Source organism: Photobacterium sp. 1_MG-2023 (assembly GCF_030547945.1).
Taxonomy (GTDB): domain Bacteria; phylum Pseudomonadota; class Gammaproteobacteria; order Enterobacterales; family Vibrionaceae; genus Photobacterium.
On the sequence record NZ_JAUORR010000006.1, the window covers coordinates 1 to 57,671 of the forward strand.

A 57,671-nucleotide genomic window follows, 5' to 3' on the forward strand; every position below is an offset into this window, starting at 1 on the left:
TCCCAGTCTAAATTCCGGATATATTCGATACTGTTTCCCGTACCGTGATAGCGCACACCGCCCAGCAAGAAAGCCGCAGGTAAGAACTCATCTGGCGTGAACAGCACAGACAGAATATGACCTTGCGGATGGCAAATCGGTGCCAGACTGTGGATCAGCGGCACATAGTGATCGACGGTGTCTGCATCGCGCTGGATCCAATCCATGGCAGACACAAAACATTCGCCAAAGACTTTGTGCTGATGTTCAGTGGCGAAATACGCAGCGCTGAACTGACTTTCAAATCGCACCAATGCTTCAAAGTCCGGATCCGAGAAGGTTTCAGATAGCAGAACCCCCCAGTCATTTCGCACCCCGCTTCGCTCCTGCCAGTACGGAACGCGGTTTCCGGCCACAGCAGAAAAGTAAGCAAAGAGGTCCGGATAGGTATTTTCCGTGGTGTTCGCAGGCAGCGTTTCATAAGGCTGGTACGGGTCTTGGGACTCTTTGAAATTGAACAAGCACAGTTGCTCATCCAATCCGCTGACCGTGGCCTGACCGCTGCTGTCCAGCGTACCGCTTCCCAGCTCAGCCCCACCTTCGTCCGTCACCGTAAATGGCGCATTGGTCAGCGGCGCGCCCGTCGGATAACGGCAACTCACGGTCACATCGAAGGTTGATGCTTCATCCGGCGGAACTTCAACGCTGGCCTGCGACACACCGGCAAGGCACATGGTATTGGCTTTGTTCATCGTCATCATGTCAGACAGGCGCGTCACGCCTTCGCCCTCAAACTTCACGGTTGCAGAAGCCGTCACAAAGGCGGCTTCTCCCTGAATGGTGCCCGAGACAATGCCTTTTTTATCGCCGCCTTCATCGCCGGTACTGGTTGAAAACTTACTGGGCTTAATCGCAATACTGTTGCCGCCATCCATGGTGATCGTTTTGGTGCCATCGACCAGATCTGCCGACTTGGCCTGATTGGAATAAGGAATCGGCACCACAGGGGGTCCACACTGTGTCATACAAACATCCGGAATATCGGCATTTGCCACGCCTTCTGATCCCTGATGGACAATACTCAAGCCATCTGCACTTACCGTCACTGCCATGCCGCTACCTCATATCATTGATTTTCCGCGTATTTTATCAACAAGGGCCGGTTGCTTTCTCACTGGATTCACCTTCATTCAGTCGGTTTGCCCTGTCATTCTGACGGATTCCTGAAAAATGAGATCTCACTCCACGATTTGGCGACTTTCATCCAGAAAAAAATGCTGAAATGCAGGCGATTTATCAGGCAGTTATGCAACGATGCGCTATGCTCTGGTCAGATATTCGAGACAGGGACGGTAGTCTGATGCTGTTATGCCATTTCTCTTTTCTGATCATCGACGACAGTCATATTGCAATTTCCCTGATGCGTTCCATGCTGACAAATGCAGGCGTGCCGAACGCAAAGATTCAAACCACCAGCGACAGCCTGAAAGCGTTGCGGATGCTTCGCACCAACACTTACGACGTGGTGTTATGTGATTACAACATGCAGCACCATATTGACGGCGGCCTCATTTTTGATGAGATCAAACACAACCATCTGCTGCCACCGAGCAGTGTGTTTATTTGTGTGACAGGCGATAACAGCCAGCAAGTGGTCACTCACTTTCTGGAACTGGAACCTGATGACTATCTTATTAAACCCTTCCGGATGAATGATTTTATCTCCCGGATTGAGTATGTGCTGGCGCGCAAAATTGCCCTGAATACGTTGCTCACTGCCGTGGAAGAGAAACGTTATGAAACTGCCCTGGATTGCGGTGAAACACTGCTGAGTCAGTACCCGAAATACAAAGGTTATTTGTCCCGGATTCATGGGGATTGTCTGTTGCGACTGCAACGGCATCAGGAAGCAGAAACTTTTTACAAACAGGCCATGCAGGAAACCCAGCACATCTGGCCCATGGTTGGCTTTGGCAATGCGTTACAGGGTTCCGGCAAACTCAAGCAGGCGGAAGAGGTCTTTCAGGAAATACTGGCGCGTCATCCCAACCATCCGAAAGTCCGGCAATGCCTGGCCAATTGCCTGATCCGGAAAGAAGAATTACCGGAAGCGCTTCAGCAGTTTCTGCTGCTGCATAAAATCAACCCGGCCAATCCCATCCGGGAGCTCATTATTGCCAACCTGTACGCAGCACAGCAGCAGCACGAAAAAGCCGCGTCCTGCTATTTTCGTTACACAGAGAAGGTGAAAGATACCAGCCAGTACAGCCTGGGAATTGACGTCAATATGTCTGTATCCATGCTGCTGGCCAGTATTTATCTCAAAGCGCCCAAACAACAGATCAAGCTGGTTGATGACGCCCGTACCGCACTTATCCGGCTGAATCAGAAAACAACCAAAGATGATAAACAACTCGCCAGACATCCGAGTTTGCTGGTCGGGATGGCGATTCTGGCCTGCTTACGCGGAGAGATTCAGAACTGCTACAGCATTGCCAATCAGATTGAATCGGATCAGGAGGACATTTCAGATTTTTACACGGCACTCAATCTGGCCCGCATGTATGGTTTTTGCGGCATGCCGGATATGTATGAGTCCGCCATGGTGAAAGCCCGGCAAATCTGTGGGGAAGCTCAGGATGAAGGCCTGATGCTGAGCCAGACAGAACTGCTGAATGGTTTTCAGGATGAAATATATCAACGCCTGCGCCTTGGTGGCGCACTGGTGAAACAGGCGCAGCAGTATCGTCAGGAAAATTTAGCCAACAAAGCTCTGAAAAAAGCTTATCGCGCCTTTTTCATTGTGCCCTTTCACCATGAGTTATGTTTTCTGATCCTGGAGCTCACCGGACTGGCGACCCCCAGCTGGTTACAGCATGATGAAGTCATGGCCATCCTGAAATCCTGTTATTGGGTGTACTGCAATGACAAACGGCCCACCGAACAACAAAAAAGCCGGGCACTGGATTTTTATCGGTTAGCGTTGATTCGGGTGGATTGATCCCTTATCTTCACTATCATTCAACTTATATATTTTTCAATCGCTTACAGGAGTTCTTTAGTTAGCTCTCAACTGAAAAATCAAAGCCATCAATCTTTTTATGTGTGAAGGATAACCATGTCTCAAATTGATATTCGCCCGGCAACGATTGAAGATGCCCCACTCATACTTCGTTTCATTCAGGAATTGGCGACGTACGAGAAACAACCCCACGCGGTTAAAGCGACACTGAAGGATATTCAAACCAACCTGTTTGATGAACATGCCACTGCACACGCGATCATTTGTTCCGTTCATCAAGAACCCATCGGGTTTGCCGTTTATTTTTATAATTACTCAACCTGGCTGGGGAAAAATGGGTTATATCTCGAAGATGTTTATGTCACGCCTGAATACCGCCAAGTCGGTGCCGGAAAAGCTATTTTGAAACATCTTGCGCAATTAGCGCTCCAAAAAAATTGCGGACGTTTCGAATGGTGCGTTCTGGACTGGAACGAGCCGGCGATTCGTTTCTACGAGTCCATTGGTGCCAAACCGCAGAGTGAATGGATTATTTATCGCCTGACCGGAGACGATTTAGAGAGGTTCGCGAAATCCTGAACGGACACAGTGTGTCTTCCTCTGAATACCCTAAGGAGCGCAGATCTCTGTCGCAACGAAACAGACCTTCAACATCATCAAAGATGATTCCATGAATCTATTCATGGTTTTCATTGCACAACACAAAGGTGAATCGGTGCAAATCACCCCAGAAATAGACATCGACCAAGCAACCCATGCCGCCATTCAGCAACTCCGGAATGAAAGCTTTCCGAAGCATCAGGTGGCCCGATCTTATTACAAGCAATGCCCGCATTTGCGATTGCTGGCATACGACGGTGACACCCTGACGGGCCATCTCGGGTTGGATTATCGGCGTATCCGGGTGGGTGATTCCGTGCTGAAAGTGCTGGGGGTGATTGATTTTTGTGTTCGTGAGCAAGTCCGGGGCACTGGAATTGGCTCCGCCATGCTGACGTATTTAAACCAGTATGCCCAATCCAGAGCCGTGGACTTTATCATGCTGATCTCTGAGCATGAGACGTTTTACCGCAAACACGGTTTTCAAAACATCGCAGCCCAGCACCACTGGCTGATGATTCATGAACATCAGAACTTTGGCATCGGCCATCATTGGCTGAACGATCTCTGGGTCTGTTCCATTCAGGGCGCCCCCTGGCCAGACGGAGAGATCGACTGGCTGGGTTATCTCTACTGAGGCACCACGGCATTGGATGCTGCCGTGGTGCACCGTGTGACCGCCCCAGGATCAGGGATCGACATTCAGCGCGTTTTGATCAAAGAGCGCGGTGACAATCTCATTGGCCGTTGAGGCGATGTCCAGCCCGAGTGAGCTGAGATCCAGATTTTCCAGCACCACATTCTGTTGCTGGCCCGTGTCTGCATTCACCGTCAGATTGACACTCCCGCTACCATCAACGCTCGCATCCAGATGATCCAGCAACCGGGTCAGTTCATCACCACCTTCATCCGGCAATACATCCGACAGAGTCAGGACATCTTCGCCCAGCGTCAGATCGGTGATCACATCTGTATTTGCCGGGGTCGACAACGCGCCCGGATTCATTACAAAGATATCGTTGTCATCGCCGCCGGTCAGAATATCATTCCCCGGCCCGGCGATGAGCGTATCATTGCCAGCCAGCCCGTTCAGCGTGCTGCCGGACGGGTCGGCGGTCAATTCATCATCACCGTTAGTAGCAAAACTGATATCCAGCAGCAAGGTGCCATTACCAAACAGCGTTTCCAGTTTCTCGCCATCGGTCAGGCTTGCCGGGTCGGTGCCCAGCAAACTGGCCTGGCTGACCCCTTCCAGCACAATGCGCTGAACAACCGAACCGCCATCCAGAATATCCAGGACGGTATCCGCACCGTCATCCGTCAGTTGAATTTGAGCGGTCAGATCATCAAAGGAACTGCTGCCGGAAGTATCCACCGCTTCGGTCAGATCCAGGCCGTCGATGCCGGCTTCAAAATCTTTCACCGTGTCGGTGGCTTCATTGCCAGCCGTGCCTAAATCTGCCGCGATCCACCTGAACAGATCACGAACCCCATCACCGGTGCCGCCTTCCTCTCCCCCCCAGAGCAGGTCATCGCCTGCACCACCGACCAGAATATCCTGACCTAAACCACCAATCAGAATATCTTCGCCATCTCCCCCCAGCAGCGTGTCTCCGCCATCCGCACTGATGACCAGATTCGGTGCGCCGCTGTCACCCGCACCGATTTCCCCGCCGGTATTGGCCGGATCATCGACGCGGACTTCAATTGCGACCGGCGCTGATTCTGCCTGACTGCCGTCCACTTCTTCAGAAACCGCAACCACAGACAGATTGCTGGTCCCTTCCGGCAGATTGCTGACAAAGAGATCACTGAGCTGTGCCGGAGTGACTGTCCAACTGCCATCGCCATTGTCTGTCCCGACTACAGCCCCGGCGCTGTCGACTAACTGACCCGTGCCAAGATTGCGAATCTGCACCGTCAGGATTTCATTCGGATCGCCCGCCACCGCTTCAAGCCCCAGTAGCGGTATGACCGCACCGAGTGCCCCCCGCATCACTGCGGTCTGCGGGACAGACAGTGTCATTGTCGGGGGTGTCGCGACCGGCGTCACCGTCACATTCACTGTGGTTGTGGCAGTTTTCGGGCCATCCGTCCCGACGTTGCCCTGATCATTGACCGTCACTGTGACCGTATCTGCGCCATTGAAATCCGCATTTCCCTGATAATCCACACCCGCTGCCAGAATGGCATTGATCTCATCCAAGCTGCCTTCCAGCGTCACCGCGCCTGTCCCGTTATCAGTCACGATGACCGAAGAGCCACCGGGGACAGTCACGGTCAGCGTGCCCTGATCCGCGCTCAGGGTGGCGGTCATCACGCCGGTTGATCCGGCTTCGCCGAAATCAGCATCAGTGACGGATAACCCGCTGAGGGTCAGTACCGCCTCTTCCGCCACGGTCTGATCGGGCAAGGTTGGCAATTCAGGCGCATCATTGATGGCCTGCACTTGAATCGTGACGGTGTCACTGTCTTCCAGCGAGCCGCCAGCGCCCGTGTTGCCCTGATCATTGGACGTCATCGTCAGCGTGACATCGCCATTGAAATTCAGGTCCGGCGTAAAATTCAAACCACTGCCAAGCAGTGTGTTGATGTCTGTAACAGAGCCTTCCAGCACGAAGGTGTCTGTCCCGTCACCGGTGATCGTCAGCGCGCCCGTATTGCTGCCGGCCGGCACAGCAAGCACGCCGTCGCTGACGCTCAGTGTCACCGTCATCGTTCCCTCGGACGTTTCATCCACATCCACATCCGTGACCTGCAGTGCCGTAATCAGCAGTGTGTTGTCTTCATCCACCACCAGCGGATCCGACGGTACTTCATTCACCGGCGCATCATTGACCGGCTCGATGTCCACCGTGATTGTCGTGAACACAGCCTTATCGTCGGTGGCCACATCGGTTTGATCCACGGCGCGGATTTCAAGGCTCAGTTCGCCATTCCAGTTCTCTCGGTTCGCATCGCCCGGCACAAATACCAAACGGTCCAGATCAGCACGATCGACCGTGACCAGCCAGGTGCCGTCCCCGTTGTCCGTCACCGTTCCGCTGACACCGTCTGGCAGCGCAATACTGCTGGATTCCGGCACATTTGACACCAGAACCTGCAGCGTTTCCGGCGGATTTTCAGTCACATTTACCGCCCCGTTCGTCACACTGGGCGCGTCATCGAACGCTTCAATATTCAGGATCAGATCGATGTTCTGATCTTCCGTGCCGCTGGCCGTCGGCGTGACATCGGTATCAACCCGATCAGCCACCGGATCGACTTGTAGTGTGAAAGTCGCACTCTGCTCAGAGGGCGTCGACAAACTTTCCTCTTGCGTGAAGACCGTCACTCCAATCTCAGCGGTTCCACTGAAATCCATCGGCGGTGTGATTGTCACGCTGCTCAGATCGAAGTTCGTACTGCCCGGTGGCACAGCAATGGTCCATTCACCGCCGCCATTGTTGGCCGCGCCGCCGACCACAAACCCTTCCGGGACGTTGGTCAGTTTGACAGAGAGAATCTGCTCGGAACCGTCAATGTCGACAACTGAGCCCCCCAAGCCCGACAGGCTGATGGCTGTGTCTTCGTCGCCGATCAGCGGCACATCCGTGCCGACAAAATCGACCGCATCATTCACAGCGACCACCTCAAAAGTCACCGTATTACTGAAGGTTGCGGTATCCGTTTCTGTAGCCGGTCCGGTAGTCATGTCATAACTCGCGGTATCTGTCACTTCAACCGACAACGACAGCGACACAGTGCCGCTGAAATCCTGCGCGGGCTGGAAGACGATGCTGTCCAACTGGCTCAGATCCGTAATCGTCAGTGAGCTGACCGGGTTACCATTGCTGTCGAGCAGTGTCCCGGTTGCCGGATCGGTGACAGTCACCACAACCTGAGTGATGGTTTCCAGTCCTTCCGACTGCGTGGTACTGATATCCCCCACAGAACCCGACACATCCAGAATGATCTGCCCGTCTTCATAGGCCGTGCCGGTTTGGATGACTTCGGCTTCACCACTGTCCGACACAGGTTGGCGATCCGCATCCAGCCCCTGCGTCTCCACCACACTTAATGTAAAGTCCGGCTGATCCACCACGGGTGAAATACGGATGGGAATCTCATCAAGCTGCTGTTCGGTATCGCCGCTGACCGTATCTGTATTCACATACTGGACACTGATCGTAAAGTCCCCGGCGAAATCCTGCGGCAGATTCAGGCTCACGCCGCTTAAATCAATGGTGCCGTCTGGATTCACCGTCGTTTTAATCACATACTGATTGGTCACAAAGTTAAAATCAGTGCCGGAAATCGTCACTCCCGGTGGCAAGCTGCCTGCATCAATCACCAGCGATAATTCATCATCATTCTGATCACCAGCAGTGCTATTCAGGCTGACGATCTGATTCAGGAAGCTGCCCAGATCGACCTGCGTGTCTTCCGTCCCAGTGACTTCAATGGTTTCATCAATCTGAATCTCAGCAGCAACCTGATCCTCCGCACCCCGGGTGAAAGTCACCTGCACCGTATCGGTAAATTCCACCAGCGCGCTGACGTCGCCATCATCACTGAGATCCTGTACCTGGCCAGCCACTTCTATTGTGGCTGTCCCGTTAAACTCCGGAGGCGGGATCACGACGATCTGATCCAGGTTGCCATCTGGCACATACCAGCTCCCATCACCGTTGTTAATCGCACCTTCAACCACAAAACCGGTCAGCAGATTGCCGCCCGCATCGCGGAAGGTCAGGACGACATCGGTCACGACTTCATCACTGCTCGGATCCAAATCCAGGAAGTGAATCGAACCATCTGAGCCGCCGCTCCCAGTCAGATCCAGACGGTCGCCAACCACCAGCGTATCGGAAAAAATGGGATCGCCATTGGTGTCTGTTCCGGTTTGGATACCAATGACGCCATCCGGCTCGACCACAGCCGTGAGATTCAGCGTCACCGTACCAGCCACTTCTTTGGTTGCCACAGCCGGGGAATCCACATCATTCTCTTGCACCATCACCAGCGTATTGATTGTGACATCCAGATCCGAATCTTCCGGCGCAATCAGCTGAAGCTGTGCCCCGCCCTCCAGTAACGCAAATTCCGCCGCAGTCAGGGTGACAGAGCCGGAAGCATCCACCGTCAGGGGAGTGATGGTTCCGCCATTGTTGATTTGCAGGCTGTAGCCTGGATCCGTCGGCACATTCTGAAGCGTCAGCCCTGTGGCAAACTCCTTACTGTCGGTGAATGGCGGCTGCCAGTTGATAGTCACCGGCTGATCTTCCAGTCCCTGACTGGTCTGGGTGTAATCCCCGGCATCAATGACCGGCTCGATGTGAATCACAATCTGGCTTTCCTGTTCCAGTTGGTCCCCATCGTTTTCTGTCACCACCACTTTGGCGTTCAGCACAATATCTTCCGTACTGTTCAGCGGCGGTCTGACCGTCACCGTCCCGGCATTCAGCTTCACTTCATATTTTGGCGTCCCAGTAGCCGGATCAATCCCGGCATAAACAATCGACTGAGGATTTCCATCGGCATCAAAGAACTGTGTTCCTTCCGGGATATTGCTGATCACCAGCGAGAGGGTTTCCGAAGTATCCGTTGGTGCTAACGCCAGTTCCCCGGAAATCACACTGAAATCAAGGACCGCTTCTTCGTCTTCATTGATCGTGGTTTCAACCCCCGGCAATCCACCGTCCGGCAACAGGGTCCAACTGGTCCCGCCAATATCAAAGTCCGGTGCATCAGCCACCCCCGTCAGATCCACTTCGATGGTTTTTGCCGGAATCACCCGTTCATCGGTCACTGTGGTTGAGGTGCCATCCGCCAGCGTGACCTCAACCGTATCCCGGACCACACCTTCCACAGTGAAGGAAAAATCAACATTGCTTTCCGGAACCGGTTGCAGCGAGATATCACCAATGTCGTCATAAGCGAATTCATACACCCCGTTTGCATCCGGTGTCAGCGGCACCCCGTTTTGCAGTAACACGGCGCCATCCGGCAGGTCGGAAATCCGGACGAACAGGGTTTCGACACCAAAATCATCGGCGGTGTCATCCAGCTCGGCCAGGGTGATATGGTCACTGAGCGGAATGGGTTCATCTTCCAGAGACTCAACCCGCGTCACTTTGAGCTGGGCATCATCTGCAACCGGCAGAACGTTGATGACGACTTCCTGCACCACAGACTGCGCTGTGATTGCCGTAGGCAACGGATTCAGCGTTTCGCGGCTCTGGGCTACCAGTTCCAACCGGATATCACCACTGAAGTTATCGGCCGGATCCACCGCCACCGAGCCGACAGCACTCAGCGGCACCAGAAACGAGCCATCGGGCTGTGCAATCAGGCCATCGCCGACAATCTGTCCTTCCCCTTCCACAATGCGGACAAAATACATCAGTTCTTCCGAACCGTCGGTGTCCTGCAACACCGCATTGAAGGATGCAGCAATGCTGACATTGTCGCCGTCTTCTTCACCATCGCTGTAATGGACCTGCGCTGCCGGATCCCACAAGGGCACATCGGCGACGCCCTGAACATTGATAAACAGGGTGTCGGTCAGAACAGCAGGCGGCGTGCCTTCGGTGACATTGATTTGCGCCGACACCTCAAAATCAATCATGAAGGCCTGTTCCGCTGCGGTCGAGAAGTCCGGATCGGGCACAAAGGTGACGCCTTCGAGTTCAAAGACCCCATCGCCATCCGGATCGACAAACGCACCGGACGGAATCTGGACCTGACCGCCAACCGGCGTCAGAAGCGTCCCGTTGAAATAAAACGCGCCGTGCGGCTCTGCGGGCAGCGTAATCAGCACATCACCAATGGTCTCGCCCCGGTCCTGATCGCCCAGATCAAGGAACATGCTGACCGGAATCCCCTGCGTCGGGTCGTCCAGCGTTTCATCCGGATCCGGGAAGCGTCCCTGTTCTTCAAAGCCCAGCGACAGAGCAATGGTGAAGCTGGGGGCTTCGTCCGAAATCGTCAGGGTAATCGCACTGGTATCAATATCGTTATCGCCGTCAGTGACCTCAAATGTCAGATTCGCGACCAGATTGCTGTCGGTATGATCGATATCCGGCTCAGACACAAAAAAGCTGTCACCTTCCGGATGCACGAACAACTGACCCAGTAACTGGCCATTCTGGAATATATCAATGGGCACAAATCCATTGGCATCCGGCGTGCCGTCAGCCAGTTCATTGCGGTTGCCATCCGGATCCGTGATGGCGGTGACCGTCGCGTCATCCGCCCCTTCCTGCGCGACCGACAGCAAATCGATGGTGTTGGTGGTTTCCCCTTCCTCAATCGTATTGAAGGTCACATCGGTTGTCACAGGCACATCATCGTTGACGGTCACCGACAGCACCGCCGTGGCGCTGGGATCATTATCCTGATCGACCGCAGTGACACTGAAATCAAGCTGCAGGCTGGTATCATCTGCGGGCTGCTGATGATCCAGTGCCCCCGTCAGGGTAAAGGTGTAACTGCCGTTCGCATCATTGATTGCCAGCACAAAGACGGTCACGCCGCTTGCCTGTCCCAGATAGCGGTCGGTTGCTGCATCATAAATCAGGGTGACCGGCACTCCGCCAGCACTCAGATCAGGATGGGCGGCGTTAAATGCATCCACATCCACCACAAAATCGACCACAGCATCCGAGCCGGAATCCACACTGATCTGACCGGTCGCAGATTCCCCGTCTCCCGCCGGGTTGGTGCCGGGATGAACCCCATTGCCCCCATCCAGATCGGATTCAGACACCGTGGCGGCATCGACAGAAAGAATCACCGGATCGTCGCCGTCAGTGATGGTGACAGACACCGGAATCGTGTTGTCGAGGAAATCGCCGTCCGTATCCTCAGCCTGAAGTGGCAGCTGAAAACTGATCGTATCGTTTTCTGAAATCACCACGCCGCTGGTGTCTGTCCCGGCATGATCCAGTGGCGCAAACTGCTCAATATCAACCGACACATCAAGACCCAGACCATCGGCACTCTGGCTGGCGGTCAGGGTTGCTGTCAGGACAGTCACCCCGGCAGCCGTGAGTGTCAGTGTTTTCGTTGCATCATTCCAGACCGCAGTCACCGGTTCACCGTCTGCCGTCACTTCGGCTTCCAGCTCGCTGATCAGCGAAGCCAGCGCTGTCGCATCCAGCGTGACGGTATCCGGGTCCAACCGGTCCACACCGGGCTGAATGCTGAGTTGCGCCTGTCCCGATGCCGGATAACCATTGGCCGGATCTGCGGGCGTCAGATCCGGCTCGGTGAAACTGATGCTGTCGGTGCCGGTAAATGACCCCTCGGCATTCACGCCGTCTGCAATGGTGATATTGAGCGTGCCCGGCGCGCTGAGATCGCCGTCTCTGTCCTGAGCCAGCACCGTGAGCGCCAGATTGTTATTGTCCGGTGCATCAAACTGATCCAGTGGCTGAAGCTGATTCACCACATAGTTACCGTCCAGATCGATGGTGATGGTCAGCACGGTGATAGACGGATCGTCGGTGCGGGTCAGCGTGATGGTGTCGCCGTTCACGGAATAGTCGGTTGCAAAACCGTGGCTGGTCAAATTGTCCAGCGCGGCCTGGGTGCCATCAAAGACAACACTGACAATGTCATCACTGCCAGTATCCACCGCAATGGTGCCATTGCCGGTTGCAATGCCATCCTCGCCTTCATTGAGGCTTGCCCCTGAATCAGCGCCAAAGGCCGGATTATCCCCATCGGTGATCACCACCTGAGTCACATCCGGATTCAGCAGCATATCCCCGTCGGTATCGGCAAGCTGAAGCGGCACATCAATCCGGATGTCGCTGCCATTGACCAGCACAATTTCACCATCAAAATCAACATGCTCCAGCGGACGGAACTGCTCAACCGTGGCCGAAATATCCACATCGCTGCCGTTCTGCGTGGCAGTAAAGGTGAGGGTCAGCACCGGATCGCCAGAACCTGTCGCGACCAGCGTTATCGTGACCACGCCGTCGGCAGACTCATCCACCACGGCCGTCAGGGGTTCGCCGTTGGAGGTCAGTACCGCCAGTTCTGATTCAAGCGAAGCCGCCGCGCCATCGGCAAGCATCAGTGTTCCTGCAACCAGATCATCCGTCACAGCACCGATGGCAAAGCTGGTGCTGTTATCCACCGGATAAGCGTCCGCCGCAACCGTGGTTTCCAGATCACCTTCGGTCACGCCCAGCGTCCGGTTTGCGCCGTCCGCATCCGGGCCATCGGTGATATTGATGATCAGATTGCCCGGATTGCTGACATCCCCATCCTGATCCACTGCCGTGACCGGCAGCACCAGTTCGGTGACATCGCCGGCATTCAGCTGATCCAGCGGCTGATGCTGAACCACGGTGTAGCTGCCATCAGGGTTGATTGTGAGGGTCAGCACGGGCGACGCATCGTCATCCGTCACCAGCGCAATCACATTTCCGGTCACGGTATAACTGGTATTCACACCATTTGACGTTAAATCATCCAGCGATGGCTGGCTGTCTTCGAACACAAAAGCCGCGATGGCATCACTGCCCACATCCAGTGCAATACTGCCGTTGACAGTTTGTTCAGTCAGCGTTTCGGTGAAGTTTGTACCCGAATCCGTGCCCAGTACTGGCAAGACGCCATCATTGATGGTGACCTGCACATTCACGGGTTGCTGGAGCGGATCGCCGTCCGTGTCCGATAACTGCACCGGTACATTGACCACCAGCGCACTGCCGCTCACCAGCACAAATCCGGTGCTGTTTCCGCTCGGTTGATGGTCTAAAGGTCGGTGTTGCGTCGTGGTCAGGTTCAGGGTCACATCCTGACCGTTCGCGGCCTGACTGGCGGTGATACTGATGGTGAGTACGGGAGTCCCATCGGCCAGCGCCCCAATCAGATTCCCGGTCAGCGGGTCATAGCTGAAGGAAAGCGGTTCACCGCCGGAAGTCAGCTCCGTGTCCAGTTCGGCGATCAGGGCAGCCAGTTGCGCCGGGTCGATCTGAACACTGTCTTCATCCAGCGCATCCGAGCCCGCCGTCACCGTTCCGGTCACGGATACCGTTTCCGGATACGCACTGGGGTCAAGATCCGGCTCTGTCAATGACAACGCTACCGTGCCGCCACCCGCAGCATCATCCCCGTCGGTCACGGTCACCGTGAGGATGCCTGTGTTGGTATCGCCATCTTCATCGGTAATGATCAGACTAAACGGCAGGTCGATTGAATCCCCGGCGACCTGATCCAACGGCCCGGTCAGCAGTACATCGTAGTTGCCGTCTTCTGCAATGGTGACCGTCAGAACCGGATTGCCACTGGCATCACTCACCGTAATTTCATTGCCACTGACCGCAAAACTGACCGGCTGGCCATTGCTGGTCATCATCAGTAAGCCGGGCTGATCCGGCGCAAAATTCAGCGATGCAATCGCATCGCTGCCAATGTCCACACCAATGCTGCCGGTTTGATTCAGCACGCCGTTGTCGGTCGTTTCGTTCAGCGTGACACCGCTGTCTGCCAGAAACTGCGGGATGTCTCCGTCAATGATGGTCACGGTTGCATCAACGGGTGCGATCAGGCTGTCGCCATCCACATCTGCCGCCTGCACCGGGAAGTTCACCACCAGACTGTCACCATCGACAGCCACAAAGCCGTCGCTGTTTCCGGCTGGGTTGTGATTGAGCGGGAGGTTCTGCGTCAGGGCCAGATTCAGGGAGACATCATTGCTGCCCGGCACCTGAGTTGCGGTCAGCACAACACTGACTGCCACAGTGCCGTCCGCCAATGCCCCGGCCAGCACGCCGGTTGCCGGGTCATAACTGAAGCTGAGCGGCTCCGTCCCGGATGCGATTTCCGCATTGAGTTCATCGATCAGCGCCTGCACCTGCGCCGGATCAATCTGAACCGACGCAGGCACCAGGCGATCTGAGCCCGCAGTGATGACCACATCAGCACTGGTGGTCGCCGGATAAGCATTCGGCGCAAGATCCGGCTCTGTGACCATGACAGCAATACTCTGACCGCCAGCGGGATCTCCCCCATCCGTGATACTCAGCGTGATCACACCGGGCGCCGTATCGCCGTCATCGTCGGTGAGCAGCACATTGAGCGGAATCACCAGCGGATCGGTATCCGTCTGGTCAAACGTCCCCGTCAGGGTGACATCATACGCGCCGCTCTCATCAATATTCACCGTCAGGATGACAGTCCCGGCACTGTCGAGGATTTCAAGCGTATCCTCATCCGCCAGATTCAAACTGACCGGGGCACCGTTACTTTCAATGTCTGCAAGACCAGGCTGATCGGTGGCAAAGTTCAGTGAGGCGATGGCATCACTGCCGGTCTCCACACCAATCGTGCCATTTTGTGTCACGCCTAAATCATCCGTTTCATTCAGGCTGACACCGGAATCATCCAGGAACGCAGGCGCGACCCCATCATTCAGTGTGACTGTCCCCGTAATGGGCGTGTCCAGCGGATCACCATCCGCATCACTGGCCTGAATTGGCAGGGTGACGGCAATGGTGTCGCCGTTGACCGACACCAGCCCCGTCGCATTGCCGCTGGCCGTGTGATCAAGCGGGGCGTTTTGGGTTACCGTCAGCGTCAGGCTGATATCCTTACTGCCTGCCACCTGCACCGCAGACGGCAAGACACTGAGCACCACAGTACCGTCTGCCAACCTGCCTTCCAGCGCGCCCGTCACCGGGTCGACGGCAAACGTCAGGGGATCACCGCCTGAGGTCAGCTCTGCATTCAGTTCAGCGATCAGCGCGGCCAGTTGATCCGGGGCGATCTGAACCGATTCCGGTACCAGCCGGTCTTCCCCGGCCGCAACCGTCACCGTGGCATTCGTGGTTGCCGGATAAAGATTCGGATCCAGATCCGGCTCGGTCACCGTGACACCAATCACTTCCCCGCCCGGCGGGTTCGCACCGTCTGTGACGGTCACGATGATCACGCCGGTATCCTGATCGCCATCGTTATCGGTCAGCACCAGATTCATCGGGATCTCCAGCGAATCGCTGCTTTGATGATCCAGCGTCCCGGTCAGCACCACGTCGTATTGGCCATCCGGTGTGATCGTCACGGTCAGAATGACATTCCCGTTACTGTCTTCCAGGGTGATTTGGTTCCCGTTTGGCACCAGCGACACCGGGTTGCCGTCACTGGTCAGCGGCACATCCGGCTGAGTGTCGTCAAACAGCAGCGAAGCAATGCCATCGCTGCCGATATCCACCCCAATCGCGCCATTCAGTGTCTGTCCGTTGTCTGTGGTTTCATTGGCGGTGACGCCGGAATCCGTCTGGAGATCGGGGAGATCACCATCGTTGATGGTCATCGTGACTTCCGCGGGCGTGGTCAGCGGATCGCCATCCGTATCCTGCGCATTCAAGGGCAGCGTCAGGACAATCGCCTCGCCATTGGTGGTCACATAAGGCGAGGTCTGGCTGCTGTCGACATGGTCCAGCGGCACATGCTGGGTCAGCGTCACGTTCACCGCCAGATCTTTATCGCCGGACTGAGCCGCCGTCATACTGATTTCCAGCGCCAGCGTATTATCCGGCAGGCGGCCTTCAATGACACCGGTCGCCGGATTCACTGTGAAGGTGATGGCTTGCTGATCGGACGTTAACAGGGCGCCGAGATCAGCCAGCACATCAGCCAACTGATCCGGGTCAATGGCCAGTGAGTCCGGCACCAGACGATCCGATCCCGCAGCCAGCACAAATGAGGTCGTGCCACTTTCAGGATAGTTGTCCGGGTCTGAATCCGGCTCAGTCAACGTGATTGCGGCCGTTTCGCCACCCGCAGCATCATTGCCATCCTGAATGGTGACTGCAATCTGTCCTTGCGCGGTATCGCCGTCATCATCGGTGGCCAGGACATCAATCGGCAGCACAATCTGATCATCTGCGCTGAGTTCATCAAAAGCATCGCTGATCACCACGTCATAGCTGCCGTCGATGTTGAGCGTCACCGTCAGAATCACGTCACCGTTGCTGTCACTGACCGCCAGCAGATTGTCTGTGACCGTATACGTGACCGGATTCCCATTACTGGTCAGTGCGCCAATCGCTGTCGCCAGAGCGGGGTTATCTACCACGGTGACAGACGCCAGATCATCACTGCCGATATCCAGTTCAATCTGACCACTCACAGCCACGCCAATGTCGTCAGACTCATGGACGCTTGCGCCGCTGTCCTCGCCGAAGGCCGGGAACACGCCATCAATGATGGTGCCCGTCACCAGCACGGGGTCATCCAGAAAATCGCCGTCCGTGTCCTGCGCCTGAACTGGCAGCGTCACCACAATCGCCTCACCTGTCACCGTCACCAGCCCGCTGCTGTTGCCCGCCGGGTTATGGTTCAGCGGCAGAGACTGCGTGAATGTTGCGGTGAGATCTAAATCCAGACCATTGGCACTCTGCACGGCTGTCAGCACGATGCCGACCGCCAGCGTGCCATCCGGTAAACGGCCTTCAATGGTGTCGGTTTGCGGATCGTAAGTGAACGTCAGCGGCTGGCTGCCGGACTGAACTTCAGTGGTCAGCTCGGCCAGCAAGGCATCAATTTGAGTGCTGTCGATGCCCAGCGTTGTCGGATCCAAGCGATCGACGCCCGCAGCAATTGTTACCGTTCTGATATCCGTCGCCGGGAACGCATTGGGAGAGAAATCCGGTTCGGTCACCGTCAGATTGATCACCTCACCGCCCGACGCGTTATTCCCGTCGGTAATCCGTAGCACCACACTGCCAGTGGTCTGGTCGCCGTCAAAATCCGTTGCCGTGACGCCAAGCTGGAAAGTGATATCTTCCGACACCAGCTCATCAATGGGCTGAAACAGTGTCACCACATAGGTGCCATCCAGCGCAATGCTGACCGTGAGCACGGTTTCACCGCGAGAATCCACCAGCGTCAGCTGATTCCCCTCGACCGTCAGCGTTGTTTCAAAACCGTTGCTGGTCAGCCCGGTGAGATCAGGCTGTTCCGCTTGAAAGACCAGTGTCTGAATGGCATCCGCACCGACATCCAGCGGGACAGCGCCGTTTTGCGGCGTGCCCATATCAGCCGATTCGTCCACCGCTGTGCCGCCGTCGGCGCCAAATTCCGGATCAGCCCCATCCAGCACGGTCAGCGTGACACGGACCGGCGAATCCATCAGATTTCCGGCAACATCAGTGCCCTGAATATCCGCAATCATCTGCAGGACATCGTTGTTGTTTGTGACCCGTCCGCCAGCAACCGTCTCATTCACATGATCCACCGGACCACTCAGCACCGTGGTGAAAGTCACCGTCACATCACGGCCACTGGATTCAGCGCTGAGCCCTAAAGTCAGTACGACCAGACCCTGGCTCTCCCCGATGATGGCATTTTGTCCGGCATCAAAGCGGAAAGAGACAGGCTGTCCGCCGGATGTGATTTCATTGCTCAGTTCTGCCAGCAGGGCTTGAAGTGATACGCCGTCAAAAGTGAAACTGGCTGGATCCAGCGGTAAAGTGCCCGCTTCAATGGTGACCGTGCTGGTCGTTTCGGTCGGATAAGTGTTCGGTGCGAGATCACCTTCAGTCAGCGATAAATTCAGATTTTCACCGCCGCTGGCAGCATAAATGACATCCGTCTCATCCTGCGTCTCCACAGGCGCGAACAGATAGTCGGTGTCGAACCCGGCTTCGGTGAGAATACTGTCGCCGTCGTAGTTCACCACAACAAAACCGCTGTTAGCAGAGATCCCGCCGGAAGAGCCCGCAGCACTGCCCGCCGCGGCCGCTTCAAAGACTTCGGTCGGGTCTTCCCCGGCCAGAATCAGAGCCTGTAACTGCTCAATATCGACGTCTGCAACCTGAGGCTGCGCTGAATCCCGGAACTCGATTCCCTCGTTCAGATCAGACACCCAGACGCCGGCACCATCGAGCAAAACACAGGTCGGACAGGCCCGATCCACCAAAACCGGTTCGCCGTTACGCATCATGACATAGCGGGCATTGCCGTTGGCAACCAACACATCATCGGGCTGGACTGAATAAGCAAACTCAACCGGCCTGACTGAACCGTCAGATTGAATGACGAACACAACACCATTTTCAACCGTCAGGGTTGCAAGACCATTTGCGACAAACTCTTCCATAAATATAACCTCATATGCATACGCAGGTGCACACTACGACAGTCCGGGTCAGGTAACGCAAAATTGAACAGAAAGTTAAAAGTGAGATTTCTATCTCATCTGTTAGTTAAGAATTGTAGATTAAAAGTGACGCAGCTCACATTTGGTTGTTCTATCCTTGTCTTATCGGAAGAATTCAGTCGCTTAGCGTCAATTTTTTTACGCTTCCGGTACAAATTCACCATAAAAAGACTGAAGACAACATGAGAACTTAGGTTCTTAGGCCAGAAAATCGCTGCCAGTCTTATCTTTGAGACATTTTGCAGGGATTCACAGAGCGTGAAGGGATATGAAGACGCCGCCAGTACACCGAAAACATCTTGATTTTGTGGACGATAAAACCGCTGCCTTACTGCTCAATACACCGGGCAGTGCCCGGCTCATGCTTTGGGTGATTGTCATTTTCTTCGGCGTCGCCGGGGTCTGGGCATCTCAGGCAGAATTGGAGCAGGTCACCTCCGGCAACGGCAAAGTTATCCCGTCCTCCCAGTTACAGATCGTGCAGAATCTGGAAGGGGGCATCGTCAAAGATTTACTGGTCAGAGAGGGCGAACAGGTGACCAAAGGCCAGCCGTTATTGCTGATTGACGATACCCGGTTTCAGTCAGATTTCCGGGAGCGTGCGCAGGAACTGGCCAGCGCACAGGCCAATGCGATTCGGCTGAACGCGCTGCTGGACAATGTGTCGGTAGACCGGCAGAAAAAAACCGTGAGCATACGTCAGACACCACTCGCTTTCCCGGATGATTTTCTGGAAAGTTATTCGGCTCTGGTCCGGCGTCAGCAGGCGGAATACCGGGATAACCTGACCAATCTTGAGAGCCAGCTTGCCGTCGCCGCGCAACAGATTCAGCAAAAACAACAAGAACTGGTTGAAGCACGTTCCCGCCTGAACAATCAGCGACAGGGCTATCAGCTCGCCAACCGCGAATACAACATCACCAAGCCACTGGCGGAAGAAGGGGTTGTGCCGGAAATCGAATTGCTGAAACTCCAGCGTCAGCTCAATGAAACCCGCAAGGATCTGCGCTCAACCGAACTGCAAATCCCGGTGATTCAGGCCGCAATCCGGGAAGCTGAATTCAAACGGCTGGATATTGCGCTGCAATTTCGTTCTGAAACCCAGTCGGAACTCAATCAGGCAACAACGCGGCGGGATGCCCTCAGTCAGTCCAGTGTCGGATTACAGGATAAAGTCCAGCGCACACTGGTTCGTTCGCCGGTCACCGGTACCATTCAAAGCCTGTATGTGAATACCATCGGTGGTGTCATTCAACCGGGTATGGACATCGTTGCAATCGTGCCAACCGAAGATAATCTGGTGATTGAGGCAAAAATCTTACCCCAGGATATTGGCTTCCTGCGTCCGGGTCTCAAGGCAATGATTAAATTTTCAGCCTATGATTTCACAGTCTATGGTGGTTTGGAGGGCACTTTAGAACAAATCAGTGCCGATACCATTCAGGACGAAGAAGGGAACAGTTTTTATCAGGTAAAAATTCGAACAGATAAAAATAACTTAGCGGATGACAGCGGCGAAGCGCTTCCGATCATTCCCGGAATGATCGCTTCAGCAGATATCATCACCGGAAAACGGACAGTGATGCAGTATTTACTGAACCCGGTGCTGAAAGCCCGCCATTCCGCCCTCAGGGAGTAGCGAAATGCATTATCGGTTTACAAAGGTATGTTCAGCGCTCACGCTCGCGCTGCTGACAGGATTTGCCTCGGCACAGTCACTGGAACAGGCGGTTGCCCAGACGTTAGCCTCCAACCCGGAAATCAAGGGCGCCTATAACGATTTTATGAGTCGGTATGAATCGATCAAGGCTTCCAGAGGCCAGTATTTACCCTCGCTGGATTTAGAGGCTGGCGTGGGCTACGAAGACTATGATGACACCACGAACAACACCGGGGATTACAATACCTCTGATGCCACCCTCAGTCTGCGCCAGCTCATCTGGGACGGTTCCATTACCTATCATGATATTCAGCGGAATAAATCTGAAGCGGAAGCTCAGCGTTACCAATTGCTGGCGGATGCTCAGGACAAAGCACTGCGGGTTGCGGAAGTTTATCTGGCCGTGTTGCAGGCGCAGGAAGTTCAGTCTCTCTCTCAGTCGAATTATCAAATCCACCAGCGCATTTATACCGACATTAAAAAACGGACCGATGCCGGCATTGGCTCGACTGCGGATTTATCCCAGATCGAGGGGCGTCTGGCCCGGGCGGAATCCAACCTGATTGCGTCACAGAACAATGTGCAGGATAAAATCACTGAGTTTTACCGTGAAGTTGGCGAACAGCCCGTGAGTCTGGTCCGTCCGGAAGTCGATATCAATTTCATCCCGCCGTCGCTCAACCGGGCGATGGAGATTGCTCAGGAAAATAATCCGACGTTAAAAACGGCCAGCAATGACATCGACGCTGCCAATTATCAGTACAAACAGGCCAAAGGCGATTTCTGGCCCACATTCACGATTGAAGCGTCTCAGGAATGGGGGGAAGATCTGGAAGGGACACCCGGTCATACCGATGAACTGAAAGCCGGACTACGCATGCGCTACAACCTGTACAACGGGGGAACGGATCTTGCTGAAAGCCGCCGGGCCGCCTATGAAGTTAATCAATCCAAAGACATCCGAGACCGGGCCTATCGCCTGCTGGATCAAAGCACCCGCCTTGCCTGGAGTGCCCTGGAACTGTCAGAACGCCAGACTCAGTATCTGCAGAAACATGTCGATGCGGCAGCACGCACTGTGACGGCTTACGAGAAACAGTTTCAGATTGGTCAGCGCACCCTGCTGGATGTACTGAACACAGAAAACGAACTGTTCGAAGCCCGAAAAGCCTATTTGCAGGCTGATTACGATGGGATTCTGGCCCGTTACCGGGTCCTGAACGCCACCGGACAGTTACTGGACGAAATGCGGGTCGATGTCCCGGATGAATGGACAGCGTCAGTACGCTGAAGTCTGTTGAGACAGGAGGCTTTATGACACGCACACAGCACCTACTTTGCTTACTGATGTTTTTACTGCCATTGGGCTGCGCAACCACAGTGGGGGATCCACCGGTTGCGGAACAGTCCCGTGATTTACTGGATCAGGATTCCGATGGCGTTATCAATGCGCGTGAACGCTGCGCGGACACCCCGCTCCCGGCGATCGTCAACAACGACGGCTGTCCGGAGTACGTTGCCAGCGAACGGACCAACGAACTGCACATTCTGTTCGCTAATGATTCCGATGTGATACCGGACGCGTTTCGATCCCAAATCATCAAAATGGCAAATTTTCTGAAACACTATCTGGAAACCGCTATTGAGCTGAAAGGCTACGCCAGCCCGGTTGGTGGTGCTTCCCATAATCAGGATTTATCTCAGCGGCGGGCGGCCAACGTTCGGCAATTACTGCTGGCCCAGGGAATTGCTCCGGCCCGGGTGCGAACCGTCGGATTTGGTGATCATGATCCAGTTCAGGGCCAGACACGTGAACAAACGAATATTCTCAGTCGCCGTGTGACTGCTACAGTGACGGGAGCCGATCAGGGCGTACTTGAACGCTGGACCATTTTCACCACAAGGAGTCAGTAACACCATGAACAGACATCTTACTCTGGCAATACTGCGGTAAGACACGTGAAGCAATGGCTGTTGATTGGCTGTCTGTTGTTTGCTTCCCCTCTCAATGCACTGAATGAGCAGGAACTGGCGGCCGTCACGCGGGTGGCCGATTATTACGGTGAGCGTGCAGGAAAACGGATGATCGCCTGGCGTCAGCTCCTGACCGATGTTTCAGCACAGCAGGAAACCGCCAAGCTGGAAGCCGTGAACCGTTTCTTTAATCAGTTGCATTTTGTTGATGACATCCAGCTCTGGGGAGAAACAGATTACTGGGCAACGCCTCTGGAGTTCATCGGGGCTGCGGGCGGAGACTGCGAGGATTTTACCATCGCCAAATATTTTTCTCTTCGCGAACTGGGCGTCGCCGATGAGAAACTACGGTTGGTGTATGTCAAAGCACTGACCCTGAACCAGTTCCATATGGTGCTGGCCTATTATTCCGAACCTCATGCGGTTCCCGTCTTGCTGGATAACCTGATCCCGGAGATCAAACAAGCGACAGAACGGCAGGACTTGAAACCCGTCTACAGTTTTAACGCCAGCCAGCTCTGGCTGGTGAAACAACAAGGTCAGGGACAGCTTGCAGGCAAAGCTTCCCGGCTCAAGCGCTGGACGAATCTGAGACAACGCTTTGATTCACAACAGATGCACAAGCCCATTATTCATCTGGATCAGAATTAGGGGAAAGGACGCATGACGCTGTACAGGCAAACATTCATCTGGCTCTTGCTGGTATTTACCCTGCTGCTGGCCTGTGTGTTCTATATCCAGATCCACAGCTCACGCAGCTATCTGCTCCACCAGCAGTCCATTGACCTCGACAATGCGCTGAATGCAGCCGGGCTGGCCTTGACGCCTTATCTGGAGGAGCAGGACGTCGTGGGTGCGGAATCCGTGATCAATGCCATGTTTGATGGCAGTTTTTATCAGCATATCTCCCTGAAAATTTTCACCCCGAATGCAGTGATTAACCGGGAATACCCGCAAGAAGCCTCCGATGTGCCTGCCATTTTCCGGCAATGGCTGCCGGTTTCGCCCGTCACCCGAAGTATGACGCTCACCAGTGGCTGGCTTCAGACCGCAGAATTGTCGATGACCAGCAATACCACGGTTCTGCACCGCCAGTTGTGGCGGAACGCGAACCAGCTTTTTCTGACGCTGACGGCCATTCTTGGCATTGGTGCAGCGGCTTTATTCTTCGGATTAAACCGAATCATCCGTCAACCGCTTCATCGGCTGCAAACCAAGGCCCAGGCGATTTCCCGCAACGATTTTGGTGCGCCTTTACCCCTGCCTGCCACACGAGAGCTTCATGACGTGGTACAAGCCTTCAACCACATGAACAGTCGGCTGCAGCAGCAATTTCAGCAACAGGCCGAAGAGGCAGATCGGCTGCGCGTACAAGCGTATCAGGATTCAGTCACCGGGCTCGCAAACCGGCGTTTTCTGAGATCGCAATTGGATGCGTTGCTGACTGGTCAACATCAGGGCGGCATCATCATTCTCAGGGCAGATCACATCGAAACGGTCTATCAGGAGCAGGGATATCGGGCCGGTGATCCGATGATTGCCTGTCTTGCGCGCCAACTGGCGGAGATACAGACCCCCCAATCCACGCTGGGTCGGCTGAGTCACACCGAGTTGATGTACATCAGCCCGACACAGTCCAGAAAAGCTCTGGTGGAAACAGCAGAACGGATGCTGGCGATCACCCAGAAGCTCAGCCCGGCTCAGAACGGGCAAACCAGTCCCCGCTGTGCTGCAGCCGTGGTCATGAGTCATCGCATTGAATCTGTGTCGGCACTCCTCTCGATTGCCGACAATGCGTTAAACCGGGCCAGCCTTCAAAAGGACCAGCCCATTGCGGTCGTGGGTCAGGAAGTCGTTCTGCCTGCATTTGGCCGTCAGCAATGGCTGGCGATGGTGACCAAAGCCATCGAGACCGATCAGTTTACATTCAGTCTGCAGACTGCAATTTCACCGGAGCAGCGCCCCCTGTTCCGGGAAGTCTACGCGAGCTTCCGCCACTCAGGTGAAACGTTCAGGGCCAATCAATTTATGCCTGCGCTGGATACCCTCAGCGCAGGTGCAGCGCTGGACCGCTATGTGTTAAATAAAATGGCCAAGACCCTCGGCGTGATGCAAGATACTACACCGCTGACCGTCAACCTCAGCATCAGCAGTATCACGCATGCTGGCTTTACACGTTGGCTGGGCGGGTTTATGGGATTACATCGCAGATTTTCCGGCCGATTGCTGTTCGAAATTCCGGAGAGCGCTTTTGTCCAGCATTTCGAACAGACAAGTCTGTTATGCGACATCATTCGTCACTACAATTTCCGTTTTGGCATCGACCACTATGGGCATCATTTCAGTACGCTGGGCTATTTGCAGCGCTTCCAACCCTATTACGTCAAGCTCGATCCGGCCTATACCAGTCGTTTGGATCAGTCGGTCAGTTCCGATGTTCTGCGTGCGATTACCCGAACCGCCGCGAACCAGCACATCCTGACCATCGCAACCCATATCGAAACCGAAGCCAGAATGAAGGCGCTGGCACAATTATCCGTGACCGGATTTCAGGGCTATGGCGTCGATGGACTTCTGGGGGAAAGCAGCGCATGAGCGATCCTTTACTGACTGCGCTGATTTATGTCAGCCGTCATTATGGCGTGTCCAACACCCCGGATGCGCTGATTGCAGATTTGCCGCTGGCAGACGGCCAGCTCACGCCCTTCCTGCTGCCCCGTGCCGCAGAAAAGGCAGGACTGGAAGCCAGAGAAGAAAAACTCCCGCTGCATCAGTTACCGGCATTGCTGCTGCCAGCCATCTTGCTGCTGAAAGGCAATCAGGCGTGCGTGTTGCTCGGGATCGATCACGAAAAACAACAGGCCGCCATTCTGGCCCCGCATCTGGAACAGGAAGAGCGCTGGGTGCCCTTTTCAGAACTGAGTCAGACCTACAGCGGTCACCTGTTTCTGCTGAAAAAGCGTTTTCGCTACGACGAACGCTCCCCCGAATTACTGAAATCCAGAGAAGGGCACTGGTTCTGGGGCACGCTCTGGCAGTCCAGGAATATATACCGGGATGTGCTGATCGCGTCCGTTCTGATCAACCTTTTTGCCATTGCCACGCCCCTGTTCACGCGCTTGGTGTACGACAAAATTGTTCCCAATCAGGCATTTGACTCTCTCTGGGTGCTGGCCAGCGGGATCACCATTGTGTTTGCCTTCGATTTCCTGCTGAAACTGCTGCGCAGCTACTTCATAGATGTCGCCGGGAAAAAATCCGACATCCTGATTTCTGCCCGTATCTTCGCCAAAGTCATGGGCATCCGGATGGAATCGCGGCCGCCGTCCGTCGGGGCTTTTGCCCGTCATCTACAGGAATTCGAGGCTATCCGGGAGTTTTTTACCTCGGCCACCATTGCTTCCCTGATTGACCTGCCCTTTGCGATTCTTTTTCTGGTCGTGATCTGGCTGATTGCCGGTCCTCTGGTGATTGTGCCCGTCATCGCCGTGGTGTTTCTGATGCTCTACAGCCTGATCGTCCAGCGGCCACTACGCCGGACCATTGAAGAAGGGTCCCGGTTGGCATCGCAAAAACACGCCAATCTGATCGAAAGCTTATCCGGCTTAGACACCATCAAACGCTACGAAGCGCAGAGCCAGTTCCAGTACAAATGGGAAGAAGCCGTTGCCCATATTGCGAACTGGAGCATCAAATCCCGTCGTCTGACCGATTCGGTACAGAACACCGCCGGATTCAGCCAGCAGTTTGTCACCGTTGCGATGATTGTTTTCGGCGTTTACCTGATTGCCGCCGGAGAACTGACCATGGGGGGACTGATTGCGGTCTCGATGCTGAGCAGCCGGGCGATTGGCCCCATGGTCCAGCTTGCGGTGCTCTCCACCCGCTATCATCAGGCAAAATCGGCCAAAGCCATCATTGAACAGCTGATGGCCATGCCAGTAGAGCAAGAAGCCAATAAACGCTTTATCCACCGTGCGGCACTTAAAGGGCGAATCCAGTTCAGTCAGGTCGGTTTTCAGTATCCCGGCCAGCAGCGCATGGCGATTCAGGATCTGAGTTTCACCATTGAACCGGGGGAGAAAGTGGCCGTCATCGGCAAAGTCGGCTCGGGGAAAACCACGCTGGAACGCCTGATCATGGGGCTGTACAAACCCACGGCAGGAGCCATCAGTCTGGATGATACGGACATCGGTCAGCTTCACCCAACAGATATCCGCCGGAATATCGGCAGCGTGCCACAGGATCTGATGCTGTTTTATGGCTCGATCCGCGACAATATTGCGCTCGGACGGCCGCAGGCTTCAGATGAAGCGATCATCCGTGCCGCAGAGCGCGCCGGCGTCACGGCCTTCACTCGTCAGGATGAAGCCGGATTAGATCGTCAAGTGGGCGAAGGCGGACAGTCCCTGTCCGGCGGTCAGAAGCAGGCCATCGCGATTGCCCGTGCACTGCTGAGCGATCCCCAAGTGCTTGTGATGGATGAACCCAGCAGCAGTATGGATAACAAGTCCGAACTGGATCTGAAAAACGTGCTTCGTCAGCTCGGAGACGACGAAACGCTAATCCTCTTTACTCACCGCATGAGCATGCTGGATGTCGTCGACCGGATTCTGGTACTGGAACAGGGCCAGCTCGTCGCCGACGGTCCGAAAGATCAGGTCCTCCGGCAACTCCGGGAAGGCAATCTTCAGGGCGGGAAAGTGGGGAATGGGTGAGAACAGCCATACTGCCAACAAACGCGGTCTGTTTCTCCCCTGACCAAAGTGAAGGAAAAACCAGTGCTCGCAACAAACTCGGTCTGTCCCTCCCCTTGCCAAGGGGAGGGAATGTTCAGACTTTACATGGCCGGGTTATCGATCCGGTTCCAGAAGCAGACTTTTTGATTACTGCGCTGATCAACCAGCCAGGTGTAGTTACAGTTATCGTCGTAACTGTAACGGCCGGTTCGTACCTGATAAGGGCCAAAACTGGTGCCTTGCATCGACTGGAAGCGTCCCTGATACAACAAAGAGAAATGCAGGTGCGGGCCTGTGGATGAGCCGCCTTCACACAGTGCGACGGATTTCTGGCTGGCATACACCCCAAGCTTAGTGTTCTTGTTGACCCACTGGCCGTTCGAAACCTGAATCCCGTCCATGTGATAGTAGTTCGTGCCCCAGCCATTGGCATTGGTGACCCGAACCTGACAACGAGACAGCACGGTGACATATCCATCGTGCGCTGCCGTCACGCTGTAAGTTGCACCGCCCCATCTTGGCCAGTCATACGAGACATCAATCGAAGACAGTGGAAATCCTGAGCCGCTGTGTGCATGCGGGCCATTTGGCACCCAGTTATACCCCTGACGCCAGGGCATCTGCATAAAGCCATAAGGAGGTGCGACGCTGCTGAAAGATCGCGCTTCCATTCTGCTTTCCGCCGTTGGCACCGGCTCACCGAACCAGGCCTCGTATTGCTGCAACCAGACGGACGAAAGCTGGCTGTCGTTCAGCGTACTGAGAATCGCCAGTGTCGACGCATTGGACGCCGTCAGCCTTTCGCCTTCATAACGATAAAAATACTGTGAAAGATGATTTGAAATCCGTTTGATGGCAGCTTTTAACTGAACTGCCTGCGCTGCCGTCACTTCTGAGTCCGGCTGCCAGTGTTCCGCAACCTGCAACGTGACCAGCACCACTCTGGGGTCCACCCCCGTTGCGCCACTCCAGTGCAGCAGGGTTTCACTCAATGAAGCCCAGTTGGGTGCAAAGACCTCAAAAAATGCTTTGTCATCAAATGGATGTTGATAAGGCCTGAATACAAAATTGTCATCAGAGAGCAAAGGCTGGATATGAAGACCTTGTTGCTGAATTTGCTGCGGAATCGGCGAGCTCGCCACGGCCGGATACAGATCATGAGCCAGAACCTGAGCACTGGCTGCAACAGATAAAGCCACGAACGTCATTGTTTTTTTCATGATGATTTTTCTCCTCATCGCATGACATGCAATGAGAAGTCTGGCAGGGAAGAAAAAATATCGCGGATTCATCTGCCAGTTTGCGAGTGGGCTTTAATCTGACTGCATCCATTTGTAATTGATAGATTAAAACATAAAAGGCAGGCCTCAAATTTGACCGACACCGATCACAACCAACGCCGGACCTGTCTTTGATCATTCAGATAGCTGCCGCGGAAACGCTGAATCATCGCCCGCGCTTCATAGAAGCAATGAAGAAAAGGAGACCCAGCGGCCAGACAGGCAGATAAGGCGCTGCCAGCTTCATTCCGAGCGCCGTCAACAGCCACAGCAGCACAGGCGGGCACTTAGGTGTCAGTTCCCCCTGATAAAAAATCAGCAAAGCGTGGTGCTTTGCTGATGAGAAACGATCGTGGTCAGTTAATGACGTTCTTCCACTAAGAATCGCTTGAAGAAGTCACCCAAATCGACTTTCGCCAGATCTTTAAATTCACCGGCGTCATAAAAGCGGCCTTTACAGGTTGGGCAGCTTTCAAACCAGATGTGGGGCTGTTTGGGGTCAACCAGTCGCAACAGCGCGTTATTCGGACACACCGGGCAGTCAATCTGATCAATCTGGTTAAACGACTCACCAATACCGGCGTCCCCGATATCGACCGTGTCTGCCAGCGGTTTCATTTTTTCAATTTCGTAGGCATCCAGCCACAGTCCCTTGCAAGCCGTACAACGTTCAATATCACCCAATGGGGTGGTCACATGTTCAAAATTCGAATGACATTTCGGACACTGCATTTGAAACTCCTTTGATGTTTGTCATTGATTTCAAACGCATCATACATTCAGACAACTGCTGCGAGATAGGCAATTTAACGCATAACAGAGATTTCTGTGATCCCGCGACGATTACACTTTGCGCCGAAACAAAAAGCCGTCCACCCGGACGGCTTGGTTTCTGCGATTTACGGGTCTTGCTGTAACTGAACCTCTTTCAGCGCTGCCGTGACTAAAGCATGATCGTCTGCCTGCGGTAATCCCGACACGGTCACGACGCCAACCAGCCCGCTGCCTTTGATCCGAATGGGAAAAGCGCCGCCGTGCGCACAATAGTCCATGGCATTCACGTGAGGCTGAGACTCAAACACCCGCTGCTTCTGCGCGTTATAACAGCCCAGATAATACGAACTTTTCCCGTATCGCAGCACACTGTTGCGCTTCCGCCGGATCCAGTCCAGGTGATCGCTGTTGGTCTCTGGCATCGCATAGCTGAACAGCACTTGCCCGAAACCATAAACCTCTATGGCAACGGATGCCTGCCTGGACTCTGCCAGCGTTTTCAGAAGACTGCCCAGGGCCCAGGCCGTTTCATGGTTAAAGTGATTCAGTTGCAGGGTCTGTTCCTGTGCAAGCAAGGCGTCGGGATTCATGGGTTCACCTGCAGTGTCTGTCCCAGCCGGCTGCTTTCCATCGCCAGTTCAATCAGCCGGATGTTCAGCAACGCCTCCTGTGCCGGAACCGGGTTCGCCTTACCTTCGCGAATGGCATCCGCCACCCCGATAAAGTAATGCTGATAACCCCCCAGCTCGGTTGGCACAACCTGAGACCCGGTCGCGTGATGGCACTGACCATACTGCGATGCAGCCTCTGCGGCCCATTCCGGCTGCTCCGGCAGAACCCCGGCTTTCAGGTAATCTTCCTGCGGATCAAGGCCATATTTTTCATACTTCCCGGCAGCGCCCAGCACTTTGTAGCGCAGGTTCGGTTCCGGGCTGTACAGGTTGGCATGCAGATGCACAAAGTGAGTCGGATACCGCAGGATCAGGTTGAAGTAATCAATGGTCTTGGCCCCCGGACGCAGCATCTCACACTGTGCGGTCAGCGCAGTCGGCGCACCGAATAAAGCAATGGCCTGATCGAGCAGGTGCGGTGCCAGATCGAACAAAATGCCGCCGCCGTCCTGCGCCTGCTCGCGCCAGCGCTGACGCACTTCCGGCCGGAAACGGTCAAAATGAGATTCGAAGTACTTCAGCTCGCCCAGCGTGCCCGCTTCAATCATTTTTTTCACAGTCAGGAAATCGCCATCCCAGCGGCGGTTGTGGAACACACTCAGCACCCGACCTTTGTCTTCGGCCAGACGAATCAGGGCTTCCCCGTCTTCCACGCGTGTGACGAATGGCTTTTCAACAATCACATGTTTACCGTTTTCCAGCGCCAGCTTCGCCAGATGATAATGCACATCGTTCGGCGCAGTAATGATCACCAGCTCAGCATCGCTTTCCACCAGCATCGACTCAGCCTTGCTGTAACACACAACTCCGGGCCAGTCGGCTTCTACCGCGGCCTGCTGACTGCTGCTGATTGCTGTGAGTTCGAGCTGAGGCAGCGCGGCAATAAATGGCAAATGGAAGGTTTTGGCTGAGAATCCATAGCCGACAATTGCAGTTTTTACAGGAGTATAAGACATATTAACGCTGTCCTTGGTTGGGTTGCGCCAGCATCACCTGAATCTCATGGTGATCGCAAAGCTCGGCAAAAGAAGAAGTCAGGGGCTGGTCCGTGATCAGTACATCAATCGCATCCAGACCACAGATATGATGGAAGTTTTCCTGCCCCAGTTTAGAGTGCTCACACACCAGAATGATTTGTTGCGCTTGCGCCATCATGGCTTGTTTCAGAGAAGCTTCCTGCTCATTATTGGTCGAAAGCCCGTTTTCAGACAGCGCACAAACGCCGATGAATGCTTTATTGACGCGATAATCCAGCAGTTGCTTTTCGGCCTGAGCCCCCAGAATCGCGCGATGGAACGGATCAAATCGCCCGCCCAGCACATGCACCCGCACATCCGGATTGAGCGACAACTGCTGTAAAATATCCGTTGAGTTCGTCACCACAGTTGCAGGCTGGTTGATCCGAGCCGCCATCAGCGTCAGCGTGGTACTGGTATCCATCAGCAAGTGATCATCGGCTTCAATGAGTCCGGCTGCAGACACAGCCAGCGATTGTTTCGCTTCGCTGACCGGTTTCTCTGCGTAGGATTCCAGTTTGGCGGTGAGCGTGGCACGCATGGCACCGCCACGGATACGCTGAATGCCGGGCTGCTGGGTCAGTTTGACCAGATCCCGGCGGGCCGAATCCCGCGACACCGAGAACTGCTCGCAGATATCATGCAACATCACTTTCCCCTGCTGTTCAATCAGCGAGACTAAGTGAATCAAACGTTCTTCCTGGGTCATTTACTCACAATCACTTAAGTGGTTTTAAGTGATTATGGCGTAAAAATGCATGAATGCAAGCGGCATTCCTGACAGGACAGACAGCAATCAATCCGACCCCGCTGGCAATCACCAGCCTGTCTTTCTGACTAGAAACTCAGGGTTCTCCAGAGACCGTTATCCACCAGTAACCAGACAGCAACCAGCCCCAGTGACAGAAAATAAATGATCCCCTGCACTTTCTGATTTTTTCGGTTCCCCGACATCTTTGCCAGTAAGCCACCCGCCCAGATCCAGACCAGATGCATAGAAATATTCAGCACGGCAAGCCAGGCAACCAGTACCCAGATCGCCTGCTCACCGAACTCCTGATGCGCCTTCTCGGAAAAAAGCGAAAACATCAGCAACACCAGCAACCACCCTTTACTGTTCAGCAACTGAATCAGCACCCCATCCACAAAACCCAGCGGCTTTTGGGCCTCACCCTGCGCATACAGACTGGTTTTCAGGAAGCCGATCGCCAGATACAGGATATACAGCGCCCCCACACATTGAAGCACCTGTAAAGCCATCGGATATTGTTCGATAAACGCACCCAAACCGAGACCGATGATCAGGGACTTCACCAGAAAAACACTGTCGATGCCAAAGAGTAAGGGTAACGACCGCCGGACACCCACACTGGCACCAGACGCGGCAAACACGATATTGGCGGGACCGGGACTGAATACCAGCGGGAACATCACGCCTAACCACAGGAACAAAAAGCTCATTCATATCTCTCCATGTCAGATGATGCCAGCATCTTAATGGGGGATGACGTGCAGGTTCTTGTATGAAATTGCAGATGGGGGGATCAGCGCTAATGAAGTCAGTTGGCGTAGTGCCGGGGCGGAACGCCAAATGCGCGCTTGAAGTTGCGGGTGAAGTGGCTTTGATCAAAGAAACCACAAGCCAGTGCAGTGTCTGCACAACTCTGACCCTGACGAAGCAATGTTTTGGCGCGCTGCACTTTCAGCATCAGCAAATACTGATGCGGCGTCATGCCATACTGCGTTTTAAAATCCCGGATGATTTTGAATTTGGTTTGCCCGCACAGGTGTGCCAGCTCATCGAGTGCGACGTTATCCTGCCAGTGATCCTGTAAGTAATCGCGCACTAACACCGGAGACTTTTTGTCGGACGTCGTGAGAGAAGCAACATGACGCGCATTGCCGTAATTTGTGAACAGCATCTCCAACGCGGTGATCAGCAGGGAATCCCGGGTCAGATCCAGGCTCGGAGATTCCAGCGATACATGTAACTGAAACAGCAGGTGAAACAGTTCAGGATGATGAATGACTGCGCGATCAATCACTGGCGACACATGCGCTGGTGTCTCTGCAAAACACCGGGCGATGAATTCAGGCGAGAAGTAAAACATCCGATAACGCCAGCCCTGCGCACAGCCGGGAAAGCCGGTATGAATTTCGGCAGGGTTGATCGCGACGATTTGCTGCTGAGGCACAATAATATTACTGCCCCGGTAAAACAGCCCTTCGGCACCCGATTCAATCACACCAATGGCCAGCTCATCATGCCAGTGCCGGGAAAACTCAAACTGCGTGAAAGCAGCGGACAGCAGTTCAATGCCTGGATACCGTGCTGGCCGCCACATTCTGGAAAAATCCCTGGTTTCCGTATTCAATCGCATCCCCTTCGCGCCACTGATTTTCTGTGGCTCATCATGGTATGCCGCATCTGAATATACTGTCAATTTGATTGGGTGATCACGAATGAGACTGCCGAATTCACTCTACAAATGTTCAAGATTTCATAGATTAAAGCGCACAGGATCGATAAGACCGGATTCAATAAACCTATTCTGAGCAAGTACTTAGAATTGTAGTCACACAAGTAAAACACAGAAAGCTAGCAAACTGACTCTGGAGATCAATGCATTTCATATGCAAAGCGGAAGGAAAACATGAGTTTGTGGGGTTGAGCCAGAAACAGGTTCTGGCTCGGAAGTAAAGATTAAGCGTTGGATAATGCCAGACGGGCGGCAAAGCCAATAAACAGAGTGCCCATCAGGGTGTTCCCGAGCTTGCGGACACGCTGGCTGGCTTTCACTAACCGGGTGATATAAGCTCCGCCGAAAATCAGCGCGCTCAGGAAAATCAGGCTGAAAAGTTCAAGTACAGCCGCCAGAATAAAAAATGAAACGCCCGGACTGTGGTAACTCGTATCAATAAACTGCACGAAGAACGACACATAAAATAATATGGCTTTCGGATTCGTCAGGCTCAGAATCAGGGCTTTGCGAAAAACGCGCTTTCCCGCTGTTTCTGGCAGTGTTTCTGCCGAACCCGGTTTGAAAGCGCTGTAGACAATCTTACTTCCGATGAACAGCAGGTAAATTGCCCCCAGATAGCGCACCAGAGTAAACAGAATCGGCGTGGTTTGGATCAGGGTAGCAACACCGGCATAAGCGAAAAACATCAAGATGGCATCGCCCAAAAAAACGGCCAGTGCAGCCATGTAACCTTGCCGGATCCCCTGAGTCATGCCGGTTTTGAGAACAAACAAGGAATTGGGGCCAGGCAGAAGAACAATCAGCATTGCCCCGGCAACATAAGCCCAAAAATTCAGTACACCATAATCTGCAAACATCGATACCCGCCTTCAGCAACCCGATTCCAACACTGCTTGCACTATATCGTGTTTGCATCTGGATTCAATGTTTCCATCATGCTGTATTCTGGTGGTTGATGGAATTAGATCAGCCGGATCGAAAAGGCCGAGGCCTCCACTGAGAATCCAGCCCAGATTACAGAGCGCGGCCGTCGAAATACGTCACCGGAATCTGCTCGAGATCGACATCATCAAGGCAGCGAACATTAATCGCAGCCATTGCTCTGCCCTGCGGATCTGTGCCTTCACCATACGGATGGATGCCGCACGTCGGACAAAACTGATGTCGAATCACATGCCGATGAAAGGTGTATGTCCTCACTGCGTTTTCCGGGGTCAGCAGATGCAAAGCGTCACGCGGCACAAACCAAAGTAAGGAACCTTTCCGTTTGCAAATCGAACAATTGCAGGCCAGTACTTCCTGCAACTCTCCCTCTACTTCAAACGCCACATTTCCGCAGTGGCAGCTTCCGCGATAGTTCACGACGCTTCCCCCTTTTCATGCTTTGAAATCAGATCACGGCTCAACAGATTCGAGTATAGCTTTCTGACACCAGAATGACGGGAAAGCAGGCAGCCTCACAGCACTTCATCCGCTGATAATCGCTTCGCCATCCAGAGTGAGCTGAGGTACTCGCCCTGTTTTCGGGCATATTCGGGGAAAACGCCCACTTCGGTGAATCCGAATTTCTGATGCAATGCGACCGACGCGTCATTTGGCAGGGCAATACCAGACAAAGCGCAATGCACCGGCTGCGATGCTAACGCATCCAGTAACCTTGCCATTAATGCGCTCCCCAGCCCATGCCCTTTTGCGTCGGGATGAAGATAAATCGTCACTTCTACGGTTTCAGCAAAAGCAGAACTGGGACGGTAAGGCTGACTGCAGGCGAATCCCATCACCTGATGATTCTCGACGGCAACAAATAGCTGGTGTGGGGTTTCGGGCTGAAACTGTGTAAACCACTGGTTGCGATTACCCAGCGTCATTGGATCGGTTTCGAACCGGGCCTGGGTGTGTTCAATATAATGGTTAAAAATCGCTGTGATTGCGGGAATGTGGGAGAGGTTCCCAACTTCAATGACTGACATATCGCGGCTTCCTTTTTGCGTCCAATCGAATCATGCAGAACCAGACTCGTGGATGCAAGCCCAGTCTTTTTGTGCGCAACCACAGAAAACACAGAGCATCATAAATCGATTCATCTACTGGCGAATATTCATTTGCTCGAAGCGGCAAGTGCATGGATCAGTGCCGTACATGTGATCAAAACGGCAGCAAGATCCTGATAGTCTGTTGCAATCAGAGCGAGCAGAAAAACCATCACACTTTACTGTGCACTTTTAATATCATGATCCGGCTGATGGGTATCCACATACGCATGAATGTCACCTTTTGAGTAAATCACAAACTGACGCTTTTCCTTGGAATTGGCCGGATATGGGCCATTGGTTTCTGACATGCGCTGTGCTCCGACGATTCTGCCTTGTTCGTTCAGGCAGAATTTGAATTTGAGATACCTTAAAAGGCGACAGATCTGTGCAATCAGTTAAGTATTGCTCCTCTGAGAAGCAGATAACGATGATTGAGTGGCGGATTGATATTGTTGTTTAGAAACAATCAGTTGATAAAATCTTTTGTGATATTGTTGCTCCCTTTGGGATTAACCAAAAGGAGCATTGTGACGTTCATTCACAGGTGAGCTATGACTGAGATCTAACGTGTAATAAACAATCCGAAAGATCCCAGTGAGTCATATCAGGTCACGATTATATATCTGCTGACTATTATTCCCCTGACCACTCCTCTAATAATTCCTCTCTTGAAGAATTTATCACTTTCAGATCCGTTTGATTAGATTCAATCCAAAGCATATGCCTCGAAAAATCATGTGCTTTAATATTATTATTATTTAACAGCTTTGTTTCCTTGTTTTTCTTTGCCTCATGAGATAAGTTAGATTGTTTGTTCGTCTTGATTTGCTCTTTTGCCAATTCAATGAGCTTATTGTCTCCAGTTTTAATCCATCTTTTGGGAAGTGTATTTTCCCATTCCTTATTTTCTCTCAAAATAATAGTAGATGATTCTCGACTCTCCAAACCTGAATTTTCAGCCCCTGATAGATTGAGACGAATTTCTACGTTATTGCTCCTTACAGTTTCAAAACCAGCCGAAGGCATCAGACCATTTACTGACTGACCAAGAACATTTTTATATTTAAGTTCGGCATCAACTCCATAAATATCTATATCTTGATCGATATCGTAGGCTCCATAATTGTGCCGCATATATGTTCCTGTTACCCATTGTTGCAATTCATGCTGGCTGAGCTTTTCAAAATCATTAATTATGGATTCTATAAATCTTGTAGATTCGTCAAACTCATATTGAGTAGGTTTAAATATATATTTACCTGACAGGCTAACTATTTTACCTATTCTGTAAATTGACTTAACCTCCTCTAACAATAATGAAGACTTATAGAAAAAACCATATCTTTCACCTTGCATACTTATCTTAGCACTTACTGGTATCTTGTTCTTATCTGAATAACGATAATCATCGAAAACCTTAGTATCGACACATGGTGTTGTTACCAACACTCGAATTTTTAGATCAGAATCCCAATCAAAACCATCAACAAGAAAACCTAAGAAATCTTTATTTGTTTTGGGTTGAAAATATTGAAGCGAATCCTTGGTAACCAATGATGAATTGAATGGAGATAACTTCTCCTGTTTGATCCAAAAGAAGACTTTCGCTGAATCAAAAATCTTTGGATACTTAATTTGACTTCCTTTGGTAGGATTCTTGTCCTTTAGAAAACCTTCCTCGTAAAATAAATGATCACCAACTACTGTCTTATTTTTAAGTTTATACTCCCTATCAGTACTTAAACTTAAGTTAAATTCGGATGCATCTTCCTCATCATCCCAAAAACTATCAGTTACGTCTCGATAGCAAACCAACTGATCAACGTCATCATTATTTGGAATTTCTAATCGGTATCTATAACTTATGGTAAAATCAACACCCGAGGAAGTATTTCCCCCTTTACCAAATAGGCTTTTTAATGTCGGATGATTGTACCAAGCAACTGGCCTTGTCCCCTGAACTTTATATGCGCCAAAGTAAAAACTAGGATAAATAATTGTGCCATACAATTTCTTATTGTCTTGAATTTCGAGTGATTCTCTCTCAAATTCTGTTAGCTCATTGACGAAAATCTCTCTCACATATTGTGTATTTTCAGAAGCATCAGTACCCCAAAATGCGCCACTATCCCACCAATTAAGCGCTGTTGCTTTCGCAGTTATCGGTAAGTGAATGATTTGTTCTTCGTCTAATGCTTCTTTTAATTTTTCATTTTTTTCATCAACAATTACCAAAATCCTGATATTATCATATGGTGATAGCTTAGATGATCTTTCAATTTGATAATGGTCGTGAAATTTCGTCCATTTTTCATCCCCAGGCTTTCTCGCAGAGATGATAACTTTTTTGAAAATATCATTCGTCAGATCTGTTGGTAATTTAACCGTAAACATATCAACTAAACTATCAACGGATTCACTACCAATGCAATGAACAGGGAAGTATTTATGATAGCTACTCGACAACTGTTTTACTTCATCAATCTTTGTCTCATCGCCAAAAATCCAATTTTCAAGAGAAGTGACGTAGTATCCTGCTTTAGCTATCAGTTCATCGTATGAATCGAATACCATTTCACCATCGTAATTTACAACATCCAGCCAATATTCGTCCAGGTTTAAACTTTCATCGAATATATTATCGATATCCCATTGATCGACAAGGATGAATTTATCAATGTAACCTTTTATATTGAATTTTTTCTCTATCAATTGCTTATTTTCTGGATTCAGGTGAATTTCCAGCTGGTATCTCTTGAGCAGCCTAACAAGTCCATTCAGTGCCAAAGCTCTCTTCAGATAACTCTTCAAGAAAGGAATATTCACTTCACCATATGCATTAGTCGCAATCATTTTTTTGGAAAGTGTTGCATCAACTTCACCAAGATTTTTAATTGCATTTTTAAAGGTATACTCATCCTTGAATAGCTTTTCATAGGCAAAATCTGCGACAGTTGAAACAAGTTGTCCAGCTGCGATCAAAACACCGGCGGTCGCCATTGCAACCGGAAATGCCGCTGAGAATGCAAGCATTGTTGCATCTACAGTACTACTCGTTGTTTCCCTTACAGAGTCATTGAGATCTAACTCTGATTTAATCATTTCCTTTCTTGATTTTTCTAATATAGATAATCCAACTCGACTGACCGGATAATCATAGATTGCATTAAAATTTATCTTTATCTCAACTCTTCTATTTCTCTTACGATTTTCTTCAGTGTCATTAGGAAATAAATTTTTTGATTCACCATATCCTTTTTCCCAAATAAATAATTCCCATATTCTTTTTTTATCATCTGGGATTGAATCAATAATTGCTTCTTTTACGGCACGAGCTCTCAGTGTCGATAGATTTAAGTTATAAGCTTCACTTCCTCTATCGCAGGTAAATCCAGCAATTTCAATCGGTATTGGATCAGGTAAATTTTCTATTAATCTCGCAAGATTTTCCAATCCTGTATTAACTTTCGGATCGATTGTATTTAAACTGGCCCTATCAAATTCAAACCAAGTACTTGCCAACTTAACTGATAAATCACCCAACACCTCATTCACTGAAATGAAATTTTCATCTCCACCGATTTGGCGCAATTGTGTGTGAATATCTTCTAAAATTTTTTGATTTTCTTTTACTTGTTCTGTATCCAGTAAAGCGATTGGCTTCGCTTGATTCACTGTCGGAGATTGTATCTTATTAATATAAAAACCTGATTTTAAATTAAATTCCTGGCCTTTAATGTCAGATTTTTCAAATTTCTCATATGTATCATGTAAGTTATAAACTGCCTGGCCAATTGTCATGATATCACCACCGACTTTCAGCGGTTTCGCTAACAAATCAGCATATGAATTCATTCCCTTTAAGAAATTCTGAAGCTTCTCCGGGACCGGAATAATGTTGATTTCATCCAGCCGATCACCAAATCGAGCTTTCAACCACTTTTGAACGCCTGGCCCTTCAGCAAAAGCTTCAGAAAATTTTCTTATTCTTGGATTAGCTGCAGTTTTCAAAGCATCACCAGAGGCTGCATCAATAAATGTGTTTATTGAATCACCAATCCCCGCAATTGCAAGTGCATTATTATAAAATTCATTATCTTTACCATCCACAACTTTTCCAATCAAACCTACTGTTGACAAAACAACTTTAGACTTGGCGTTCCAAGCAGATCCCGTTGTGAAACTTCCCACAACACTTTGAAAAACCCCTTTCGAGGTATTAAATATATTTTTTAAAAATTCTTGATAATTTTTACTTATTTCATTCTTGTTAATTCCCAACTTATCATCACTAACACTTAATTTTTTGATGAGTTCAGTGAAGTATTCCGGTGAATGATTTATCAGCGCTTCTTCAACACTGATTGGGTCACCATTTATCAGTGCACTTCTCCCTAATGCAGTTCTTATCGGCAGATCGAAAACTTTTTCTTTTAGAGAATAGCCTTTTCTCAGACTAACATCTAATCTCTGTAATTTATCCATTTTGAATTTTTCGAAACTGATATCAAACCTTGCGTAAGCACTTGATATCGAATCAATGTTTATTTCACTTTCAATCCAAAATGTTGCTGTAATATTACGTAGTACTTCACCATTAGATAGTTCGTGATCGATTGATTTAATTTCAGAAACGGCTTCTCCACTATCTGAGTCAACATCACCTGAAACTTTAATCGTTACAGGGATATCCTTCATTTTAACTCTGGCCCCAATAAAATTCTCATCAGAAAAAGTGAGCACAACAGTGTAAAATTGTGGCACTTCAATAATTCTTATTTTTTCATTCTCTAGTGAGTCATACCAAGAATTATAGGACTTGTGAATTTCATTGTCGGCATCTTCATATTTGTCAAGCAACTGATTTTTTGATGTACCGACATCGAGAAATTTTGTTTTTGTGCTAAAGGAATGTGTGTCATTCAATTTATTTAACACTTCTGTCAAGTCTTCCAGCCAGCTTTCCCCTTTATTAAGATTATATAAAGGAACTAATTGACTCGGAAACCACTTAATTTTTACCTTATAATCATTGCTATAATTTTTATCAGTCGTCGGTATGGATACAATTGATAACTCATCACTATCAAAACTCGCATTTAAGTATGATAATTTCCCAACCTCATCTGTCGATGCAATAGGGAATTTTGCGTTCACTGTTTGTACGCTATCGCCTTCTCCATTCACTTTTTCTTCTCTTAAAGTTTCAGAATCTGGTAATATTAAAGTTTCAAAAGGTAGCGGTTTGAATTTTGCGTTTGTACTTATTTCGCCCTTTCGATTATATAGACGCCCCATTAAATAAAAACCAGATTGTATCTTTTTTTCTATAGCCATTGACGAACCCTTTATTAATATAACAAATCAATCCAAGTATCTTCATACCTTTCTTTTGAAGGCAATTCAGGAAAATACTCTGCAATATCTAGGTCTCCAAATGATTTCTGAGCGCTTATCGGAAGATATAAATCATCATAAACTGTAAATTGATATTCATCACCAAAATCATAGTAATAGCTTATTTTAGACAATGGTGTATCTTCTGATTTGTCTACGATTCTATATATTTCCCCATCCTGTATCGCCCACTTACCTAATTCAATCACACGAAAACCTAAACTTTTTCCTACAATATTGTTCGGGTTATTTGATTCATACACATTATAATAAACCTTATTACTATCATAACTACAAGTAAAAAGGCTAGAATTCACACCAAATGTTCCACCATATTTACACTCATCAGAAAGATAATTGCCTCTTTCAGGTTTCTTGAATCCTGGCATGTCGTAAGTTATCTGTTCACCATTCCCTTGAATAGAATTTACAAAATCATTGTGCTTGTAAATATTTGAAATAGCTTTTGTTCCATCTTTCACTAAGAAAAACTTACTGTTAGCATCTTCAAATTCATGCCCATAAATATCTTTTATGTATTTTATTTCTTTCGATTCAAGTGTTAGATATGCTTTTCCATCACCGTCGTTTATGATTGCAAATTTTCCATCATTAATCCATGATTCGACATAACATCGGCCTGATGAAAAAATATGCCCTTTTCTTTTTTTTATATCATAGAGGGTACAACCATATCCTTTATCACTTGATGTCGAAATAATATACCTTCCATCGGGAGAGCGATTGGGACCTGTGAAATAACCCAAAGGTAAAATGTTCGCACCAAAATCCTCGCGTGTTGCAACGAGTTTGACATCTTTCCCATCGATTCCCATTGAGTAAAGGTCAAAATATGGAGCTCCATACTTTCTGGCCTTGAACAATACTCTTGGTATCTCATAATCTTCATCCCATTCCTCATATTCAATATCATCCGGGATACTTACATTTATTTTCCATCCAATAATGTCAGCTCTTGTTTTCCAACGCTCGATCTCAATGCCCCTAACAATTAAATCCAACTGCTCCTGATAAGCCTTATCATAAGCTATTTTCTCTGCAATCATTTTCCACGCTGGGTAGGCGATTGCACCGACGCAAAGCGCTCCAATACTATAAGCCAGCAGTTTTTTCTTCATGATGGATTCCTAAAAATTTGTTGCGTTCAGCCAAAGATTTCTGAGTTCTTCAATTTTCTTTGCTTCTTCGAAGGACTCTTCAACCATTTCAGCATGTTCAATTTCTTCACATTCGTCTTGATCGTTTGCCAGTTCTTCAAACGGAATGTCTGTAAAAATAAATTCAGCACCGTGTGGATCTTTGGGATTCGCAATAAATAACGTAAAACGCCCGTCTGTTGGTAAGCCCGTAAATAAAGCCTGACGCCAGCGAGAGTCTTCCCCATCACCGTTCGCTTCCATCAGAATTGATTGCTTCCATTCACTGTTTTCGTCTTTCAAAACCGCGTATATCGGCGGAATTTTACCGAAAACAGAAGAAGCCAGACCCACTTCAACTTTGACAAGAAAGCCGTCATTTTTACCATCCACATACACCACTGGCGTATTCGACTCAGCGTATTTGTCTTTCAACACACACTGTTCGGTGAGCCAGGACATATCGTCTTCGGTGACCTGATGCAGCTTGGCCGACTGAATGTCCGAGGTGTGCTCCTGCGGTTCGAAAGCTTTCCCCTGGGAGTAAATCGATAATTCATCCAATGGCGTGGCAGCAGCGCTCAGTTTTGCCGTATCACTTTCCAGCGCCTCAATTTGCGTGTAGGTTTTCTGATCGGGTGAGAACATCAGCTGAATACCGCTCTCCCCTGCCTGAACTTCACCCGCAACTTTGTAAGGCACCCAGAACTGAGGCAGGTCGAACCCGCTCGCCTCGCGATGTTCAATCACGGGCTGCGATTTCTGGCGCTCGTACTGATCTCTGACACGGTAATATTCCGTATCAATATCTTTGTAATAACCCGCTTCGGTGATCTGAAGTTCGCGCCACAGCCTCCCTTTCCAGAACACATACAAATAGCCGCCTTTCAGTTCAGCTGCTTTTTCTTTGTCTTTGCTCTCGTCCAGATAAGCCAGAGCGCGAACCGGAATCATCACCGTTTCCCACTCATCCATTTCCGTTTCGTTTTCTACCGGCATCAGATTTTCAGCCAGTAAAAAGGTCAGTGGATTTGGCAGCCCCTGCAATGGCACAACCAGATAAAGGTTCTTGGCTTCATTTTCCAAACCTTTAAATGTAGCCAGGGTACGATGTCCCGTTTTCATATCTGCAACGGCACGTGCAACCTTCTGTGCCTGCACATCGGTTTTCGCCAGTTGAAAATAGGCGCGGTTCGACCCCCACTGCCCGGCCAGTTCCACCACCAGCTTGTGGTCGGGAACAGGTTCGATGGGTTGGTTCACCACGTTGCGGGGCAGCGGGGTGGTGTCTTCAAGGGGCTGATAGTGTGCCTTGACGTATCTCACTTTTTCCATGGTTGTATTCTCATTTCTTATCGCACGGGCGAAGCTGATTCATGCGGGTTGAAGAGACGGGTCGCCAGAAAAGCAACAGCGGACTTCAGCATGAAGAAAACAAAGGGAAGCGCCTGAAGAAGGATCGTCAGACACAGATGATTCAGACGTGGGAAAAGCATGAAATGGAAAAATAAGTGATTCAGCACAGGTAAAGGGTACATCATGATGACGGTCTCCGAATCTGGGTCTGGCACCTGCTGGCTGAAAAGTGATGATTCAGGACAACAATGCATCTGCCGGGTTCTTTTTTTATTGTCAGTTCAGGGAATTAACAAAGAAGTACGGTCATCAAGACGTACAGCGAAAAACCCTAACAGATTGAATCACCTAATCAACTCATTTAATATCCTGCCGGTCTTCAATGCGTCAGCTTGAGACATTGAGCCAAAAAACAGGAATTCCTTTTCTCTCGCGTGGTTGCATCATGCCCCGGTCTCTGCCGAGGGCGCCGCTAACGTCAGCGTCAGCATGGCCCGGCTGTGATCGGCGCCGAACAGGAACGCACTGCGATTGCGCAGCACATTCGGGTAACGGGCGGCCAGCGCAAGCGTCGCGTATAACGATGCATGGCCGAGATAGCCCCACAGGCTATGGCTTTGGATCACCTGCTCCGGATTCAGTAACGCCTCCCCTTTCGCACCCACGGCAAAGCCATAGTCTTCCTGATGGGTTCGCAGGTTGGTCATGTCACTGAACAGCAGCCCCAGCTGGTCGACCGATCGGCTGTGGCGACGCAGTACCCGCGACATCAGATGGCGGCCCTCGTCCGGTTCGCAGCTCCAGCCGTCGAACGTTGCCAGCGGCTCTATTTTCATGGCTTCCACAAAACTGCGGCTGGCCATGATCACACCGGCACCGCCTTCACTGGCAATCACACCCCAGGGATGCTGGTTGGTCTGTAACTGATTGTCGGCTGCCAGCGCTTCCAGATCGGCAATGGGCGCATCGATGGACACCGCCAGTAAAATCTCTTCCTCCGCCAGTACATTCAGCACCTGAGTGAAATGCGCATGGGCCGCATCGTGGCTGAGCTTCACGCGACTGATGGTTTTGTGTGACGATTCCTGCGCGTGCATTGTCTGCAGCCACTCATCCAGTAACCGCTGGGTCACGACTTCTGGCATCCGCACGTAAAGCGGCACGGAAGACACTGTACCCGGTAAGCGGGCCGTCAGCTGCTCAACCAGCAGTGTCAGCAGTGCCAGTGCACGTTCAGCACCAACAGCGTCGCTTTCCAGATAGGTGACCGGTGCGACGGTGATCCGCGCTTCCTGATCGGCAAGCGTGGCGGTGTCGTACATGTCCAGATCCGATTCACCCACCGCGACTGAAACATCCAGATTGAATCCTGCCGCTGTGACTGCTTCAGCACACAGCAGATATTTCGCGCTTGATGCACTCATACGCTTGCCTGCTCCTCAGAAATCACGGTTTTCACCAGCGTTGCTTCCCGTCCCTGACAGGGAAACGCCGCCGACCAGGTTGCGGTCACGGTTAATGCATCGGCATCCACCGACAGGGTATGCAGCGCCATCTGCTTTTTCTCCTGGCCGTTGCCAAAATCGGCATGGGCTGAAAATGTCCGGCGCGGCACATTGAAATACAGGGTTTCTTCATGATTGAAGCCCGACAGAATCAGACGCTCGCCCCCCGCAAGTAAGCCCTTGGCTTGCTGATCTCTGGGGGCGGACTGGTAAAACGCCGGGTCGAAATCTAACGGATAGAGCGGGCGGCGCTCTTCCTGCCATTGCGCGTCAAAGGTGCCTGCCAGTGCGGCGCGCGGCACATCAAACACCGCGACCGGCCCGAAACTGGCCGGCTGCACCTTGGCACCTTCAATGCGCCAGTCCTGACCCGGATAAAACACCGAGGGCACGGGTTGAACCAGTAAATCCATCGGCTTTCCGGCAACACCGCATCCGACACGGTTCCGCTCATCCTCACCGCCCATGGCCTGCGCATAAGACACCGGCTGCTCGATAAATGGCGCAGGCACAGTCACCCCGACCTGACCGGCCTGCGTGATCCACTGACGCGGCCCCATCACCTGTAGCGTTTTATCGATATGTTCTTCAATCAGCAGACGGCAGTTCATCTGAGTGACGGGCTGCTTGCCGTAACTTCTGGCATGCCCCTGCACCAGCACATCGGTATTGGTTTTGGAGACCACAAAATCCTGATCTGCCAGCAGGGCAGAAAAACCCGCCTCACCGGCAAACACGGGGGTTGCGAAAATCTCCGGCTGCGTTTCGAGCGGTTGCCACTGGCCCCCCTTCTGCTGCCAGCCGGTTTTCAGACACACCACCCACACAGATTCGCCGTGCTGATCACGGACAAACTGGCCTTTCATGGCATAAGGAAGCGAAGATTCAACGTCCCACAGCTGCATCGTTTATCCTCTGGTTATACCGCTCTGCAGCAGTTGTGTGATGAGAAAGAGAGTGTATGGCCCGTCGCTGCCGTTCTGGCCAGCTCATGGGGTCGTAGGCGACATAGATCCCGCCGCACAGACAGAGCTCCCGCCAGACCCAGTGACGAAATTCAGCCGGCATCGACTGGCTGCGCAGCACATCGACGCTGCTGGCATAATCCAGCGGTTTTCCGAGCCGCATCATAGGCACCTGAACCGCTTCAGGTTCAAGGTTTTGCCACCATTGCATCAGTAAATCTGCAGCCTGCTTCGCGTCGTATTTCACGCCCAGATCCGCGACGCGGACCGGCACCTGCTCTCCCAGAATCAGCAAAATTGCATTCAGCCACTGTTCCTGCCGTCCTTCATCCTGAGCGCTGAAAAGTGCTTCAATCATCGGTTCCACTGCGAGCGGATCACCAGCCAGCGCGGCTTTCAGATAGGCTTTTTCGTCGTGCTGGAAGTCTGGCAGATCGAAAGATTCCGGTAACCGGTTCAGAATGCCGTACAAGGCCACATCCGGACGAAATTCGGCTTGCGGCATCATGTCCCGGCGCAGCCAGGCCACTTTGTCTTTGCGGATCAGCAAGTGGGTAAAGAGTGAATCGTCTGTTTTGCCGTGTTCCAGCACCCAGTTGATCCCGGCCTGATCCCCCATCCGGGCCAGTTGATACCGGGCCTGCACTGCGACTTTGTCTGCCCCTTCCCGGATACACTGCGACGCCAGAGACTCTGTCACTTCGCCCCGGTTAATCAGGGCTGTCATCGCAGTTCCAGCCAAAGGCAACGCACTGAGGGCTGCGGACGCAAGCATGTTGGACAGATGCGGTGCCGTGGCCAGCGAGACAGTGCGAAGCCACTTTTCGGCGGGCATTTTTTCGGTGAGTAATGGCGCCAAAGACGCGGCTTGCAGATCTCGCTGTGCCAGTTCTGCAGACGTCAGCAGCCAGAGCAACACCTGAGGTGCCTGATCCTGCATCCAGAACAGATAGCCGGGCTCAACCCGGTAAAATGAGAGCAGGACAGACAGATACCGGTTCAGTTTCCGGTGAAGCAGATGGTAATAATGGCTGCCCGCGTCCGGCAATCCGGCGTCCAGCGCACGATCCCGCTGTGCCAGCAGAAACTGGACCTCGCCAGCGACGGTATCAGTTTTTTCGCGGGCAAATCGCTGCATGCCCGCAGGCGTTGCCTGCGCCCGGACGATGCTGTCATTCACGCGCTGGGATAACGCTTGGAAATCCTCTTCCGTGAGCTTGGTCAAACCCGGGGCTTCCGGTTGAATCAGACTGTTTATCATCATTCGTATCCGTCAGTTAATCGCGATGATCGCACCCTGAATTTTCTGTGATTTCTCGGCCTGACTCGTGATGTATTTGGCTTCGGTGATGACCCGTTTCTGTGCTGCTTCGTAGCGGGTTTTCGCTTCCCCGCCCGACACCACCAGCTCATTTTCCGCTTCAATGCGAATGTTTTTGGCTTTCAGCACCAGTTCATCCCGCTGTTCAATCAACGAGAAGAAGATATCAGTCACGAGTGGCAGATTCGGATCCTGTCCGACAAACTCAATCCGGCACGACAACTGGTTTTGCAGCGCCAGTTCCAGCTCTGTGATGCTGAACTGGCGTCCGAGCCGCGCTGCCATACCGGATGGCATGTCACAACCATCGAAAATCACACGCACGCCATCATTTTCAATGGCAAGAATCTGACCAAAACGGGGATGCAAAGGCGCCGGGGATTCCCCGGCATCTGCTGTGATGGTCGTACTGAACTGTGTCTGATGTTTTTGCATTAGTTCACCGATACTTTTCCGCCCTGAACCACAACTTTGTCTGAACCATTAATCGAAATTGAGGTGCCTGTGATCTGAATCGAGCCATCACTATTCAGGACGATCTGAGACGATCCTGCTTTTAGCACGATCTTTTCTTTACTGATAATCTGCGTCGTACTTTTGGAATCAGACGTCACATTCCCGGTGACGGTCAGGGTGGAATTCCCTTCTACATTCAGGTTGTTGTCTTTATCAACCTGAGTCTGACGGGCACCGTGAATCGTGATGGTCTGGTTTTCCATCACTTCCAGTTCATCGTTTTTGCCGATTTCAGTGGTGCGGTTCTGGTTGATCTTCAGATCCGAGTTCTTCACCACGGTGACGGCTTCATTACTGTTGTAATTCACCGTGACATCGCCATCGACCGTTTCCGTGAAGGTGCCTTTGACTTCTGTGGTTTTGTTTCCTTTGATGGTTTCCAGCTGATTCTGACCAATCTCGTTGGTTTTATGACGCGCAACCGTCAGGGTGTCATCGTTACCGATCTGTTCGAACCGGTCGTTGAGCACTTTCACCGACATATCTTTCTGCGCGCGCAGATACAGCTCTTCCTGATTGGTTTCATCATCCAGGCTGATTTCGTTGTAACCCTCGCCTTTGTGGGTTTTCGAACGAATCGTGGTGCGGGTTTTCTTCAGCGGCAGATCGTACGGCGGACGATGCAGACCGTGATACACCGACCCCGTCACCAGCGGCTGATCCGGGTCCCCTTCCAGGAAGGTGACGACGACTTCATGCCCGATGCGCGGCAGGAAAACGGAGCCCCAGTTTGGCCCGGCCAGCGTCTGACTGACACGTACCCAACATGTAGAGTGCTCATCCATCCCGCCCAGGCGGTCCCAGTGGAACTGGACTTTGACCCGGCCCAGATTGTCGGTGTAGATCTCTTCATTCGCTGGCCCCACCACCACAGCCGTTTGCGGCCCTTCGACCACAGGCGCTTTCTGCGCGGGAGCCCGGTAAGTCATGTCGGCCGGGAAGGCGATGAATTCATTGTGATAGGTTGTTGGCTCGCCGCTGCGTTCTTCGGCATGCACCTGCGGATCACGCCCGTAGTGCTTCACTTGCAGCAAGATAAAATCACGGTTCAGCGACTGGCGCGGGTGGCTTTCCATCACAAAGCTGTAGCCGGGGATGAAGCGCATCACACAGCCCACAGCGTTCAGCTCGGTGCCGGACACTTTGTGAGCCGACAGACGATAATCGGCCTGCTGCTTGCCATGAGGCTGCTGCTGATAACGACCCGGATAGCGGTACACGGCCAGATCGGTGTAGGCTTCGGCTTCATCCGATTCCGGTACATCGGCCATCAGACGCGTTTTCGGCGTGAGGTAGTTATAATCGGTTTGCGACACCGCACCGGTATGAACGCGCGTGGCAAAATCAGCATCAAAAATGTGTTCACGGTCCGGCACACCGCCGGCATCACCGTGGTACAGAATCGCATGTTCACTGGCATCGGGCACCAGCGTCGCGTTTTCCGGTGTGCTGACCAGCTCGCTGATGAGCTCATTCTTGTCCACAATCACCAGCTCATGACCGGTTTCGCTGTGGTCAAAGAAATACCAGAGCCCGTGCTGCGCCATCAGACGATGGATAAATTCTAAATCCGTTTCACGGTATTGCAGGATGTATTCCTGTTTTTCACCGGCATCCGCCAGCATACGAAACGCCGTGACATTCGCTTCTTCCAGCACCGACTCAATGATCTCATTGATGGTCAGGTCCTGAAAAATCCGGCAGTCCTCGCGCTGGGTCAGGAACCATAAATCCGGCACCAGCACCAGTTCATACCGGCTGAACTGACGGCCACTGCCTTTAAAACTGACTTCTTTCACGATCCCGTGGAAATAACGGGAGACATCACTCCCCTGGCCGAACAGCTTCAGCACGCCGGCTTTACGGACCAGTTCATCCAATGCAATATCTGCATCACGTGAAAGCAATGACACTTTCACTTCGAATGGCTGAAACAGACGTTCTTCCACTTCAAAGCTTTCAACACGAAATTCGTGATCTGTTTCTTCAATTGAAAACGAAAATTGAACCTGATTACTCATTACTTTTACCTGATGCAGCTAAAACAAAGGGGCCAAGTGCGGCCCCATTTACGCTTCGCGACCTTAAGCTTCGCGAGGTGCGCGCCAGTCGTCGTTACCCGCAGTACCACAAACTTCGTGGGTCACTTCAATTGCGCGGTAAGTGAACTTCAGCACTTCTTCAACAACGCGGTCAGATGTTGCTGCATCCTGGCAGTGCGCCATGCGCGTCTGAACATCCACCAGCAGCGCATCAATCAGTTTGATGGTGTAGTAATGCTCTTGCTTGCCTTGCGTGGAAGTGCGGTAGAAGTTGATATAAGCTTCTGGCAGTTTCTCGCCGCTCACCAGGGCATTGAACAGCAGCGGAGACGTGCGGTCTTGTTGCTTCGTAACGATAATTGGACGGTGAACACGCTGACCGGTTGGCTGGCCGCTTTGCGGGTCACGAGGGACAGTCAGCACGTGATCCAGTTCCTGAACCAGGAATTCGTCAACGTGTGCTTCCTGCCAGGTGTTCCCTACAGAATCGGCAGTGTATGCATCTTTCGTAATGTGGCCCTGAGTTTCACCGTGAATCGACATATAAGCTGGAGTTGGCATATCGCTTTTCCTTTCCGTATTAAATTCAGTTGTTTTGATTCGTTTTAGCTTATCGCTAATCATTGCGATGCTGAGTATATTGCAACCACTATGCCAACTTTTATTATCGTTCAATATCAACAACTTAGAGCAATTGATATCTTTATCACTCCTTGAGTCCTTCCAATTTCTTAGAAAATTTTCTCATTTTTTAGAAAGCACGCTGATTTTTCATCAATCGCTTTTTACTCTCGGATAAAAGAATCAGGTCAGGGGCTGAACACCGTTTGATTAACGTCATTTGCGCGAGGCTCCGGCGCATGCATGTCACTGGGTTCCCGCCTGCGCGGGAACGACGAACTTCATACAGTTCATACGATTACCGTCATTCCCAATCCTCCCCCCAATTATTCCCGATTCTCTCCCCAATTATTCCCGATTCTCCCCCCGTCATTCCCAATTCTCCCCCGTCATTCCCGCGAAGGCGGGAATCCATAGAGCACCGGGTTAAAAGCACACGAAAATCATCATGGAACAGATCAGATCACAGCAAGGTTCAGGCCAATCTATCGAATCGTTCACAGCACCCAGACGAACCTCCGGCGCATCAACGTCACTGGGTTCCCGCCTGCGCGGGAACGACGAACTTCATACAGTTCATACGATTACCGTCATTCCCAATTCTCTCCCCAATTATTCCCGATTCTCCCCCCGTCATTCCCAATTCTCCCCCCGTCATTCCCGCGAAGGCGGGAATCCATAGATCGCCGGGCTACAAACACACAAAAATCTTCATTGAACAGATAAAACCTCAGCGAACTTCAGTCCTTCTATCGAATCGTTCACAGCACCCAGACGAACCTCCGGCGCATCAACGTCACTGGGTTCCCGCCTGCGCGGGAACGACAAACAAAATCACCAAATTCATTTCATTGCGCACTTGGTTCAAGAAATACGGGTTGTATTTATGATTGACCCTGCTTTTCAGTGTTTTTGTTTTAGGCATTTCGTTACACTAAGGCACTAAAAATAAAGGATGTCCGCATGAAATTTTACAGGCTAGGACTTGCATGTACGCTGCCATTATTAGCGGCCTGCAATGACAACAATTCACCCATCAAAATCACCAGCGAGACGGTATCGCAGCAGCGACTTGATACCATTGTCGCCAATATCGAAAAGCGTTACCCCGAGGCAACCCAAGAACAAAAACAAAACGCCGCTGAAGTGGTGGTTCGCGCGATTGAGAATTTGGTGTTTGTTGAAGGCGGCAGCTTTGAGATGGGGGATTTTCGTGCCCCTTGTGAAATTCCTAGTCGAACTGAGAATCGCATGGACTGGACGCCCGAAGCCAGTTGCTTAAGTTCTCCGGGTAGTGCCTTTGACGGTTCAAAACACCTCCATCTGGTCACATTGGATTCCTACTCGATCTCAAAATTTGAAACCAGCTTTATGGATATGGAGTGGATGCGACAGATTAATGGGTTACCGGTTGCAAGAAATAAACTAAATGGTTACATGCCCATATCCGGTAAATACCTGAGTCGCTCTGACGAGGAATATGAAAAGCTGATCAATTATCATACAGAACACACTGTCGCGACAGGGACAAAGGCTTGGCAGGAAGCGAAAGACTATTGCCAGTGGCTGGGGGAAATTTCAGTCCTTCCCTTTGACTTGCCAACCGAGGCGCAGTGGGAGTTTGCTGCTCGTAGTCGAGGTCAGCATAAATATTACGCAACGAATAATGGTTACAGACTACTTTCAGAAAGTAAATATTTTGACCCTGAACTGAATAGATATATTGAAGTATCAGATTTAGACGTTAACAGTAGCACTGCGCCTGAAAAAAACTTAGGTAAATTCCCCCCTAACCCGCTGGGAATATATGGTATGAGCAACAACAGACCCGAGTGGGTCAATGACTGGTATGACAAAGATTACTACTTACAATCACCCGTTAATAATCCTCAGGGTCCCGATTCTGGTGAGGACAAAGTAATGCGTGATGGCTTTACCTTCGGACGAATTGATAAATCCCCCAATCAAGACTTTTACGTTTTAGCAGATACTTTTCGATGTGTTGTCAAAAAAACTGATGAATAAACGGATAAAAACATGGCCCTCTTGGGCCATAATTTTTACGCATACTGACTTGATTGACTCCGGTTATCAAGCATAGCTACTTGTTGCTCTACTTCTGAGCGCTTCTGATGAAAAGCCTGACCTTGCCGAGGGGGGAATGGCGTTTTGTCCATGTCTGCAACGTTGTTGGTTTCCATCAGCGTCATCACCCATTCATTGAACGCCGATTGCTGGCTGCCATCTAGAATGGCGTTAATCCGTTTCAGGTTATGGAACATCACCTTGTCACCCGATTGTTTTTTGCCTTCTGAATTCATGCGTTGCAGAATTTCTTCAAACTTATGCCAACTATACGTACTCTCGTGAAGCAGTTTATAAATCGCAGTTTCCTGTAATTCTTCATAATTAAATAGAAAGGTTCGAACCAAAGTATCGAGCATCATGCCAATTGCTTCGGGCAAGAGCTGGTTAAATGGAACGCCACTACGGACTGAATCATCAAGAATTCGCAATGCTAAAGTTTTCGCTTCTTCTTCCAAATAAGTAGATTCTTCTCGTAACAATCTTATTTGTGTAATCTTCTCGTTACCCAGTGATACCACCTGTTTCAAAGCTCCGACAGGGGAAGTGATCGCTGCTGATAAAGCAAACGCATAATACGTTGCCTCAACTAAATAATCATAAGCTGCTTCATTAATATTCTTCAGAACACGATAATCAACATATTGCAAGCCTTCCCAAATCACCTTCGCCAGATCCCAGAGCTTCCGGGCATCAATCGTGACCGAGACTCCACCGCCAGCGCCCACACCCCACACGAGTTTGGCGGAAACTTTCAGGAAAAATTTGCCTCTATCCAGATAAAGTGCGAATTCTGCAGTATAACCACCGCCAATGGCCACATTACCTTCGGTTTTAATTCCAGCCAGAACCGAAAATTTTTCGCCATTTTCTTTTTTTGGGGATTGCCATTCGATATCTCCGGCAAACTCACCACTGAACTGAGCACCGGCAAAGACATCGGCTTTGACACCGATTTGTCCGCCTTCTGTCGTCCCCATTTCCACCCGGCGACTGAACATCACGCCTAAGCCACTTCCGTTTGATCGATGTCGTTTGGCGTTTGGATCAATCATCACGCCAATATCATCATCGGCTGTTGGCCTACCATTGCCGATACCTGCCCCGACCTGAGCCGAAGTGCCTAAGAAGCATCCCACCTTTAACCTAACATTCACCCGAAAACAACCAAATGAGTAAATTGCTGGCTGTTTGTTCTTATCCATATAATGAAGTTGTACTGCTGTGCCTGCATCACTGGGTAAATAAAGGTTAGAGGTAACCGCAGCCTCTGCGACAGAAAATGCCGCCGAGGCACTGATACCCAAATCTATTTTTCCTTGTGCATTGCCATTTTCATCTTTTTTCAATGGATTCAGATTGGCATCCAAAGACGCCTGCATTCCCCAGCGCCCCAGTTGGGCCTCAGGCGTGACTGCAAACCATGTATTGCCCTCTTCATTGTGAATCGCATGCGTAGATTTCCATTCAGCGATTTTGTTACCCGGTGCGACCCACTCATTGAGTTTAATACCGATACTTTCCCCTAAGCGAGTCCGGTTTTCTTTATTTTTAAAATCACGTTGAATGGCCTTCCCCAACGCCTTGAAATCTCCTTTTTCAAATGCATTTGCGAAAGAAGTGCCTCCGAATGGCATCCAACTGAGCTTGGTTTTGTAGACACGCTCTACGAACTCCCCTCTAAGATAAAAAGTCCCGTCACGCGCCACTGAATAGACTTCTCGCACAGAATGACGAATAGGAGGCTCACCTAATTGGTGAAAGGCATCCAGTCTCCCTTCTTTCTTGACCGACATCGCTTGAAGATTCGCTTTTTTTGCGCCATGCTTCGTTTTCTGATTATCCTGAGCTTTTCCTGCTAAGGCCTCCCACTTCGTAAGCTCGGCTTTGATTTTTGAAGAAAGCTGTTCTTTCATTGACTCTGTCGAGCTTTCGTTTGAAATCCAGTTCCCATAATTTTCGATATATTTGAGGCGAGCTTTGAGTTCGGTCACTTTGGCTTGGGCAAGTTTAGTGTTCTCAGCATCTCGCTCTTTTTGTGCTTTTTCCTGACGTTTCCTTTCCGCTCTCACAGCAGCCTTATTTTTTGTGCTGGGTATCGGTAGCAGACCTGCATAAGCGAGATCCTGGCATAACGCTTCACGCTTAAGAACGTGCGCCTCGAGTTCGGCTTTTGTTGCAGTGGTTGGCGGCGCACTGTTCACCACATCCATATAACATTGAAAAAGCGTTTGAGTTTGTTCGATTTCCTGTTCTAGTTCTTTAACAGCTTTTTTATCAAGAACATAGAATTGATGCACCGGATCACCTGTTAAGAACACAATGTCTTCAACTTCTTTCGGTTGACACAGAGGCTCCCTTTCAAGGGTGCATGTTTCTGCCGGAGGGGACACAGAAGCCACCGGCTCAACCGGAAATGTGGGTTCTACAGGTCCAGATACCGGGGGCTCAGGCAGCTTTATGGTGTCACCTGCGCGGATAAAATCAGGATTCGGCTGGTATTGAGGATTTAGCTGCAATAGAGAATTAAAATCAATCTGGTGCTCAATGGCAATTTCAAGCAGCGTATCACCGGGCTGCACAGTATATGTCGCTGTCATGATGGTTGATTCCGTGACCATTGTTGAAGGATGGTTTGCATCGTGTTTCGCTGGGATTCAGACAGAGCCCAGCGCACCACCTCTGACGTGGAGGAAGACGAAGACAATTTGATTATCGGCGCGCTGAGCCAGCTTTTATCGAACCACTGAATTTGCGACAACAGAGGGAAGAACTGATGTCGTTGTGTGTCTTGCATTGAACCAAGCAAAGGAACTAATGCTCTGGGGTCATAAAAGCGAAATATCACTTCTGCGTTGCCTTTCTCCACGATGATTCGTTGTCGTAAAGTCTGCATAAGATCACTCGTTTCAACGGTGTCCGGTGCGATAAGCAAACAACCGCATGGCGCGGCAATCATCGCTTCACGACAAAGTTGAATGGCCGGTTCACTGCGACGCAATGAGATCAGCATCGGACTGTATTCCAATTGAGCAAGCCGAGTTTGTGAAAATAACTTTTGAGCATCAAGCGAATCCAACACACGGCTGAGCTGTGCCTCCCAGTCTGGCCATAACAAGGGCTCAAACAGCACATAGGCGTTTTGATCTGAAGCGGGCAACATGGGGTTGGCTTGCTGAATCTGCCATTCCTGCTTTAACGGTGCAATTGACATGTTTTCCCTCTTCCGCATTCACACAGTTCCATCATCAGTACGCCCTCTTCGATCATGCTCTGAAAGACAGCAGACGTGATTACAGGTGGCTTTAATCGTGAAATCGATAGTCCAATCGGACTCAGAGCGCTCACGCCTTGATTGCTGCCAGCAGCGGCGCCAGGATTCAGGTCGACCTTGCCCCCTTTCAGGGCCACGTCACTCACGCCATTGAGCGTAATCGCCGTGCCGTAGAATTCGATTGCCCCGCTGCTTTTGAGCACCAATCCGGCAGCACCGACTTCCACTCGGATTTCATCAGCAGAAACAACCGCAGCTTCACCTTCTGCACGGATTGAAGTATCACCTTGGGTTTCAATATGAAAGCCGCCACCAACCGTCAATTGATCGTTACCTCCGACTGAAGTGGATCGGGACGCGAGGATCACCGTGGTCAGATCCGCACCAATCTCCAGTGTGTCGCTTTGACCCAGTTGAACCCGCCGGTGTGCTTCCAACTGACGGTGCTGGTTACCAGCAACATTGACGACTTCATTGGCCTGATGATTCACCGTGACATCCTGATCGACCTGTTCGATCAATGTCTGCTCATTGAGTGACGTTTTATTCCCGTGAATCAGTTCTTTCCGATCGCCCTGAACTGCAATCTCACGATGCTGTACAACCTTCAACTCGTCATCCTGTCCGATATGGCTGAAACGGTCATGCAACACCAGTGTGTTCATATCTTTCTGCGCGCGCAGATACAGCTCTTCCTGATTGGTTTCATCATCCAGGCTGATTTCGTTGTAACCCTCGCCTTTGTGGGTTTTCGAACGAATCGTGGTGCGGGTTTTCTTCAGCGGCAGATCGTACGGCGGACGATGCAGGCCGTGATACACCGACCCCGTCACCAGCGGCTGATCCGGGTCCCCTTCCAGAAAAGTGACGACGACTTCATGACCGATGCGCGGCAGGAAAACGGCCCCCCAGCTTGGCCCGGCCAGGGTCTGACTGACACGTACCCAGCACGTAGAGTGCTCATCCATCCCGCCCAGGCGGTCCCAGTGGAACTGCACTTTGACCCGGCCCAGATTATCGGTGTAGATCTCTTCAGTCTCAGGCCCCACCACCACAGCAGTTTGCGGCCCTTCGACCACAGGCGCTTTTTGCGCAGGAGCCCGGTAAGTCAGGTCGGCCGGGAAGGCGATGAATTCATTGTGATAGGTCGTTGGCTCGCCGCTGCGTTCTTCGGCATGCACCTGCGGATCACGCCCGTAGTGCTTCACTTGCAGCAAGATAAAATCACGGTTCAGCGACTGGCGCGGGTGACTTTCCATCACAAAGCTGTAGCCGGGGATGAAGCGCATCACACAGCCCACCGCCTTCAGCTCGGTGCCGGACACTTTGTGAGCCGAGAGACGATAATCGGCCTGCTGCATCCCCTGTGGCTGCTGATGATAACGGCCCGGATACTGGTATACCGCTAAATCTATATAGGAATTTTCAGCTTCGAAATCAGCAGCGCTGGCCATCAGGCTGGTATGGGGTGTGAGGTGATGATAGTCGGTTTGCGACACCGCACCGGTATGAACGCGCGTGGCAAAATCAGCCTCAAAGATGTGTTCGCGGTCCGGCACACCGCCGGCATCACCGTGGTACAGAATCGCATGTTCACTGGTATCGGGCACCAGCGTCGCGTTTTCCGGTGTGCTGACCAGCTCGCTGATAAGCTCATTCTTGTCCACAATCACCAGCTCATGGCCGGTTTCGCTGTGGTCAAAGAAATACCAGAGCCCGTGCTGCGCCATCAGACGATGGATAAATTCTAAATCCGTTTCACGGTATTGCAGAATGTATTCCTGCTTTTCACCGGCATCCGCCAGCATACGAAACGCCGTGACATTGGCTTCTGCGAGTACCGACTCAATGATCTCATTGAGGGTCAGATCCTGAAAAATCCGGCAGTCCTCGCGCTGGGTCAGGAACCATAAATCCGGCACCAGCACCAGTTCATAACGGTTGAACTGACGGCCACTGCCTTTAAACCTGGCTTCTTTCACGATCCCGTGGAAATAACGGGAGACATCCCGCCCCTGACCGAGCAGCTTCAGCACGC

Annotated in this window: 36 protein-coding genes (1 of these 36 running past the window's edge); 11 read left to right on the top strand and 25 right to left on the bottom strand. The window is 51.3% G+C overall.

Annotated features, from left to right (window positions below; all coding sequences use genetic code 11):
* A partial coding sequence (locus Q4579_RS07410; protein ID WP_303562906.1) for a DUF4150 domain-containing protein occupies positions 1–1,091 on the bottom strand: 1,091 nt, incomplete at its 3' end.
* Positions 1,092–1,339: 248 nt separating this feature from the next.
* Between Q4579_RS07410 and Q4579_RS07415 the strand changes: the two genes are divergently transcribed.
* The 3 genes from Q4579_RS07415 to Q4579_RS07425 all read left to right on the top strand — a co-directional run bounded on the left by Q4579_RS07415 (position 1,340) and on the right by Q4579_RS07425 (position 4,238).
* Positions 1,340–2,980: a tetratricopeptide repeat-containing response regulator gene (locus Q4579_RS07415; RefSeq protein WP_303562907.1), complete on the top strand. Its 1,641-nt coding sequence runs from the start codon at positions 1,340–1,342 to the stop codon at positions 2,978–2,980.
* Positions 2,981–3,097: 117 nt separating this feature from the next.
* Entirely contained in the window at positions 3,098–3,580 is a 483-nt protein-coding gene (locus Q4579_RS07420) for a GNAT family N-acetyltransferase (protein WP_303562909.1), read from the top strand.
* 91 nt (positions 3,581–3,671) lie between these two features.
* The gene (locus tag Q4579_RS07425) at positions 3,672–4,238 is read left to right on the top strand and encodes a GNAT family N-acetyltransferase (protein ID WP_368501970.1); all 567 of its coding nucleotides are present in this window, start codon (positions 3,672–3,674) and stop codon (positions 4,236–4,238) included.
* Positions 4,239–4,289: 51 nt separating this feature from the next.
* Here Q4579_RS07425 and Q4579_RS07430 read toward each other — a convergent pair whose 3' ends face one another.
* Entirely contained in the window at positions 4,290–18,704 is a 14,415-nt protein-coding gene (locus tag Q4579_RS07430) for a retention module-containing protein (RefSeq protein WP_303562911.1), read from the bottom strand.
* 328 nt (positions 18,705–19,032) lie between these two features.
* Between Q4579_RS07430 and Q4579_RS07435 the strand changes: the two genes are divergently transcribed.
* From Q4579_RS07435 to Q4579_RS07460, 6 genes are read left to right on the top strand one after another with little or no spacing between them, the layout of a single operon-like run.
* Positions 19,033–20,403, top strand: a complete 1,371-nt coding sequence (locus Q4579_RS07435; RefSeq protein WP_303562912.1) for an HlyD family type I secretion periplasmic adaptor subunit — start codon at positions 19,033–19,035, stop codon at positions 20,401–20,403.
* A gap of 4 nt (positions 20,404–20,407) precedes the next feature.
* The gene (locus Q4579_RS07440; protein ID WP_303562914.1) at positions 20,408–21,715 is read left to right on the top strand and encodes a TolC family outer membrane protein; all 1,308 of its coding nucleotides are present in this window, start codon (positions 20,408–20,410) and stop codon (positions 21,713–21,715) included.
* A 23-nt stretch (positions 21,716–21,738) separates the two neighbouring features.
* Positions 21,739–22,338, top strand: a complete 600-nt coding sequence (locus Q4579_RS07445) for an OmpA family protein (protein WP_303562916.1) — start codon at positions 21,739–21,741, stop codon at positions 22,336–22,338.
* A 45-nt stretch (positions 22,339–22,383) separates the two neighbouring features.
* Positions 22,384–23,049, top strand: a complete 666-nt coding sequence (locus Q4579_RS07450) for a transglutaminase-like cysteine peptidase (RefSeq protein WP_303562917.1) — start codon at positions 22,384–22,386, stop codon at positions 23,047–23,049.
* A 12-nt stretch (positions 23,050–23,061) separates the two neighbouring features.
* On the top strand, positions 23,062–24,993 hold the full coding sequence (locus tag Q4579_RS07455; RefSeq protein ID WP_303562918.1) for an EAL domain-containing protein: 1,932 nt from the start codon (positions 23,062–23,064) through the stop codon (positions 24,991–24,993).
* Positions 24,990–27,116 carry a type I secretion system permease/ATPase gene (locus Q4579_RS07460; protein WP_303562920.1) on the top strand — a complete coding sequence of 709 codons (2,127 nt, stop codon included), beginning with the start codon at positions 24,990–24,992 and terminating at the stop codon, positions 27,114–27,116. The genes Q4579_RS07455 and Q4579_RS07460 overlap by 4 nt, the downstream gene beginning before the upstream one ends.
* A gap of 122 nt (positions 27,117–27,238) precedes the next feature.
* On the opposite strand, the gene Q4579_RS07465 is transcribed toward Q4579_RS07460, so the two are convergent.
* The 14 genes from Q4579_RS07465 to Q4579_RS07530 all read right to left on the bottom strand — a co-directional run bounded on the left by Q4579_RS07465 (position 27,239) and on the right by Q4579_RS07530 (position 43,283).
* Positions 27,239–28,357, bottom strand: coding sequence for a M23 family metallopeptidase (locus tag Q4579_RS07465; RefSeq protein ID WP_303562922.1), 1,119 nt, complete (start codon positions 28,355–28,357; stop codon positions 27,239–27,241).
* 420 nt (positions 28,358–28,777) lie between these two features.
* Entirely contained in the window at positions 28,778–29,149 is a 372-nt protein-coding gene (locus tag Q4579_RS07470) for a zf-TFIIB domain-containing protein (RefSeq protein ID WP_303562924.1), read from the bottom strand.
* 167 nt (positions 29,150–29,316) lie between these two features.
* Entirely contained in the window at positions 29,317–29,781 is a 465-nt protein-coding gene (locus Q4579_RS07475; protein ID WP_303562926.1) for a heme-degrading domain-containing protein, read from the bottom strand.
* Positions 29,778–30,818, bottom strand: coding sequence for an oxidoreductase (locus Q4579_RS07480; RefSeq protein ID WP_303562927.1), 1,041 nt, complete (start codon positions 30,816–30,818; stop codon positions 29,778–29,780). The genes Q4579_RS07475 and Q4579_RS07480 overlap by 4 nt, the downstream gene beginning before the upstream one ends.
* 1 nt (position 30,819) lies before the next feature.
* Complete coding sequence (locus tag Q4579_RS07485) at positions 30,820–31,587, bottom strand: DeoR/GlpR family DNA-binding transcription regulator (protein WP_303562928.1); 768 nt, start codon at positions 31,585–31,587, stop codon at positions 30,820–30,822.
* 128 nt (positions 31,588–31,715) lie between these two features.
* A complete protein-coding gene (locus Q4579_RS07490; protein WP_303562930.1) occupies positions 31,716–32,339 on the bottom strand; it encodes a LysE family translocator in 624 nt (207 codons plus the stop codon).
* Between the two features lie 98 nt (positions 32,340–32,437).
* Positions 32,438–33,223 carry an AraC family transcriptional regulator gene (locus Q4579_RS07495; protein WP_303562932.1) on the bottom strand — a complete coding sequence of 262 codons (786 nt, stop codon included), beginning with the start codon at positions 33,221–33,223 and terminating at the stop codon, positions 32,438–32,440.
* A gap of 359 nt (positions 33,224–33,582) precedes the next feature.
* Entirely contained in the window at positions 33,583–34,218 is a 636-nt protein-coding gene (gene leuE, locus Q4579_RS07500) for a leucine efflux protein LeuE (RefSeq protein ID WP_211650697.1), read from the bottom strand.
* 157 nt (positions 34,219–34,375) lie between these two features.
* Entirely contained in the window at positions 34,376–34,723 is a 348-nt protein-coding gene (locus Q4579_RS07505; protein ID WP_303562935.1) for a GFA family protein, read from the bottom strand.
* 95 nt (positions 34,724–34,818) lie between these two features.
* Positions 34,819–35,331, bottom strand: a complete 513-nt coding sequence (locus tag Q4579_RS07510) for a GNAT family N-acetyltransferase (protein WP_303562936.1) — start codon at positions 35,329–35,331, stop codon at positions 34,819–34,821.
* A 239-nt stretch (positions 35,332–35,570) separates the two neighbouring features.
* Complete coding sequence (locus Q4579_RS07515) at positions 35,571–35,702, bottom strand: hypothetical protein (protein WP_303562937.1); 132 nt, start codon at positions 35,700–35,702, stop codon at positions 35,571–35,573.
* 325 nt (positions 35,703–36,027) lie between these two features.
* Complete coding sequence (locus tag Q4579_RS07520) at positions 36,028–40,731, bottom strand: OmpA family protein (protein ID WP_303562938.1); 4,704 nt, start codon at positions 40,729–40,731, stop codon at positions 36,028–36,030.
* Positions 40,732–40,745: 14 nt separating this feature from the next.
* Positions 40,746–41,930: a hypothetical protein gene (locus Q4579_RS07525; RefSeq protein ID WP_303562939.1), complete on the bottom strand. Its 1,185-nt coding sequence runs from the start codon at positions 41,928–41,930 to the stop codon at positions 40,746–40,748.
* A 9-nt stretch (positions 41,931–41,939) separates the two neighbouring features.
* Entirely contained in the window at positions 41,940–43,283 is a 1,344-nt protein-coding gene (locus Q4579_RS07530; RefSeq protein ID WP_303562940.1) for a hypothetical protein, read from the bottom strand.
* 41 nt (positions 43,284–43,324) lie between these two features.
* Between Q4579_RS07530 and Q4579_RS07535 the strand changes: the two genes are divergently transcribed.
* Entirely contained in the window at positions 43,325–43,459 is a 135-nt protein-coding gene (locus tag Q4579_RS07535) for a hypothetical protein (RefSeq protein WP_303562941.1), read from the top strand.
* 288 nt (positions 43,460–43,747) lie between these two features.
* Here the strand turns inward: Q4579_RS07535 and Q4579_RS07540 are convergent, their stop codons facing one another.
* From Q4579_RS07540 to Q4579_RS07565, 6 genes are all read right to left on the bottom strand, one after another.
* Positions 43,748–44,728 carry a hypothetical protein gene (locus tag Q4579_RS07540; protein WP_303562942.1) on the bottom strand — a complete coding sequence of 327 codons (981 nt, stop codon included), beginning with the start codon at positions 44,726–44,728 and terminating at the stop codon, positions 43,748–43,750.
* The gene (locus tag Q4579_RS07545; RefSeq protein WP_303562943.1) at positions 44,725–45,714 is read right to left on the bottom strand and encodes a DUF2169 domain-containing protein; all 990 of its coding nucleotides are present in this window, start codon (positions 45,712–45,714) and stop codon (positions 44,725–44,727) included. Before Q4579_RS07545 ends, Q4579_RS07540 begins: the two co-directional genes overlap by 4 nt.
* Positions 45,695–47,035 carry a hypothetical protein gene (locus Q4579_RS07550; protein WP_303562944.1) on the bottom strand — a complete coding sequence of 447 codons (1,341 nt, stop codon included), beginning with the start codon at positions 47,033–47,035 and terminating at the stop codon, positions 45,695–45,697. Before Q4579_RS07550 ends, Q4579_RS07545 begins: the two co-directional genes overlap by 20 nt.
* Positions 47,036–47,047: 12 nt before the next feature.
* Positions 47,048–47,530, bottom strand: a complete 483-nt coding sequence (locus tag Q4579_RS07555; RefSeq protein WP_303562945.1) for a hypothetical protein — start codon at positions 47,528–47,530, stop codon at positions 47,048–47,050.
* The gene (locus Q4579_RS07560; RefSeq protein ID WP_303562946.1) at positions 47,530–49,632 is read right to left on the bottom strand and encodes a type VI secretion system Vgr family protein; all 2,103 of its coding nucleotides are present in this window, start codon (positions 49,630–49,632) and stop codon (positions 47,530–47,532) included. Before Q4579_RS07560 ends, Q4579_RS07555 begins: the two co-directional genes overlap by 1 nt.
* Before the next feature lie 63 nt (positions 49,633–49,695).
* On the bottom strand, positions 49,696–50,214 hold the full coding sequence (locus Q4579_RS07565; RefSeq protein ID WP_303562947.1) for an Hcp family type VI secretion system effector: 519 nt from the start codon (positions 50,212–50,214) through the stop codon (positions 49,696–49,698).
* A gap of 1,023 nt (positions 50,215–51,237) precedes the next feature.
* Here Q4579_RS07565 and Q4579_RS07570 point away from each other — a divergent pair.
* Positions 51,238–52,299 (top strand): SUMF1/EgtB/PvdO family nonheme iron enzyme, encoded by a 1,062-nt coding sequence (locus tag Q4579_RS07570; RefSeq protein WP_303562949.1) that lies wholly within the window; start codon positions 51,238–51,240, stop codon positions 52,297–52,299.
* 35 nt (positions 52,300–52,334) lie between these two features.
* Here the strand turns inward: Q4579_RS07570 and Q4579_RS07575 are convergent, their stop codons facing one another.
* The 3 genes in view from Q4579_RS07575 to Q4579_RS07585 are tightly spaced (each overlapping or abutting the next) and all read right to left on the bottom strand, a layout consistent with a single transcriptional unit that may run on beyond the window.
* On the bottom strand, positions 52,335–54,959 hold the full coding sequence (locus Q4579_RS07575; protein ID WP_303562951.1) for a LysM domain-containing protein: 2,625 nt from the start codon (positions 54,957–54,959) through the stop codon (positions 52,335–52,337).
* Positions 54,956–55,573 (bottom strand): DUF4123 domain-containing protein, encoded by a 618-nt coding sequence (locus Q4579_RS07580; RefSeq protein WP_303562953.1) that lies wholly within the window; start codon positions 55,571–55,573, stop codon positions 54,956–54,958. Before Q4579_RS07580 ends, Q4579_RS07575 begins: the two co-directional genes overlap by 4 nt.
* On the bottom strand, positions 55,555–57,671 hold the 3' portion of the coding sequence (locus tag Q4579_RS07585; protein WP_303562955.1) for a type VI secretion system Vgr family protein. 166 nt of this gene lie beyond the right edge of the window; 2,117 of the gene's 2,283 nt are visible here — the last part of the coding sequence; its start codon lies beyond the right edge, outside the window; it ends in the stop codon at positions 55,555–55,557. The genes Q4579_RS07580 and Q4579_RS07585 overlap by 19 nt, the downstream gene beginning before the upstream one ends.

Coding starts and splice junctions, on each gene's coding strand:
- leuE (WP_211650697.1), bottom strand. CDS start 34,218: ATGTTTGCAGATTATGGTGTACTGAATTTTTGGGCTTATGTTGCCGGG.
- Q4579_RS07475 (WP_303562926.1), bottom strand. CDS start 29,781: ATGAATCCCGACGCCTTGCTTGCACAGGAACAGACCCTGCAACTGAAT.
- Q4579_RS07520 (WP_303562938.1), bottom strand. CDS start 40,731: ATGGCTATAGAAAAAAAGATACAATCTGGTTTTTATTTAATGGGGCGT.
- Q4579_RS07545 (WP_303562943.1), bottom strand. CDS start 45,714: ATGCAGCTGTGGGACGTTGAATCTTCGCTTCCTTATGCCATGAAAGGC.
- Q4579_RS07575 (WP_303562951.1), bottom strand. CDS start 54,959: ATGACAGCGACATATACTGTGCAGCCCGGTGATACGCTGCTTGAAATT.
- Q4579_RS07540 (WP_303562942.1), bottom strand. CDS start 44,728: ATGAGTGCATCAAGCGCGAAATATCTGCTGTGTGCTGAAGCAGTCACA.
- Q4579_RS07555 (WP_303562945.1), bottom strand. CDS start 47,530: ATGCAAAAACATCAGACACAGTTCAGTACGACCATCACAGCAGATGCC.
- Q4579_RS07515 (WP_303562937.1), bottom strand. CDS start 35,702: ATGTCAGAAACCAATGGCCCATATCCGGCCAATTCCAAGGAAAAGCGT.
- Q4579_RS07560 (WP_303562946.1), bottom strand. CDS start 49,632: ATGAGTAATCAGGTTCAATTTTCGTTTTCAATTGAAGAAACAGATCAC.
- Q4579_RS07465 (WP_303562922.1), bottom strand. CDS start 28,357: ATGAAAAAAACAATGACGTTCGTGGCTTTATCTGTTGCAGCCAGTGCT.
- Q4579_RS07460 (WP_303562920.1), top strand. CDS start 24,990: ATGAGCGATCCTTTACTGACTGCGCTGATTTATGTCAGCCGTCATTAT.
- Q4579_RS07445 (WP_303562916.1), top strand. CDS start 21,739: ATGACACGCACACAGCACCTACTTTGCTTACTGATGTTTTTACTGCCA.
- Q4579_RS07550 (WP_303562944.1), bottom strand. CDS start 47,035: ATGATAAACAGTCTGATTCAACCGGAAGCCCCGGGTTTGACCAAGCTC.
- Q4579_RS07490 (WP_303562930.1), bottom strand. CDS start 32,339: ATGAGCTTTTTGTTCCTGTGGTTAGGCGTGATGTTCCCGCTGGTATTC.
- Q4579_RS07425 (WP_368501970.1), top strand. CDS start 3,672: ATGAATCTATTCATGGTTTTCATTGCACAACACAAAGGTGAATCGGTG.
- Q4579_RS07440 (WP_303562914.1), top strand. CDS start 20,408: ATGCATTATCGGTTTACAAAGGTATGTTCAGCGCTCACGCTCGCGCTG.
- Q4579_RS07480 (WP_303562927.1), bottom strand. CDS start 30,818: ATGTCTTATACTCCTGTAAAAACTGCAATTGTCGGCTATGGATTCTCA.
- Q4579_RS07510 (WP_303562936.1), bottom strand. CDS start 35,331: ATGTCAGTCATTGAAGTTGGGAACCTCTCCCACATTCCCGCAATCACA.
- Q4579_RS07420 (WP_303562909.1), top strand. CDS start 3,098: ATGTCTCAAATTGATATTCGCCCGGCAACGATTGAAGATGCCCCACTC.
- Q4579_RS07495 (WP_303562932.1), bottom strand. CDS start 33,223: ATGTGGCGGCCAGCACGGTATCCAGGCATTGAACTGCTGTCCGCTGCT.
- Q4579_RS07435 (WP_303562912.1), top strand. CDS start 19,033: ATGAAGACGCCGCCAGTACACCGAAAACATCTTGATTTTGTGGACGAT.
- Q4579_RS07430 (WP_303562911.1), bottom strand. CDS start 18,704: ATGGAAGAGTTTGTCGCAAATGGTCTTGCAACCCTGACGGTTGAAAAT.
- Q4579_RS07415 (WP_303562907.1), top strand. CDS start 1,340: ATGCTGTTATGCCATTTCTCTTTTCTGATCATCGACGACAGTCATATT.
- Q4579_RS07565 (WP_303562947.1), bottom strand. CDS start 50,214: ATGCCAACTCCAGCTTATATGTCGATTCACGGTGAAACTCAGGGCCAC.
- Q4579_RS07485 (WP_303562928.1), bottom strand. CDS start 31,587: ATGACCCAGGAAGAACGTTTGATTCACTTAGTCTCGCTGATTGAACAG.
- Q4579_RS07455 (WP_303562918.1), top strand. CDS start 23,062: ATGACGCTGTACAGGCAAACATTCATCTGGCTCTTGCTGGTATTTACC.
- Q4579_RS07525 (WP_303562939.1), bottom strand. CDS start 41,930: ATGAAGAAAAAACTGCTGGCTTATAGTATTGGAGCGCTTTGCGTCGGT.
- Q4579_RS07470 (WP_303562924.1), bottom strand. CDS start 29,149: ATGCAGTGTCCGAAATGTCATTCGAATTTTGAACATGTGACCACCCCA.
- Q4579_RS07530 (WP_303562940.1), bottom strand. CDS start 43,283: ATGGAAAAAGTGAGATACGTCAAGGCACACTATCAGCCCCTTGAAGAC.
- Q4579_RS07570 (WP_303562949.1), top strand. CDS start 51,238: ATGAAATTTTACAGGCTAGGACTTGCATGTACGCTGCCATTATTAGCG.
- Q4579_RS07535 (WP_303562941.1), top strand. CDS start 43,325: ATGCGGGTTGAAGAGACGGGTCGCCAGAAAAGCAACAGCGGACTTCAG.
- Q4579_RS07580 (WP_303562953.1), bottom strand. CDS start 55,573: ATGTCAATTGCACCGTTAAAGCAGGAATGGCAGATTCAGCAAGCCAAC.